Here is a 46,807-nt window from a genome sequence, read left to right as displayed (position 1 = left end):
GGGGGACTCCCCCGGCCTGACACAGCTGGCCAGGACGTGCGGGTGGAAACCAACTGGCCCCCCCCCCCCCCCCACCGGCATGTGCGTGTGAGAGGGGGCTTCCGGGCCTCCGGGGACGCCCGGGGGCCCGGAGGGGCCGTGGCGGGCGCCCTGGGGCTCCCTGGGGTGCCCTGGGGTGCCCTGGATGCTCAGGGGGCCGCTAGGGGCAGCGGACGACCTGGCCGGCGTACGCCAGGCCGCCGCCGAAGCCGAACAGCAGGACCGGGTCGCCGGGCGACAGCTCGCCGCGTTCGACCATCTTGGAGAAGGCCAGCGGAATGGACGCGGCCGAGGTGTTGCCGGACACCACGACGTCCCGGGCGACCACCGCGTCGGGCGCGCCCAGCTTGGCGGCGATCGCGTCGATGATCCGCAGGTTCGCCTGGTGCGGCACGAAGCCCTTGAGCTCGGACGGGTCGATGCCGGCCTTCTCGCAGGTCTTCCGGGCCAGCGGGGCGATCTGGGTGGTGGCCCAGCGGAACACCGACTGGCCCTGCTGGCTGATCACCGGATCCCAGCCGGTGATCACCACGGCGTCGCTCTTCTCCGGCTCCGAGCCCCAGACCACCGGGCCGATGCCCGGCTCGGCGCCCTCCTCCTGGGCCTCCACCACCGCCGCGCCGGCACCGTCCCCGAAGATCACGCAGGTGGTCCGGTCGGTCCAGTCGAGGGTGTCCGACATCCGCTCGGCGCCGATCACCAGCGCGCGGGTGGCCGCACCGGCCCGGATCGCGTGGTCGGCCGTGGCCAGCGCGTAGGAGAAGCCCGAGCAGACCGTGTTGATGTCGTAGGCGGCGGGCGCGCGCACGCCGAGGCGGGCGGCGACGGCGGCGGCCGTGTTGGGGCTGCGCTCGACCGCGGTACAGGTGGCGACCACGACCAGGTCGATCTCGGCGGCCGAGCGGCCGCTGTTGGCCAGCGCCTTCTGGGCCGCCTCGGTGGCCAGGTCGACCAGGGTCTCACCCTCGGCGATGTGGCGGGTCCGGATCCCCACCCGGCTGCGGATCCACTCGTCGTCGGTGTCGACCAGCACCGCCAGGTCGTCGTTGGTGAGGACCTTGGGGGGCTGGTAGTGGCCGAGTGCCACAATGCGCGAACCGCTCATACAGCCACTCAACCGGGTTACCCGCTGGTCAGCGGGGCGCGACCGGCTACAGGATCCGCCCCCGGAAGCTGTAGGAGGCCGACAAGGGCCGTTGCGGCGCCTGGGGAGTGGCGGCGGTCCGGACGGCCGGTTCAGGCGGCCAGTGAGGCCGAGTCACCCATCACGATCACCGGATGGGCCGCCGGATCGAGGGTGCGGATCAGCTGGGCCATCTTGTCCTCGGGCACCGAGACGCAGCCGTGCGTCGGGCCGCCGTGGTCGACGTGGATCCAGATGCCGCCGCCCTTGGAGGAGCCGCTGGGGCGTCGCGGGTCGAGCGGCGAGTTGCCGGGCACCCGGTTGTAGTTGATCGCGATCACGTAGTCGAAGGAGCCGGCCAGCGACTCGCCCGCGAAGCCCTTCCCGGAGACCACGAAGTTGGCGTCCTTGTCGTACGGGAGGCGGCTGCCGGGGTCGGCGTTGCGGCCGCCCGCGTCGGTGAGCGAGAAGACCCCGATCGGGCTGCGCAGGTCGCCCTCGTTGTGGTCGGTGGTCCAGCCCTTGTTGGCGTTGTGCCCCTGCCAGGTCTCGCCGGCCAGCCAGCGGCCCTCGGCGGTGCGGGTCCAGAGCGTGACGGCGGTCCGGTTGGCGTCCTTGTCCTGACCGGAGGCGAGCACGACCTGGGTGGTCTCGGCGGGTATCCGCGCGGTGAAGGCGGCCCCCAGACCGGGTATCGCGGCCACCGAGCCGTCCGGGCGGGACTCGCTGCGGTCGGCGGCGGGGGCCCCGGTGTGCCGGTCGCTCGCGGCCTGGGCGGCCGGCGCGGCGGCGGCCGGGGAGGGCTGGTCCGGGGCGGAGACGCCCTCCGGACCGGGGCCGTCGGCGGCGGTCACGCCCGGGTGGCCGGAGTCCTGGCCGACGGTGTACCAGCCCGCGGCGGCCGCGAGCAGCAGCGCGGTGCCGGCGGTCACGGCCTTGCCCCCGCGCTTCTTCTTGGGCTTGCGGCGGTGGCCGCGGGCGGCCGCCCGGGGACCGGCCGCGGCGGCGGCCGGTTCGGCCGCGGGTGCCTGGCCCCGGGGCCGGACCGGTGCGGCGGCGAGCGGCGCCGCCGGCTCGACGGGCTGGGGCTGGAACGGCCGGTCGTAGGCGTCGTAGCCCTCGGCGGCAGTGACCTGCGGGACGTAGACCGCCTGGTGGTCCGGGTGGTTCTGGTGGGCCTGGTGGTTCCAGTGGTCCTGCTGCGGGTAGCCGTTCCAGCTGTCGTAGAACGGCTGGTTCGGGTCGGCCACGGCCTGCGCGGGAGCGTCCCAGCCCTGGTGGGACTGCTGCTCGTAGACCCCGTAGGACTGCTGCGGCACCTCGTACACCGGCTCGTGCATCGGCTCGTACGACGGGTACGCGGTGGCGCGATGGGAACCGGACATGGCGCTGATCCTGCCAAACCCGGACCCGGTTGGGAAACCCGGGGGCCTGTGCGGACCCGGTGAAGAACACCGCCTCCCGGGCCGACGGGCGGCCCGGGAGGCGGTGGAAGCCGGTCGGGGACCGGTCAGAGGCGCATCGCCTGCGGGGTCTCCCGGCGCGTCAGGTCCGGGCCGTCGTACTCCCGGATGATCTCGTAGCGGGTGTTGCGCTCCACCGGGCGGAACCCGGCGTCCCGGATCAGCCCGAGCAGGTCGTCGCGGCCGAGCTTGTTCGGCGTGCCGAAGTTGTCCGCGTCGTGGGTGATCTTGTACTCGACGACCGAGCCGTCCATGTCGTCCGCGCCGTGGCTGAGCGCCAGCTGCGCGGTGGTGACGCCGTGCATCACCCAGAAGACCTTGACGTGCGGCACGTTGTCGAACAGCAGCCGGGAGACGGCGAAGGTCTTCAGCGCCTCGGCGCCGGTGGCCATCTCGGTGCGCGCCATCAGCTTGTTGCGCACGACGCCGTCCTTGGAGTCGTGGAAGTCGTGCTGGTAGCGCAGCGGGATGAAGACCTGGAAACCGCCGGTCTCGTCCTGCAGCTCACGCAGCCGCAGCACGTGGTCGACTCGGTGGCGGGGCTCCTCGATGTGGCCGTACAGCATGGTGGAGGGCGTCTTCAGGCCCTTGCTGTGCGCGAGGCGGTGGATCCGCGACCAGTCCTCCCAGTGGGTGTCGTGGTCGACGATGTGCTGGCGGACCTCCCAGTCGAAGATCTCCGCGCCGCCGCCGGTCAGCGACTCCAGGCCGGCGTCGATCAGCTCGTCCAGGATCTCGTCGGCCGGCAGGCCGCTGATCTTCTCGAACCAGTGGATCTCGGTGGCGGTGAAGGCCTTCAGCGAGACGTTCGGCAGGGCCGCCTTCAGCTCCCGCAGCGAGCGCGGGTAGTAGCGCCACGGCAGGGTCGGGTGCAGCCCGTTGACGATGTGCAGCTCGGTGAGGGAGTCGACCTCCATCGCCTTGGCGAGGCGGACGGCCTCCTCGATGCGCATCGTGTACGCGTCCTTCTCGCCCGGCTTGCGCTGGAACGAGCAGTACGCGCAGGACGCGTTGCACACATTGGTCATGTTGAGGTGGCGGTTGACGTTGAAGTGGACGACATCGCCGTTCTTCCGCGTCCGCACGTGGTGGGCCAGACCGCCCAGCCAGGCCAGGTCGTCGCTCTCGTAGAGCGCGATCCCGTCCTCGCGGGTCAGCCGCTCACCCGCGTAGACCTTCGCCTCCAGCTCGCGCTTGAGCCCTGCGTCCATGCGGTGCCCCGCCTCCTCCGACTTCGAATCGTTGCCGGACCGAGCGTACGCCTATGCCGGCGTCACGCCGCGAGCAGCTCCGCGAGCAGCGCCGGATCGATGTTCCCACCGCTGACCACGGCGGCCACCGCGCGGCCACCGATCTCGCCCGCGCGGTGGAAGTACGCCGCTGGGGCGACCGCGCCGGAGGGCTCCGCGACCAGCCGGCCGCGCCGGGCCAGCACGGCCACCGTGGCGCGGATCTCGTCCTCGGTGACGGTGACGATGTCGTCCACGTACGCGGTGAGGTGCTGGAACGGCAGCTCGCCGACGGAGGGGGTGCGCAACCCGTCCGCGATGGTCCGGTAGGTGTCGGCGACCGGCCAGGCCAGCCGCTCGCCGGCCCGCAGGCTGGCCTGGGCGTCGGCGGCCAGCTCCGGCTCGACGCCGACCACCCGGATACCCGGGCGGGTGAGCTTGAGGGCGGCCGCGACGCCGGAGATCAGGCCGCCGCCGCTGACCGGCACCAGCACGGTGTCCAGCTCGGCCGGGGCGTCCTCGGCGATCTCCAGGCCGACCGTGCCCTGGCCCGCGATGATGTACGGGTCGTCGTAGGGCGGCACCCAGACGTAGCCGTGCCGCTCGGCCAGCTCGCCGGGCACGGTGTCCCGCTCCTCCGGCGAGACCAGCAGCACCTCGGCGCCGAACGAGCGGGTGCCCTCGACCTTGACCGCCGGCGAGGTGTCCGGCATCACGATCACGGCCTTGATGCCGAGCAGCCCGGCCGCGTACGCCACCGCCTGGGCGTGGTTGCCGCTGGACTGGGCGACCACACCGCGGGCCCGCTCCTCGTCGTCGAGCGCGGCGAGGCGGTTGTAGGCACCGCGGGTCTTGAAGGCGCCGGTCGGCTGGAGGTTCTCCGGCTTGAGCCAGAGCCGGCGCTCGCCGTCGCCCGCCCAGGGGGCGGGGACCAGCGGAGTGCGGACCGCCACCCCGGCGATCCGCTGCCGAGCCGCGCGCAGCTCCTCCAGACCGACCAGTGCCATCGTGTTACTCGCCTTCGACCATCGGGAGTTCGCTCACCCGGTTCTCCCACTTCGTGGAGAGTACGACGGTCGTACGGGTCCGGGCCACGCCTTTCGTGCCGGAGATCCGCTTGACCACCGATTCCAGGCCCTCCACGTCGGAGACCCGGACCTTGAGCATGTACGAGTCGTCACCGGCGATGAACCAGCAGTCCTCGACCTCGCCGAGGTCCTTCAGCCGGAACGCGACGTCCTCGTGGTCGGCCGCGTCGGTGAGCTGAAGGCCGATCAGGGCCGTGACGCCGAAGCCGAGCGACGCCGGATTGACCGTCGCGCGGTAGCCGGTGATGACCCCGGCCTGCTCCAGACGGTTGATCCGGTCCGTGACGCTCGGGCCGGAGAGGCCCACCAGTCGGCCCAGCTCGGCGTAGGACGCGCGGCCGTTCTCCCGGAGCGCCTGGATGAGCTGTCTGTCCACCGTGTCCATATACCGTCCGCGTCCTTCCGAACCTCACCAGACCCACAGATCATTATCCGGATTCAAAGGCGCCGTGCGCGGAACAACCCGGATATCGCAGAGAACATACTCTCCTGCCCCGGGGCCGCCCACTCCCCCCGGGACCGGCCTTCACCCGCCCTGGCCTGCCGGGCGGGCGGCCGCGCCCAACTCGCCCTCCCAGCGCCGGTACAGCGTGTGCGGGACGCCGACGGCGTCCAGGATCCGGCCGGCCACGAAATCGACCAGTTCGCGGACGGTGGAGCCGCCGGCGTAGAAACCGGGCGAGGCGGGGAGCACGACGGCGCCCTGCGCGTCCAGCTCGACCAGGTGCTTCAGGGTCACCCCGTTGAGCGGCGCCTCCCGGACGCAGACCACCAGCGGCCGGCGCTCCTTGAGGGTGACGCTGGCGGCCCGCTGGAGCAGGTCCTTGCTCAGGCCGAGCGCGATCCCGGCCACGGCGCCGGTGGTCGCGGGGACGACCAGCATGCCCTTGGCCGGGTAGGAGCCGCTGGACGGCCCGGCCGCGAAGTCCCCGGACGACCAGTACCGGACGTCGTCGAGGCCCTCGTCGCCGCCCAGCCAGGCCGCGAGGTCGGCGCGCCAGTGCGCGTCCCGGAAGGAGATGCCGGTCTCGTCCAGGATGGTCAGCCGGGCGGCCCGGCTGACCACGAGGTCCACCGGCTCCCCGGCGGCGAGCAGCGCCCGGATCACCGAGGCGGCGTACGGCGTACCGGAGGCGCCCGAGACCCCGACCACCCATGGCTGACGCGTTTCTGTTCCCATGGCCCCTTTCTATACGGCGGCCCCCGGGGCGGGCCCATCCGCGTTCACCCCTGCGAGGATGGGCGCCATGGCAGCGACCCTCGTCGACCTCACCCATCAGGTGACCACCGCGATGCCGGTCTACCCCGGCGATCCGGCCGTCGTCCTGACGCCCGTGCTCACCACCGCCACCGCCGGGGTGAACGTGCTGGCCGTGCACCTCGGCTCGCAGTCCGGCACCCATGTGGACGCGCCGTACCACGTGGACGTCACCTGGCCCACCCTGGACGGGCTCCCGCTGGAGCGGTTCACCGGGCCGGCCGTCGTCGCCGACCTGCGGGGGCTGGAGCCGCGGGCCGAGGTGACCCCGGAGCAGCTCGCCCCGGCGCTGGAGCGGGCGGGCGAGGGCACCGTGCTGCTGCTGGCCACCGGCTGGGCCCGGCACTGGGGCACCGACGTCTACCTGGCCCATCCCAGCCTGAGCGCGGCGGCGGCCGAGGCGATCGTCGCCGCCGGGGTGCGGACGGTGGGGGTGGACGCGCTCAGCGTCGACCCCACCCCCGACCCGGGCCCGGGCGACCCGGCGGTCGCCGCGCTGCTGGCCGACCTGACCGACGAGCACGACCAACCCGCCGCCCCGGAGCCCACGCTGGCCGCGCACCGGGTGCTGCTCGGGGCCTCCGGCGGGGGCGTGATCGCCGAGAACCTGACCGATCTGCGGGCGCTGCTGGACGCCCAGCAGGCCGGCCGGCCGGTGGAGGTGTCGCTGTTCCCGCTGCGTCTGGTGGCCGCCGACGGGGCGCCCGTCCGGGCGGTGGCGCGACTGGGCTGACGCTCGTCGGCACTTGGTCTAGACCATCCCCGCCGGGCGCCGCTACGCTTGCGCGCCATGGCAGAGATCATCGGAGTGATCGAGCAGCTCTGGCGCTACCCCGTGAAGTCCACCGGCGGCGAGCGGCTCGACTCCGTCGAGCTGGACGAGCGCGGCCTGGCCGGCGACCGCCTCTACGCGGTGCGCGACGGCGCCGGGAAGCTGGGCTCCGGCAAGAACACCCGGCGCTTCCGCCGGATGGACGGCCTGCTGCGGCTCTCCTCCCGGCTCGGCCGCCGGCTCGACGGCCCCGAGCTGTTCGACCCGTTGGGCCGGCCGGTCGCCGATCCCACCGCCTTCCTGCGCGCCTACCTCCAGCGCCCGGACGTCGCGCTCGCCCGCGAGGACGCCGTCTCGCACTTCGACCAGCTGCCGGTCAGCGTGCTCACCACCGCGACCCTGGACTGGGTCTGCGGGGCCGCGCCCTCCGTCGTCGTGGACGTGCGGCGGTTCCGGCCCAACATCCTGCTGCGGACACCGCCCGGCACCCCGCCGTTCGTCGAGGACGGCTGGTTCGGCCGCGAGGGCGGCGCCGGCACCGGTGCCCGGCTCTCCTTCGTCCGGGCCAGCGAGCGCTGCGCCATGACCACCGTCGCCCAGCCCGGCCTGCCGCACGCCCCGGAGATCCTCAAGGCCATCGTCCAGGCCCACGACGGCCGGCTGGACGCCCTCGCCGAGGTGGTGGCTCCCGGGCGCCTGAGCGTCGGTGACGAACTGTCACTCGGCTGAGTCCGGCCGCTCCCGTCAGGCCCGCGGGCCACTCCCGGAGGCGGCCGGGAGCAGGCAGAACGGGTGGCCGGCGGGATCGGCGTAGATCCTCCAACCGCCGGCGTCGCCCAGCCGGGTGGCGCCGAGGGCGAGAACCTCCCGCTCGGCCCGGTCGAGGTCCGGCACGTCGATGTCCAGGTGCGCCTGCTGCGGGTGGGCCGGGTCGGGCCAGCGCGGCGGCCGGTGGTCGGCCACGCCCTGGAAGCAGAGCACCGGGCCGCCCCCGACGTGCAGGGTCGACCACGCGCCGTCCAGCGACCACCGGGGGTCCGGCCGGTCCACCTCGCCGCCGAGCAGGGCCGCGTAGAACCGGGCCAGCACGGCCGGCTCCGGGCAGTCGAGGACGATGCACTGCAGTGTGCCGATCACGGCGCTCCCTGGTGGCGGACGGGCGGTTCGCCGCCATTGTCCTCCGCGGGCCGGAGGGTGGGACTCACTCCTACGAGTGAACGTCCCGGCCGGGCCCCGGGATCTGTAGCAGGCTCGTCCGCGCGGCTGGCGCACCGTCAGCCACGCGGCGACGAACCCCCGGAGAGCCCCATGGCGAACATCCCGAACGACCGGAAGTACTCCAAGGACCACGAGTGGGTGCGGTCCCTGGACAACGGCCGGCTGCGGATCGGCATCACGGACCATGCCCAGAGGCAGCTCGGCGACATCGTCTTCGTCGAACTGCCCAAGCAGGGGGACGTGTTCGAGACCGGCGAGCCGTTCGGCAGCGTGGAGTCCGTGAAGTCGGTGAGCGAGCTCTACATGGCGCTGGGCGGCACGGTGAGCGTCGTGAACGAGGAGCTGAACGACTCCCCCGAGCTGCTCAACGACGACCCGTACGACGACGGCTGGATCATCGAGGTCACCCCGGCGGCGGGCAGCGGCCTGGAGGACCTGCTGACGGCGGCCGAGTACCAGGACTACATCACGTCCGAGACGGCCGAGTAGCCGCCGTCCGGCCCCGGGGCACGGCGGCGGGCTACCCGGCCGGCCGCCGGCTCTCGGCGGCCACCGCGTCGACCAGGCGTGCCAGCCCCTGCGGGGCGCTCCGCAGGAACAGGTTCGGCTCGATCAGCTCCAGTTCCATCACCACCGGCTCGCGGGCGTCGTTCAGCGCCAGGTCCACCCGCGCGAACAGCAGGGCGTCCGGTGCCGGGACGGCCGCCAACGCCGCTCGGGCGGTGCGCAGTTCCGCCTCGGTCGGCAGATACGGGGTGACGCCGGGGTGGGGCATCCGGTCGTTGTCGATCACCCCGGGCTCGGTCAGCACGGGCCCCTTGCGGATCGCGTGGCTGAAGGCTCCCGCGATGAAGACCAGCGCGCGCTCCCCCTCCTCCACCAGCGGCAGGTACGGCTGCACCATCACCGTCCGCCCCCGCTCCAGCAGCATCCGGGCGTGGCGGAGCGCGTCGGCGGCCCGGCCGGGCTCGTAGCGGGCGGTGTCCTGCGCCCCGGCCGAGACGGCGGGCTTGACCACCACCCCTGGGGCCAGGTCGAAGTCCGCCTCGTCGCAGCGGTCGCCGGGGGCGACGAACCGCGTCGGCACGGCCGGCACGCCGCGCTCGGCGAGCACCGACAGATAGCGCTTGTCGCTGTTCCAGCGCACCACCGGGGCCGGGTTGCGCAGCCGGGTGGCGCGGGCCGTCGTGTCGACCCAGGCCAGGAACTCGTCGAGGCGTTCCGCGTAGTCCCAGGTCGACCGGACGACCGCCAGGTCGAATTCCTCCCACCCCGGGGCGGCCGCGTCCCAGGGCACCGCCTCGGCCGCCAGGCCGCCCGCCCTCAGCGCTTCCAGGATCAGCGGCAGGTCGGCGTCGTACTCCGCGGCGGCGGTGGCGGTGACGACCGCGATCCTGGCAGTACCCATGCGTGCTCTCCCGTCCGGCCGGTCGACGATCTTCCGAGTCTAGGGAGCGGCGAGCAGGCGGGCCGAACCGGTGGCCCCGGGCGGACGCCCGGTCCACGCCGCTCCTAGCCTCGGGGCATGACGATGAGACTGGAGCGGTTGCGGGCCGACCACGCGCCGGCCCTGCTGGCCTTCGAACGGGAGAACCGGGAGTACTTCGCCCGGTCCGTCCCCGACCGCGGGGACGACTACTTCGCGGCGTTCGCCGACCGGCACCGCGCGCTGCTCGCCGAACAGGACGCCGGGGCCTGCCACTTCCACCTCCTGGTCGACGAGCGCGGCGAGCTGCTCGGCCGGGTCAACCTGGTGGACGTGGCGGCCGGGAGCGCCGAACTCGGCTACCGGATCGGCGAGCGGGCCGTCGGCCGGGGCGCGGCGACGGCGGGCGTCGAGGAGGTGTGCCGCCTGGCCGCCGCGGAGTACGGCCTGACCGGACTCACCGCCGTCACCACGCTCGACAACCCGGCGTCGCGGGCGGTGCTGCGGCGGACCGGGTTCACCGTGACCGGGGAGACCGTCGTCGACAGCCGCCCCGGTCTGCGGTACCGGCGCGGCCTCGACGCCCCGCGGTAGCGGCGGCTCCTCAGCCGAGGGTGCGGGTGCGCTCCAGGACGGCGGCCGGGGCCTTGGCCACCGAGCCGGTGTCGAACGGGGGTTGCGGGTCGTACTCGGTGCAGAGCTGGATGGCCTGGGCGGTGAGGTCGTCGGTGAGCAGGGCGGCGAGCCGCAGGGCCATGTCGATGCCGGCGGAGACCCCGGCCGAGGTGATGATCCGGTCGTGGCGGACGACCCGCTCGGCGGTGTAGGTGGCGCCATGGGCCTCCAGCTCGGCGACCGCCGCCCAGTGGGTGGTGGCGGTGAGGCCCTTGAGCAGCCCGGCCGCGCCGAGCACCAGCGCGCCGGTGCAGACCGAGGTGGTGAACCCGCTCTCCCCGTGCACCGCCCGGACCCAGTCCAGGAACTCCTCGTCGGCGACCAGCGCCCGGGCCCCGGCGCCGCCGGGGACGAGCAACACGTCGCAGGACCCGATCTCCGAGTACCGGGTGGGGACGTCGACCGTCAGCGCCCCCAGCGCATCGGTGACCCGCCCCGGCTCGGGCGCGACGAAGCGCACCTCGGCGCCCGGGACATGGCCGAGGATCTCGTACGGCCCGATCGCGTCGAGCGGCTCGAAACGGTCGAAGAGCGGGATCACGATGTCCATGGGCGCAGCGTAGCGGCGGCCCCGCCCGGGCCGGTCGGCCGCGCGGCCGGGTTCACGGGATGGAGTGATCGCGCGGCCGCGGGGGAATACCGGGGGCCGTCGGCGCAGCGCGTCGAACCCGGCCCCGATGGCGGCCCGGCGGCCGTCCTGCGCCGGGCCGAGCGCGTACCGGGCACCCCTGTGACGCGGATCACTCCGGCGGACCGATGAGTTCGGCGGTCCGCTCCGGTCCAACTCTCGTAAGCACCGCGCGAAGGCGACCGAACACCCCGACAGGAGACTCCCGTGACCGCATCCGTGAAGGGCCCCGCCAGCTACTTCCCGTCGATCGAGAAGACGTACGGCCGGCCGGTCGCGCACTGGAAGGAGCTGATCCGCTCCTCGCCGCTGACCAGGCACGGCGAACTGGTCGGCTGGCTCAAGTCCGAGCACGGACTGGGCCACGGCCACGCCAACGCCCTGGTGAAGCACACCCTCGACGAGGACGCCGGCCGGTAGGACGGGCCGGGCCCGGCCGGGGCGTCCGGGCCCCGGCCGGGTACGAGCGGATCCGGGTCAGGTCCCCAGACCGCGCAGGAGCAGGTCCACCAGGGCGAAGAAGAACAGCGAGATGCCGACGAAGCCGTTGGTCTGGAAGAACGCCCGGTTCAGCTTCGACAGGTCGTGGGGCTTCACGATGGTGTGCTCGTAGACGAACGCCCCGGCCACCACGAGCAGGCCGACCCAGAACGCCGGACCGGCGTCGGTCAGCACGGCGTACCAGCCGAGCAGCAGCGTGGTCAGCACGTGGCAGGCGCGGGCGCCGCGGATCGCCGCCGGGACGCCGAAGCGCGCCGGTACCGAACGCACGCCCCCCGACCGGTCGGAGGCGACGTCCTGGCAGGCGTAGATCAGGTCGAAGCCGCCGATCCAGATGCCCACCGCCACGCCGAGCACGACCGCGTCCCAGGACCAGGAGCCGGTGACGGCGAGCCAGGCGCCGACCGGGCCCATCGCCTGGGCCAGGCCGAGGATCGCCTGCGGGAAGTCGGTGAACCGCTTGCCGTACGGGTAGACCACCATCGGCACGACGGCGACCGGCGCCAGCGCCAGGCAGAGCGGGTTGAGCAGCGCGGCGGCGCCGAGGAAGACCACCAGCGCGACCGCCGAGCCGGTGTACGCCGTCTTCACCGACACCGCGCCGGTGACCAGTTCGCGCCCGGCGGTGCGCGGGTTGCGGGCGTCGATCTCGCGGTCGATGATCCGGTTGGCGGCCATCGCGAAGGTCCGCAGACCGACCATGCAGACCGTGACGATGAACAGTTCGGCCCAGTGCACCCGCTCGTCGGCGAGGAACATGGCCGTCAGCGCGGCGATGTAGGCGAAGGGCAGGGCGAAGACCGAGTGCTCGATCATCACCAGCCGCAGGAACGCCTTGACCTTGCCGGGCGGGACGTCGGGGAGGGCGGCGGCGGTACTCATCAGAGCCCGTACTCCTTCCAGCGGCGGTCCACCAGGGCGGCGGCGGCAGGGTCGGAGGACACCATCTCCGGCCAGCCGCCGTCGCGCGTGTAGCCCTCCTCGGGCAGCTTCCGGGTCGCGTCGATACCGGCCTTGCCGCCCCAGAACTGCTGGTAGGAGGCGTGGTCGAGGTGGTCGACCGGGCCCTCCACGACGGTGAGGTCCCGGCTGTAGTCGACGTTGCCGAAGGCCCGCCAGGCGACTTCCTGGTAGTCGTGCACGTCGCAGTCGGAGTCCACCACGATGATCAGCTTGGTCAGCGACATCATGTGGGCGCCCCAGATGGCGTGCATCGTCTTCTGGGCGTGCTTGGGGTACTTCTTGTCGATCGAGACGATCACGCAGTTGTGGAAGCCGCCGGCCTCGGGCAGGTCGTAGTCGACGATGTCCGGGATGATGATCTTCAGCAGCGGCAGGAAGAACCGCTCGGTGAACTTGCCCAGCGGGCCGTCCTCGGTCGGCGGCCGGCCGACCACGATGGACTGCAGGATCGGCCGGCGGCGCATCGTCACGCAGTCGATCGTCAGCGCCGGGAAGGGCTCCTGCGGCGTGTAGAAGCCGGTGTGGTCGCCGAACGGACCCTCGGGCAGCATCTCGCCGGGCTCCAGCCAGCCCTCCAGCACCACCTCGGCGTCGGCCGGGACCTGCAGCGGGACGGTCTTGCAGTCGACCATCCGCACCCGCTCCCCCGCCACGAAGCCGGCGAACAGGTACTCGTCGATGTCACCGGGCAGCGGCGCGGTGGCGGCGTAGGTGACGGCCGGGGGGCAGCCGAAGGCGATCGCGACCGGCAGCCGCTCGCCGCGCTTCGCGGCCACCGCGTAGTGGTTGCGGCTGTCCTTGTGGATCTGCCAGTGCATGCCGATGGTCCGCCGGTCGTGCCGCTGGAGCCGGTAGAGGCCCAGGTTGCGCACGCCGCTGTCCGGGTCCTTGGTGTGGGTCAGGCCCAGGTTGAAGAAGGAGCCGCCGTCCAGCGGCCAGGTGAACAGGGCCGGCAGGGCGTCCAGGTCGACGTCGTCGCCGGTGAGCACGACCTCCTGGACCGGGGCGTCCTTGACGTTCTTCGGCGGCACGTGGGCCATCGAGGCGAGCTTGCCGAAGGCGTCCCGGAAGCCGGTGAAGCCCTGCGGCAGCTCCGGCTTGAGCAGCCCCGCGATCTTCTCGGCGATGTCCTCGGGCCCCTTGAGGCCGAGCGACTTGGCGAGCCGGGCCTCGGTGCCGAAGACGTTCATCGCCAGTGGCATCGACGAGCCCTTGACGTTCTCGAACAGCAGGGCCGGGCCCTTGGCCTTCTGGACCCGGTCGACGATCTCGCCGATCTCCAGATGGGGGTCCACCTCGGCCTTGATGCGCTTGAGATCGCCCTCGCGGTCGAGGGCCCGCAGAAACGAGCGGAGATCGTCGTATGCCATGCCAGCCAGTATCCGCCACCCGATAGCCTGGCTCGGTCAAGGGCCCCCGTGAAGCCGTCCACCGCTTCCGGGCCGCCCGCCGCAAACCGCCGTCGCCGGGGGAGATCGCCGCCGTGCTGAGGATCCTGACCTTCGTACTCCCGCTCGCCCTCTGGGTGTGGGCGTTCATCGACTGCCTGACCACGCCCGAGGACGAGGTGAAGCACCTGCCCAAGGTGGTCTGGGTGATCATCGTGCTGCTCTTCCCGCTGGTCGGCTCGATCGCCTGGCTGGTGGCCGGCAAGCGGCGTGGCGCGGCGGTGGCCGGCGGCCCCGGCGGCTCCCCGGAGTACGAGCGCCCGCGCGGCGGCCGGCCGCTCGCGCCGGACGACGACCCCGAGTTCCTCGCCTCGTTGAAGAAGGACGACAAGAAGCACGAGGACATGCTCAAGCAGTGGGAGGCCGATCTGCGCCGCCGCGAGGAGGAGCTGCGCGGCAAGGACGAGCCGGAGGACGGCCGGAAGAGCTGACCCGGCTACCCCGGACAGCCCAGCCGGACCGGTTCCGGGTGGGCTGCGGTGTTTTTGGCGCATCCCTACGAGTGGCGGACGCCCCGACCCGCTGCGCCGCGCCGGCCGCGACCGCCCGGCGGCCGTCGGCGGCCCTCTGCGGAGCGCCCCGCCCGGCCCCTCGGCGCACTCCCCTGACCTGCACGTTCCCTCATGTTCAGATCATCTTCCGGAAGCCGTGACGACAGCTTCGGGTAATCGAACGGACACCTACCGTACGCAGTCCCACCGACCGGTTTCTGTGCAGCCCTGACATCTAAACGGACCCGACCTTGTACGGAATCGACGCCGAAACCAGCGTGCGGCCCCTCGTACAGTCATAAGTGAAGAAAGTGATTCGCAGCCGGGGGCACAGCAGACGTTGGCTGTCGGACAGTTCCCTCACCCTTGGAGTGGTTCGAGATGACGGTTGTGCATGAGGCGCCGGTCGGCGACGAGATCCCCGAGATCGCGGCCGACGCCCACGGGCGGGTCGCCGAGCTGCACGAACTGCGCGACCAGGTCCGCCGCGGCCCGAGCGAGAAGGCCACCGAGGCCCAGCACGCCAAGGGCAAGCTGACCGCACGCGAGCGCATCGAGCTGCTGCTCGACGAGGGCTCGTTCCGCGAGGTGGAGCCGCTGCGCCGGCACCGCGCCCAGGGCTTCGGCCTGGAGGCCAAGAAGCCGCACACCGACGGCGTGGTCGTCGGCTGGGGCACCGTGCACGGGCGGACCGTCTTCACCTACGCCCACGACTTCCGGATCTTCGGCGGCGCCTTGGGCGAGGCCCACGCGCAGAAGATCCACAAGATCATGGACATGGCCATCGCGGCCGGTGCCCCGCTGGTCTCGCTGAACGACGGCGCCGGCGCCCGCATCCAGGAGGGCGTCACCGCCCTGGCCGGCTACGGCGGCATCTTCCAGCGCAACACCCGGGCCTCCGGGGTCATCCCGCAGATCTCGGTGATGCTCGGCCCGTGCGCCGGCGGCGCCGCGTACTCCCCGGCCCTGACCGACTTCATCTTCATGGTCCGCGAGACCTCGCAGATGTTCATCACCGGCCCGGACGTGGTCCAGGCGGTGACCGGCGAGAAGATCACCCAGAACGGCCTCGGCGGCGCCGACGTCCACTCCGCGGTCTCCGGCGTCTCGCACTTCGCGTACGACGACGAGCAGTCCTGCATCGAGGAGGTCCGCTACCTCCTCTCGCTGCTGCCGCAGAACAACCGCGAGATGCCGCCGACGGTCGTCAGCGACGACCCGGTGGACCGCCGCAACGACGTGCTGCTCGACCTGGTGCCGGCCGACGGCAACCGCCCGTACGACATGCGCAAGGTGATCGAGGAGATCGTCGACCACGGCGAGTACCTGGAGGTCCACGAGCGCTGGGCCACCAACGTGCTCTGCGTGCTCGCCCGGATCGACGGCCACGTCACCGGCATCATCGCCAACCAGCCCCAGTCGCTGGCCGGCGTGCTGGACATCAACGCGAGCGAGAAGGCCGCGCGCTTCGTCCAGATGTGCGACGCCTTCAACATCCCGCTGGTCACCATGCTCGACGTGCCCGGCTTCCTGCCCGGCGTCGACCAGGAGCACGACGGCATCATCCGGCACGGCGCCAAGCTGCTCTACGCCTACTGCAACGCCACCGTGCCGCGCATCCAGCTCATCCTGCGCAAGGCCTACGGCGGCGCGTACATCGTGATGGACTCCCGCTCGATCGGCGCGGACCTCTCGTTCGCCTGGCCGACCAACGAGATCGCCGTCATGGGCGCCGAGGGCGCCGCCAACGTGATCTTCCGCCGGGACATCAACGGCGCCGAGGACCCCGAGGCGATGCGGGCGCAGAAGATCAAGGAATACAAGAACGAACTGATGCACCCGTACTACGCGGCCGAGCGCGGCCTCGTGGACGACGTCATCGACCCGGCCGAGACCCGCCAGGTCCTGGCCTCCTCGCTGGCCATGCTGCGGACGAAGCACGCGGACCTGCCGTCCCGCAAGCACGGCAACCCGCCGATGTAGCACCGCGGTTACCACGCCACCGACCACACACCACACTTGCGCCGGGGGAGAAACCGAATCATGACCGCTTCCGCCGAACCTCTCGTCCGTATCGTCCGCGGCTCCCTCGACGACGAGGAACTCGCCGCCCTGACCGCCGTCCTGCTGGCCCGCGCCGCGGCCGCCCAGCAGGCCGCGGCCGCCGCCGCCCCGATCGAGCCGATCGCCAGCTGGCAGCGCCTGGAGCGCCGCCCGGCGTACTACTCGCCGGTCAGCTGGCAGCAGGCCGCCTGACGGCCCGACACGCCCGCCCGATGGCCGGCCACCCTCCCCGGGTGGCCGGCCATCGGCGTACCGGAGCCCCGCTCACCGGGCGTCCCGGCCCGGACGGACCCGCCCCGGCCCCGGACGGTCCCGGTCGGGCCCGGGGCGGCTCGGTAGAATACCTACTGGACGGTATGTGATCTCCGCGCCGTCGCGGCCCTAGGATCAGCCGCTGCCGGAGCGTGCGAACTACCCAGGGAGGCTGCGATGGCCAGGCAGGCCCGGGCACTGGCGACCCGCCAGGCGGTGCTCCTCGCCGCGGCCGAAGTCTTCGACGAACGCGGCTACGCCGCGGCCACCATGGCGGACATCCTGGAGCGGGCCGGCGTCACCAAGGGGGCGCTGTACTTCCACTTCCACTCCAAGGAGGAGCTGGCGCTGGCCGTGATCGAGGGCCAGGCCGACTGGCTCGCCACCTGGCGGCCGACCTCCGACAGCCCGGTGCAGACCCTGATCGACCTGGGGTACGCCTTCGCCCACGCCCTGCTGGACGATCCGCTGGTGCGCGGCAGCATCCGGCTGACGATCGAGCACGGCAGCTTCACCCAGCCGCAGATCGAGGCCTACCAGGGCTGGTCGGACGCGGCACGCGCGCTGCTGGAGCAGGCCCGGGAGGCCGGCGACCTGCACCCGGGCCTGGACGTCGCGGCGGCGGCCGGGGTGATCACCGGGGCGGTGACCGGGATCCAGCTGAGCTCCCAGGTGCTGGCTGGCCGCCGGGACCTCCTCCAGCGGATGACCGACCTCTGGACGCTGCTGCTGCCGGGACTGGTCCAGCCGCACGCGCTCGCCCGGCTCAGCGTGGCCGAGCGGGGCGCGGGCGGCGGGTGATCCGGCGGGGGCCGGTCCGGCGGCGGCCGCCGATCGCGGCATGCGGCGCTACGGCGCGCAGGTCCGGTAGGCGGCGCAGCGGTCCCCCGGGACCAGCGCGGGCAGCGCCGCTCCCCACAGGCTCCGCACCGCCTCCGGGCGGAGCCGCTCGGCGTCCTCGGGGGCGAGCAGCACCAGCCCCGCCGCCAGGGTGGTGAGCAGTTCGGCGGCCGGGCGCGGGTCCAGCCCCGGGCGCAGCTCGCCGGCCGCCGCCGCGCGCTCCAGCAGCCGCCGGACCACGGCGGTCAGGCTGTGCCAGGCGTCCGAGCCGCCCCGGGCGCCCTGGCCGAGCTGGACTCCGGCCCGGACCACGACGTCCTCGCGGAGCAGCCGGGCCAGTTCGTGCGAGAAGTCGATCAGGCCCTGGAGGGCCGGTCCGCCACCGCGCAGGGCGCGGAGCGCGGCCGAGCCGATCTCGCGCCCGGCCGCGGCCCGGACGCCGTCGGCGAGTGCCTGCTTGGAGACGAAGTGGAAGTAGAGCGCGCCCTTGCTGACGCCCGCCCGGCGGCTGATGTCGATCAGGCTGGCGGACTCGAACCCCGCGTCGGCGAAGGTGACCGCCGCGGCGAGCAGGACGGCCTGCCTGGTCCGACCCGCGCGTTCCTGCTTGACCACTCGGCCCCTCCGGCCTCGGCGCCGGCGAGATCGCGGCTCGCCCGGCTGCTCTCAGGGCGTCGTCGTCGATGGTGCGACGCCTCGCATGCGGACGGGCCATCCCAAACCGCATGGTTGGTATCTAATCTAGCCCCTCGCTCGACGCCGCCGTCCAGGGGGATCGGCGCCCGTCCGGGGCGCGGACTTCTCCCCTCGGGCCGTTCCCGCAGTCCAGGCCCGCGGGTACCGTGATCACGCGGAGTGCTCGGCAGCGACGACCCCGCCAGTAGTGCGCAAACCGGGTGGTCTGTATGTTTTACCGAGGCCGTCTGCGCGGCCGGTCGGCCGAGACCCGGGAGTGGGGCCAGTCATGCCATTGATCGTAGATCCGGACGCCGGCATCCCCTATGCCCACCCCGGTCCCGGCTACGACTTCCACGAGCGGACCGTCTCCCGGCACCTGGTCCACCGCTCCTGCGTCTCCGACGTCCTCATCACGGGCTGGCAGTCGACCGGCCCCTACGACTTCCTGCTGGGCGCCCAATGGCCGCGGCTGCACGGGTTCTACCGGCTGCCGGACGACCGGCACCACGACCCGCTGCTGATGGCCGAGACCGTCCGGCAGGCCGGTCTGCTGATCGGCCACGTCGGCTTCGGCGTGCCGCGCGGCCACCACTTCACGCTGGACGAACTCTGCTTCACGCTCGGCCCGGCCGGGCTGGACGGGCTCGCCGTGGGCGCCGGACCGGCCTCGCTGATGCTCAAGGTCGGCTGCCTGGACGTCCGGATGCGGCACGGCCGACCGGCCTCGCTGCGGGTGCACGTCGAGGTCGAGCGGGACGGCCGTCCGGTCGGCCACGGCTCCGGAGAGCTACGAGTGCACTCCCCCGTCGCCTACGCCCGGCTGCGCGGTCCGGGGCCCCGGCCGGTGCCTCCCCGGCTGTCCGGCGCGCCCTCGATGCGGGCCGCGGCGCTGTCCGCGCCGACCGCGCCCGAACTCGTCGGCCGCGAGCGGTCCGCCGACGTGGTGCTCGGCGCGTCCCCCGCGCCGGACAGCTGGCTGCTGCGGGTGGACCCCGGCCACCCGGTGCTGTTCGACCCGGCGGCCGACCACGTCCCCGGGATGCTGGTGCTGGAGGCCGCCCGGCAGGCCGCCCAGCGGCTGCGGCACCCCGAGCCGGTGGTGCCGGTCGAGCTGCTGTCCTCGTTCGACCGCTTCATCGAGCTGGACCGGCCCTGCCTGGTGCGGGCCGTCCGGGAGAGCGGCGCGGACGGCCGGCGGGTACCGGTCCGGGTCCAGCTGGTCCAGGACGGCCGGACGGCGGCCGAGTGCCGGCTGCTGACCGAGCCGGCCCGGCAGGAGGCCCGGGACACCCGCCCGGCCGGCTCCGGACGCGCGAGGGGCCTGCCGCTCGCCAGCTGACCCCGGACCGGTGTCCGGGGCCGGGGGGCGGCCGGCAGGCCCCTCGTCCGCACCCTCAGGCGGCCACCAGCGCCGCGGGGCGGCCGGCGTGCATCACGCTGAGGTTGGCGGCCAGCCTGGTCGGGTCCTGGGCCAGCCAGAGCCGCAGCGCGGCGCCCAGCATGGCGCTGGCCGAGCCGATCCGCACCTGCGTCACCTGGGCGATCCGGGCCGCCCCCGGCACCAGCAGATCGGCCAGCGGCGTCGGCAGCCAGACGGTCAGCGCGCACGGCGCGGGGGCCGTCAGGGCGCCCAGCAGCCGGTAGGCGTCCGCCTGCGAGCTGAGCGTCGGAATGATGTCCAGCAAGCCGTCGGCCACGACCTCGGACACGTCGCTGCGGTGCCCCTGGGCGAGTCTGCGGAGCAGCGTGCGCTCGGCGGCGGTGATTCGGACGGTCAGCATGACCTCGTCGCACTCCATTGCGCGATTTCCTCCTCGGTTCCTCCCCGTGCCGGACCGGGTGGCCGGCACGAACTACCCCTGTCGCACCACGGCCCGGCTTCCTTGGTCGGAGCGCCGGGCCGGTGGGTGGTGCAGCCCCGGTCAGAGCCCCGCGTACGAGTGCTTGCCGGTGACGAAGATGTTCACGCCGTAGTAGTTGAACAGGTAGCAGGCGAAGGCCAGCACCGCGAGGTACGCGGCCTTGCGGCCCCGCCAGCCCGCCGTGGCGCGGGCGTGCAGGTAGCAGGCGTAGGCGACCCAGGTGATGAACGACCAGGTCTCCTTCGGGTCCCACTCCCAGTACTTGCCCCAGGCGGCCTCGGCCCAGATCGCGCCCGCGATGATGGTGAAGGTCCAGAGCGGGAAGACCAGGGCGTTGATCCGGTAGGACAGCTTGTCGAGCGTGGAGGCGGCGGGCAGCCGGCGCCAGATCGACGGCGAGGTGCCGAGCGGGCCCTTGGCCAGGCCGGCCGCCATCCGCTTGTCGAAGGAGTCCTTGCCGAGGTACAGCAGGGTCGCGATGAACGCCGCGTACAGGGCGCCGCCGCAGATGATCGCGGTGGAGACGTGGATCGCCAGCCAGTACGAGTGGAGCGCCGGGACGAGCTGCTCGGACTCGGTGTACAGCACCGAGACGGCGATGCCGAGGGTCAGCAGCACCGCCAGGGTGACCGGCAGGCCGAGCCAGCGGACCGGCTTCTTCGTGAGCAGCAGGCCGAGGAAGGCCACCGTCATGGCGAGCGCGAAGGCGCAGGAGAACTCGTACATGTTGCCCCACGGCCAGCGTGAGACCGAGAGGCCGCGGGTGACCACGCCGCCCGCGTGCAGCATGGCGCCGAGCACCGTGAGCGAGATCGCGATCCGGCCCGACAGGTCGGCCTTCTCGCTGGTGCCGGCCGCGCCCGGGCCGTCCACCTCGCCGTCGCCGCGCCCGCTGGTGACCACCGTCGCGCCCTCGCCCGCCAGCGCGGTGCGGGTGAGCGTGGTGGTGCCGCCGCCGGCCGAGGCGACCGTGACGGTCACCTTCTTGCCGCCCCCGGCCGCGGGCGCGGCCTCGGCGACGGTCTCGGCCAGGCCCGCCTGCGCGGACGAACGGACGGCGACGGCTCCCTTGGAACCGAACGTCCACTCGAACATGTAGGCGAACATGGCGATCAGGTAGACGGCCATGGCCGAGTAGATCAGCTTGTTGGACAGGTCGGCCAGCTGTGGGTCGACCGCCGAGGCGAGATGCACCGTCTACTCCTTGGAGTTCTGGTCGGCAGGGACTGCGGGGTCTGCGGGTGCCGAGGGCTCGGGGGGCGCTGCGGCCCCGTCGGGCCCGGCGGGCTCGGCGGGTTGATCGGGCTCGGCGGCCTCGGCGGCCCCGGCGGGTTCATCCGGCCGGTGGGGACCGGTCGCGCCGGAGTCCGGCTCGTCGGCCGCCGGAGCGTCGTCCTGGAGGTCGACCGCCAGCTCGGCCAGCTCCTCGGCGGTCTTCGCCGACTCGCTGCGGCCCAGCCCGGCCAGCTCGACCAGGGTGCCGCCGCCGGGCAGCGCCACCGCGCGCACCCAGATCCGCCGGCGCTGCACGAAGAGCGAGCCGATCAGGCCGAGGATCGCCAGCACGCCGCCGGTCAGGGCGATCGCGTTGCCCGGGCGGTGCGAGACGTTGAAGCTGGCCCACTGCTTGTAGCCCTCGAAGGTGACGCTGCCGTAGCCGTCCGGCAGGTCCCACGCCTGGCCCGGCTTCAGCCGGACCTTGGCGATCTTGCCGTCCTGCTGCAGCTGCGTCAGGTTCTTGGTGTTGAGCTGGTAGACGTTCTGCGGCAGGCCGGAGTCGGTGCCGAGGTCGCCCGCGAAGGCGTTCAGCACCAGCGCCGGGTCGGCGTCGCCAGGAAAGAGCGAGCGCGGACCGGTGTTGGCGTCGAAGGCCACCGGGGCGGTCGGCAGGAAGAAGCCGGAGAAGCCCATCTGGGTCCGCTTGCCGTCCTTCTCGCCGTAGTCGGAGACCTTGATGACGCCGGTGGAGGTCAGGTTGGGGTCCTGCGGCAGGAACGGCGTCGCACCGGTGTAGACCACCGTTCCGGCGGCGTTGCGCACGGTGACCACCGGGGCGTAGCCGTGGCCGATCAGGTAGACCTTGCTGCCGCCGATCTCCAGCGGGTGGTTGACCTCGATCGAGCCCTGCTTCAGCTTCGACGCGTCGCTGCCGGAGTAGTACTCGACGTTCGCGGTGAACTCCCGGGCGGCGCCGATCTGGTCGCCCTTGGTCTGGAAGCGCGAGGTGAAGTCGTTGAGCTTCAGGTAGAACGGGTCGAGGTCCTGGGAGCTGTAGAACCGCGAGCCGGTGAAGTCGTCGAGCTGGGTGATCGTGTTGGAGTAGCCCTCGCCGGCGACCATCAGCTTGCCGCCGGTGCCGCTGGCCAGGCTCGCCCAGGCGAAGCCGCCGAGCAGCGCGAACAGCGACAGGTGGAAGACCAGGTTGCCGACCTCGCGCAGGTAGCCCTTCTCGGCGGCCACCGCGCCGCCGGCCAGGTTCGCCCGGAATCGGCGGCGCCGCAGCAGCCGGTGCGCGGCGGCGTTCACCTCCCGGGCGTCCGCCTCGGTGCGCCAGGCCGCGTAGACCGGCATCCGGGTCAGGTTGCGCGGCGCGGCCGGCGGCTGGGCGCGCAGCACGCCGACGAACTGCCAGGTGCGCGGGACGATGCAGCCGGCCAGCGAGACGAACAGCAGGATGTAGATCGCCGAGAACCAGACCGAGCTGTAGACGTCGAACAGCTGGAGCTTCTGGTAGATCGGCGCGACCGTGGTGTGCCGGGCCTTCCAGGTCTCGACCTTGAACTCGTTCTGGCCGCTCTGCGGGATCAGCGAGCCCGGGATGGCGGCCAGCGAGAGCAGGAAGAGCAGGATCAGCGCGACCCGCATCGAGGTCAGCTGGCGCCACATCCAGCGCAGCCAGCCGAACGCCCCTATCCCACCGGGGCCGTCCGACTCGACCGGGGCGCTGGTCAGCCGCTCGGCCGCGTCCTCGACCGCCTGGGGGGGCAGCTCGGTATCGGTCGTGGTCTTGCTCACGGTCAGATTCCGATCTGGAAGTCGGCGGTCCAGGACTGCAGTTCGTTCACCATCGAGTCCCAGACCCCGGTGACGAGCAGCAGACCGACCGCGACGAGCATGCCGCCGCCGATCCGCATGACGAGCGGGTAGTGCCGCTTGACCCAGCCGAAGGCGCCCAGGGCCCGGCGGAAGGCCACCGCGGCCACGACGAACGGTACGCCCAGGCCCAGGCAGTAGGCCGTCATCAGCAGCGCGGCGCGGCCGGCGTCGGCCTCGTTGAGCGCCAGGTTCTGGACGGCGGCCAGGGTCGGGCCGAGGCAGGGCGTCCAGCCGACGCCGAAGACCACGCCCAGCATCGGCGCGCCGAGCAGGCCGACCGCCGGGCGGCGGTGCGAGCGCACCTCGCGCATGCTCAGCCCGGGCACCAGGCCCATGAAGGCGAGGCCCATCACGATGGTCAGCGCGCCGAACACGATCGAGATGACCCGCCGGTGCTCCTGGAGGGTCGAGCCGAAGAAGCCGAACAGCGCGCCGGTGGAGACGAAGACGGCGGTGAAGCCGAGGATGAACAGCAGCACCCCGAGCAGCATCCGGCCGCGCCGGGCCCCGCGCGCGTCGGCGAGGTCGGCGGCCGAGAAGCCGGTGACGTAGGAGAGGTAGCCGGGCACCAGCGGCAGCACGCACGGCGAGAAGAACGACGCCAGACCGGCCACCAGCGCGATCGGCGCGGCCACCAGCAGCGCCCCGCTCTGGATGGTCCCGGTGGTGTCGGCGAGTTGGGCCGCGGCACTCACTGCTGCTGCTCCGCGAGGACCGGCTGGAGCATCGACTCCAGGCCGTCGTCCAGCTGGCCGCCGACGGCCCGCACGGCGAGCCTGCCCTCCCGGTCGACCACGATGGTGGTCGGCACGGACTGCGGGTTGAGGCTGCCCTTGGGGAACTTCAGCAGCTGCGTCCCGGCCGGGTCGTAGAGGCTCGGGTAGGTGACCCCCCGCTCCTGCTCGAAGCGGACGGCGTTGGTGATCTCCGGGTCCCGGGTGTTGATGCCGAGGAACTGGACGCCCTGGTCCTTGTACTTGTCCCAGATCCGCTGGAGGTCGTCCGCCTCGGCCCGGCAGGGCCCGCACCAGGAGCCCCAGACGTTGAGGACGACGACCTTGCCCCGGTAGTCCGAGAGCTTGACCGGGGTGCCCTCCAGGGTGGTGCCGGAGAGGTCCGGCGCGTCCTGGCGGTGCCCCACCGCGGCCTTGGAGATGTTGCTGCCCTTGGCCGAGACGAAGCCGATCTGGCCGTCACCGCTGGCCGACGAACCTGAGGAGCTGCAGCCGCTGAGGGCGAGCGCGGCAGCGGCGGCGGTGGCGGCGGCCGCTGCGGCGACACGGGGACGGGGGCGCGTCATGCCAGACATGTGAAAAGTTTCGCATGGAGTTCCGGGCAGGTTCGGGGGGGTCCGACATTCCGTGTCGAACCCCCTCTGACCTGCGGCTGGATCCAGACCACCCGACGGCGGTCAGGCGCCGAAGCTCTTACCCACCGGCTTGCTCTTCCCGCCCTTGCCCACCAGGTGCGCGGGCAGCAGGTCGCGGGCCGGCTCGCGGTAGCCGACCGACACGATCCGGTCGCCCTCGTAGGTGAAGCTGGTCAGCGAGGCCAGCGAGCACTGGCGGTTGCGCGGGTCGTGCCAGAGCCGGCGGCGCTCCACGAAGGAACGCACGATCCAGATCGGCAACTGGTGGCTGACGCAGACCGCCTCGTGGCCGCGCGCGGCGTCCCGGGCGGCGGCCAGCGCGCCCATCATCCGCACCGCCTGCTCCAGGTACGGCTCGCCCCAGGACGGCTTGAACGGGTTGGTCAGGTACTTCCAGTAGCCCGGGTTCCTCAGCGAACCGTCGCCGACCCCGAAGGTCTTGCCCTGGAAGATGTTGTCGGCCTCGATCAGCCGCTCGTCGACCGCGAGGTCCAGGCCGTGCGACTTGGCAATCGGCTCGGCGGTCTCCTGCGCCCGCTCCAGCGGGGACGCCACCACGTGGGTGATGTCCCGGCTGGCCAGGTCCTCGGCGACCCGGTCGGCCATCTGCCGGCCCAGCTCGGACAGCCGGTAGCCGGGCAGGCGGCCGTACAGGACGCCCTCCGGGTTGTGCACCTCGCCGTGTCGCATCAGGTGGACGACGGTGGTGTCGTTGGTGCTCACTTCTCAGTACTCCTGGTGGTCGGCCGCGGCTACGCGGGCTGGGCCTCGGCGGCCGCGCGGGCGGCGGCCGGCAGTGCGGCGGCGATCCGCTCGATCGCCCGCTCGTCGTGGGACGCCGAGACGAACCAGGACTCGAAGGCGGACGGCGGCAGGTAGACGCCCTCGGCGAGCATCGCGTGGAAGAAGGCGTTGAAGCGGAACGCCTCCTGGGTCCTCGCCTCGTCGTAGTTGGTCACCGCGGCCACGGTGAAGAACACCGAGAACATGTTCCCGGCGGTCTGCAGCCGGTGCGCCACGCCCTCCTTGGCCAGCGCGCCGGAGACCATCGCCGACAGCTCGGCGGCCACCCGGTCCACCGTGGCGTACACCTCGTCGGTGCAGCCGCGCAGCTGGGCCAGGCCCGCCGCGGTGGCGATCGGGTTCCCGGAGAGGGTACCGGCCTGGTAGACCGGGCCGGCGGGGGCCAGGTGGCCCATGACGTCCGCGCGGCCGCCGAAGGCCGCCGCCGGGAAGCCGCCGCCCATCACCTTGCCGAAGGTGAGGAGGTCCGGCGCCCAGCCCTCGTGCGCCGCCTCCAGGCCGTACCAGCCCGCCTTGGAGACGCGGAAGCCCGTCATCACCTCGTCCGAGATGAACAGCGCGCCGTTCTCCCGGCAGAGCCGGGCCAGGCCGCCGTTGAAGCCGGGCAGCGGCGGGACGACGCCCATGTTGCCGGGCGAGGCCTCGGTGATCACGCAGGCGATCTCGCCCGGGTGCGCCCGGAAGGCCTGCTCGACCGCGGCCAGGTCGTTGTACGGCAGCACGATGGTGTCGCCGGCCTGGGCGCCGGTGACGCCCGGGGTGTCCGGCAGGCCGAAGGTCGCGACGCCGGACCCGGCGGCGGCCAGCAGCGCGTCCACGTGACCGTGGTAGCAGCCGGCGAACTTCACGATCTTGGCCCGGCCGGTGAAGCCGCGGGCCAGCCGGATCGCGGACATGGTCGCCTCGGTGCCCGAGGAGACCAGCCGGACCTGCTCGACCGGGGCGATCCGGGCGACGATCTCCTCCGCCAGCTCGACCTCGCCCTGGCCGGGCGTGCCGAAGGAGGTGCCGTGCGCGACGGCCCGCTGCACGGCGTCGATCACCGCGGGGTGCGCGTGGCCGAGGATCATCGGGCCCCACGAGCACACCAGGTCGACGTACTCGCGGCCGTCCGCGTCGGTGAGGTAGGGGCCGCTGCCGGACACCATGAAGCGCGGCGTACCGCCGACCGCGCGGAAGGCGCGCACCGGGGAGTTCACGCCGCCGGGCGTGACGACCGAGGCGCGGTCGAAGAGCGACTGGGACTGGGGGGCTTCGTAGGGGTAGCTCACGGGAGACATGGTCTCAAATCGTGTCCTTCACCTCTGCATGTCGGACCTCATCATCTGGAACGATGATCCGGGTGACGAAGTCTGTACGGTTATCCGTACAACGGGGGTCCTGGCGACCCCGGCTGCACGGACCAGTCAGACTGTGTACTCCGGGTGTGCGCAAGCTCCGGTGTTTCAGGGGTGTGAAGAGGACTGCCGCGTGCCATGACTGGGTACGGCGGCGCATGACGGGTAAGGAGCACGACCGGTGGGACGCCGGACGTGCGGGGGTCTGTCGATTCCGGCGAATTCCGGTGAGGATGGTCCGAGTGTCCGAGGCGCAGGACGGCTACGACGAGGCCGCGGGTGGCCCCCGCCGCCCCGCCGAGGCCGCACGCGGGGGTACGGGAGCGGGTACGGGGCGTGGCGGTCGCGGTGGCGAGAGGCGGGGTGAGGGACGCGTGGGGGTGACGTACAAGTACTTCGGCGCACCCGACCGCGCCACCGCCGCCAGAGTCCCCACCGCGCTCGGCCCCGGAGGGCTCGGCCTGGACGCGGGCGAACTCGGCTCGCTGGGGCGGCTCGGCGACCTGATGGAGACCAGCGGCTCGCCCAACGGGCACCTCTCCACCAAGATCAAGCCGGAGACCATGAGCGCCATGGTCCTCACCGGCATCCAGGGCGTGCCGCTGCACCAGGTGCCGCCGCTGGAGCTGGTCGTGCTGCACCCCGACTACGCGGTGGTGCAGCTCCCGCAGAACGTCGTCGAACCGCTGCGCAAGGCCGACGAGACCGAACTCGGCGCCGCCGCGTTCATCTGGTCCACCGTGCCCGACCGCCGCGGCCCCCGGGACGCCTTCGTGATCTACAGCATGCTGCACGAGTGGCAGGACTTCGCGAACCGGCTGCACGACGCCGGGCACCAGCTGTACTGCCTGGTCTGGCCGTAACCTCCCGCCGCCCGCACGCGCGTCCGCCCCGGGGCGGGTGCTCCGGGGCGGACGCGCGTGCGGGCGGCGGGTTACCGGCCGGTCAGCCGGTGGCGGCCTTCTCCGGCGCGGGGACGGCCGCGTCGGATCCGGGGCCGGCGGGCGCCTCCGGGGTGCGCTCGCCGCGGCGCACGGCGCCGAGGCTGGCCGCGACCACGCAGACGACGCCGGCGAGCTGGAGCAGGCTCATGGTCTGGTGCAGCAGCACGAAGCCGATCAGCGTGGCGAAGCCCGGCTCGAAGCTCAGCAGCGTCCCGAACGCGGCCGTGGTGAGCTTGCGCAGCGCCAGCATCTCCAGGACGTACGGCAGGACCGGCAGCAGCACCGCGGCCCCGGCCGCCCCGGCCACGATGCCGGGGGTGAGCACCGGCACGGCCTGCACCAGCCCGAAGGGCGCGGCGCACAGGGCCGCCACCGACAGCGAGATGGCCACCCCGTCGACGCCGGAGAACCGGTCGCCGACGCGCTGGGTGAAGATCACGTAGCCGCCGAGCGCCGCCCCGGACAGGGCCCCGAAGGCGAGCCCCACGAGGTCGACCGAGCCGTTCCACGGCTGGGTCAGCGCCAGCACGCCGCAGACCGCCAGCAGCGGCCAGATCACGTCGACCCGCCGGCGCAGGCCGGCCACGGCGACGGCGAGCGGCCCGAGGAACTCCAGCGCGCTGGAGACCCCGAGCGGGATCCGGGAGATGGCCACGAAGTAGGAGATCGTCATCAGCGCGCTGACCGCGCCGAGCGCGGCGGCGAGCAGGAGGTCCTGCCGGCTGCGCCCGCGCAGCCGGGGCCTGGCCCAGATCAGCATGATCGCGGCCGCGAAGGCGAGCCGCAGCGAGGCGGTGCCGAGCGGTCCCGCCGTCGGGAACATCCAGGTCGACACTGCGGCACCGGACTGGACGCAGATCATCGCGCCGACGGCGAGGGCGGCGGCGCCGTAGGTGCCCGGAAGTGCCTTCCGAGCACGGCCCGTCGTGGTGGTCGCTGGGGGCATGAGGTGGTGGTCCTTCCGCGGGTACTCGGCGCAGGTCTCGGGTCTCGGATCCGGCCGTGGGGGGTGGCCCACGGCCGTCCGCCACGGTCACCGTACGCACGTCGCGGGCCTCCTGACAGGCCGTCGCGAGATGTACGGGCCGCGGCGGCCGGAGATCCGGGACACCGGGCTCCCGAGCCGGCGTCACACCGCGGCGGCTTCCACGGTCTCCGCCGAGACGGTGTAGCCCTTGAAGGTCTCGGTGATCGACTCCAGGACGTCCTCGGCGGTGGCGCCGCGGAACCGGAAGCGGCCGCCGACGTGCTCGTAGCCGTGCGCGACCGGCAGGACGTCGCCCACCTTGGCCAGCGACTCGGCGTACGGACCCGGCGTCCGCCCGACCATCGAGGTGATGTGGGTGAAGCGGCACGGCCGGGGCGCGGGCGCCGGCACCACCAGGAAGCCGGCGACGTCCTGGGTGTCCCAGTCGGGGCCCTCCTCCAGCGGCACTCCGAGCTGGAGGTGGAACGCCGCCTTCATCAGGTCGTACCCGTGCACCTCGCGCCAGAGGAACGGCGTCTCCGCGCCGCCGACCCGGGCACCGGTCTCCAGGAAGGAGCAGGTGGCCCCGGTCGCGGTCTCCTCCAGGAACAGTTCCAGGTGGAACGGGGTGGCCCGGTCGGTGAGGGCGCGCATGTACCGCTCGGTGGCCTCGCCGATGATCCGGTGCAGCTCCGGATCGGCCTCCTCGATCGAGCCGTAGAAGGTGCCCTGGGCGAAGTCCAGGCAGGTGTTGACGTAGCGGGAGCCGCGCCAGACCAGCAGCCGCTCGCCGTCGAACACGCCGTCGACGTGGCAGATCGGGTGCGGGTTGCGCACCTGCGCCATGAGCTTCCAGCGGCCGAACTCGATCCGGTCGAGGTCCTCCGGGCCGGAGACCACCACGACGCCGGCGCTGCCGCTGCCGTCGCGCGGCTTCACCACGAGGTCCCAGCCGTGCTCGGCGGCGAAGGCGGTGATGTCCTCGGCCGCGGAGACCGCGGCGAAGGCCGGGATCGGCAGGCCGGCGGCGGCGATCCGCTCGCCCATGATCACCTTGTCGCGGAACGCGAGGACCTCGTCGAGCCGCATCCCCGGGAGCCCGAGCTCGGCCCGGACGACCGAGGCGTTCTCCAGGTCCTCCTCCTTCAGCGTGATGAGGCGGTCCGGCGTGCCGTGGCGCTCGGCGAGGCCGAGGACGGCGGCCCGCAGCTGCGCGAGGTCCTGGATGTCGTCCAGGGTCACGACCTCGGCCGCGCCCTCGGGGACGGCCCCGCGCCCGAGCGGGCTGGTGATGTACGTGACGGCACACCGCGTGTGGTCGAGGTAGGCCGCGTAGTCGGCGTAGGTGTCCTTCCAACGGTTCATCACGATGACGTGTGACATTCCGTGGTCTTCCGACGTTCTCACTTCACCCATCCTGATTCTGTACGGCGGTTCGGCGCGGACGGCTCAGTACGTCAGCACCGAGCCGGTGTGGACCTGGTCGATGGAGCGGTGCCCGATGACCTCGGTGGAACCGGCCGGGACGACCCGGGCCTGGGCACCGGCGTAGCCGTCCGGCTGGTAGAAGACGCCCCAGAGGGTCTGCCAGGGCCGCTCCTCGCCGGTGGCCGGGTCGACCATGGACTCGGTGCGCGGGACGACCCGCTCCTGCACCACGCAGCCCGCGGCCGCGCCCTCGGTGAGGGCCGTGCGCCAGGCGTCCTCGGCCGTCTCCCAGCCGGCGACGACGCCGTGCCCGCCGAAGAGGTTGTTGGGCTTGAGGATCAGGGAGTCGCGGCGGGCCATCAGGTCGTCCAGCCGGCCGGGGACCAGCAGGTCCTCGGCGCGCTGGAGGGACCTCGTCCAGGGCAGCGCACGGTCGATGACCTGCCGCTCGGCGGCCGTGAAGCCGCTCGCGTAGTGCGGGTCGGAGAGCAGCGCCATGCAGCCCTTCTCGCCGAAGAGGTTGCTCTGCAGGGTGTGCCAGAGCAGCACCGTGCCCGCCTCGTGGGCCCGGAAGACCGGCTCCGCCAGCTCGACGAACGCCGGGTCCTCCAGCAGCTGGTCGGTGTCGAAGGCGCGCCACACCACGTCGATGACGTGGCCGTCCAGCACCAGCCGGCCGTCCTTCACCTGGAGGTCGTCGAGCTCGCCGAGGTGGAGGTCCAGGCCGAGGCCGCGCATCACGCGGTGCACGTTGTACCAGGTGGCCGCGCCGAAGGTGTCCAGGCCGCCCGGGCCCTCGATGATCGCGACGACCGGCTCGCGGTCGCCCGCGACGGCCTTGGCGGCCTCCTTGATGGTGCGCACCGTCTCGCGGCCGGTGTGCACGTAACCGAGGCCGTGCTCCTTCGCGAAGGCCGCGAAGGCGTCGATCTCCAGCAGGCCGCGCGGCACCTCGCCGGCCCAGTCCCAGCCGCCGAGGTCGCTGCCGATGCCGAACTCCAGCAGCTTGAACGCGTCGCCGTCGTGGTAGACGTCGGCGCGGCCGAAGACCACCGGGGTCTGGTGCGCGTGGCGGCGCATCAGCTCGGCGCGGGCGCCGTGCACGCCGACGGCGTCGAGGAAGCGGTCCAGGTCGCCGTCGAAGAGCCGGTCGGGCAGCGTGGTGAGCATGCCCAGCAGGGCCATCAGGTCGTCGGCGAACGCGCGGATCTCGCGCTCCTCGACGAAGTTGGGCCGCGGCGGGTAGGGGCGCTTCCAGGTCGGGATCGCCGGGTTCGCCGCCAGCGTCCGCATGACGTCGACCAGGCCGTTGCCCGGGATCTTGCAGGCGGCGTTGTACGCCTCGGTCACGCGGTTGGTCATCGTCTGTTCTCCGTCATCACGTTCTCCGTACTCGCTTCCGTACTCGCGTCCCGCACGGCCGCCCACGGGCGCCGGCACCCCCGGTGCCGGCGCCCCTGTCGGCGGCCACCCCCGTACCGGCCCCCGTGCCGGTCACGGTCCGCTCAGAGGTCGAGCACCAGGTCGGTGACCGGCCGGGTGATGCAGAGCAGCACCTCGTCGTCCTCGGGGTCGACGCCCGGGTCGGTGTTGTAGCTGACGGTGCCGCGCTTGATCCGGACGGCGCACGTCCCGCAGACCCCGGCCCAGCAGAGCGACTCGGGCTTCAGCCCGCCGCGCTGCGCGAACATCAGCAGCGCGGTGGAGGACGGCTCCCAGCGCAGCGTCCGGCCCGAGCGCTGGAACTCGATCTGGAGGTCGGCGATCCGGCCCAGGGTCTCCAGCGCGTCGTAGCCGCCGGCGGTGTCCCGGCGCAGCACGGTCGGCGACAGCTCGGTGAAGCCGAGCCCGGTGAACCACTCCCGGGCCTCCCCCGGCTCCACCCGGACCTCCGCCACCGGCTCGCCGCTGAGCATCAGCAGCACGGCGGCGACCAGGAGCCGGCCGAGGCCGATGCCCCGCCGGTCCGGCGCCACCGCCAGGTCGTACAGCTCGGCGCCCTCGTCGGTGCGGTGGACGCCGACGCAGGCGATCACCGTGCCGAGCTGTTCGATCAGGCAGAACTCCTCGATCCGCTCGGCGTGGAACGCCTCCGGCCGGACCGGCAGGGCGGCGCCCGCCGCCCCGGTCAGCTCGCGGACCGCCGCCAGGTGCGCGGGGCCGGCCCGGCGGATCTTCACCTCGTCGATGTCCGGCCCGCCCCGGGCGATCAGGATCCCGACCGGACTGGTGAGAGCAGAGGTCATCGGGCGTCCGGCCCCTCGTGCTCGACCACCAGCCGGTAGCGGTCCATCACGGCGAGCGCCGCGCGCCGCACGGCGGCGTGGTCGGTGCCGCGCAGCCGGAACCGGCCGCCGATGTGCTCGTACCCGCCGCTGCCGTCGAAGACGGTGCCGACGTCGGGGACGACCTCCGCGTACACCTCGTCGACGGTGCCCAGCAGCGAGCTGCGGGACACCACCGTGCTGGGGTACGGCCGCGGTTCGGGGATGCTGACCCAGCCGCCGGCCACCCCGTCGGGCAGCGCCTCGGCCGGCACCGCGGGCGGCAGGCCGATGGTGGCCCGGAACGCCTCGGCGAACAGGTCGATGCCGAACAGGTCGCGGTGCACGAAGGGCACCTCCGCGCCGCCCGGGCGCAGACCGACCTCCAGGAAGACCAGCTCCCCCCCGGCCGTGTCGAAGAGCTCCAGGTGGAAGGGGCCGTCGACGAGGTCCAACGCGTCCAGGCAGCCGCCGGTGAACTCGGTGACCCGGTCCAGCCGGGCGCCGGGGTCGAGCAGGACCGACCCGAGCGGCGTGCCGGTCAGGAAGTCCAGGCAGGTGTTGATGTACTCCGACGCGCTGACGAAGTGGAACTTGCCGTCCCGGCGGATCCCGTCCACGTGCAGGATCGCGCCCTCGACGTACTCCTCGCACTCGAAGCCTTCGAGCTCCGCGCCCTGCTCGACCAGCAGCGCGGCCAGCTCGGCCTCGTCGCGGACCAGCACCACACCGCGCGCCGACCAGCCGGCCCGGGGCTTGAGGATCAGCGGCAGCCCGACCTCGGCGGCGATCCCGGCGGCGGTGCTGCCCGCGTCCAGCCGGCAGAACCGCGGCACCCGCAGGCCCGCGCCGCCGACGAGGTCCTTCATCCGGGCCTTGTCGCGGAAGGCCGTCACGAACTCCGGCCGCCAGCCCGGGACTCCGAGCTCCTCCCGCAGCTGCGCGGTGGAGAGCACGTCGTACTCCGAGGGGCCCACGATCGCGTCGAAGCCGCCGTGCAGCTCGGCGAGGCGGCGGGCGATCGGCAGCAGCGTCCCGATCTCCAGGTCGTCGACCACGACGAGGTCGAGGGCGCTCTCCTCGTCCAGGATCGGCAGGCCGCACGGCAGCGTGATGTACGCCAGCCGGCAGCTGCCCGGCTCGACGAACCGGTGGTACTCGCCGAACTCGTCGTCGAACCGGTTGACGACCAGGTACTGGGGGATCTCTCGACTAGACAAAGCGCACCTCGTCCCGGACGGCGTGCCAGCGCGTCGCGGCGTCCTCGTACGACTCGGCCTTGTAGACCACATGGCCGAGGAAGCAGCGGAAGTCCTCGGCCGGCGGGATCGGCTCCCCCGGCCGGACGTAGAGCTTCACCTCCAGGGTGTCCGGGTGGTCGCGCAACTCGTCCAGCCCCTCGATGTGCTGGTACCGCGTCAGCCCGTGGGCGGTGAAGCAGGCGATGCCCACGTACTTGGCGGTCGGCGCCGACTCGGCGCCCACCTCCTCGGCGGTCAGACCGGTGTAGCCGGCGAGCATGATCCGCACCTGGGAGATCCCGGTGACGGCCTCCACCAGGTTCGGGATGCGGTGGCCGGCCAGCCGAGCGCCGAGCTCGATCAGGACCGGCTCCCCCGCCGGCAGCCGCAGCTCGCAGTGGAACGGTCCCCGGGTGACGCCGAGCGCCTCGCAGACGCCGGCGACGTACGCGTCGATGGCCGCCCGGGCCTCCGGGGCCGCCGGGTGCGGCATGATCTGGCCGAGCTCCACGAAGTAGGGCTCCGGGCCGAGCATCTTGGTGGTGACCGCCAGGACGACGGCGCGGCCGTTCTCGACGTACCCCTCGACGCTGACCTCGGGTCCGTCCAGGTACTCCTCCAGCAGCACCGGGCCGTCCAGCACCCGGCCGAGGTCGGTGCGGTGGTCGGCGCGCAGGCTGCGGAAGGCGGCGAGGAGCTGCTCGGGCGAGTCGACGCGGCTGACGTGGATGCTGCCTGCGGACTCGGTGGGCTTGAGGACCGCCGGGTAGCCGACGTGGGCCGCGGCGGCGAGGAGCTCCCGCTCGTCGGTGGCCTCGGCGTGCCGGGGCACCCGCAGCCCGGCCGCCTCGACCAGGCGGCGCATGGTGGCCTTGTTGCGCAGCCCGCGCGCGGTGTCGGCCCGCAGACCGGGCAGGCCCAGGGCCGGCGCCAGCCGCGCCACGGTGTCCACGTAGAACTCGAAGCCCGGCACGATGCCCGCCAGCGGGCGCTCGGCGTGGAGCCCGGCGGCGACCTCGGCCAGCGCCTGCTCGTCGTTGGTGTCCACCACGACCAGGCGGTCGACGTGGGTGCGGGCCGCGTCCGGGAGGCGCCGGTCGTCGACGTCCGCCGACGCCACGACGGTCTCGAAACCGAGCGCGTGCGCCTCCGCGAGCAGGGCGACCCCTGACGAACTCGGCTCGACGATCAGGACGCGCCCGCGCGAGGCGGGCAGTTGTTCAGACATCAGTGTTCAACCCTCACGGACGGGTGCGCGACATGATCAGGGGCGGCCGGCACGGGCGCGGCGGGAGGCCGCGCCCGTGCCGTTCTCACTCAGACCCCGGCGGGCTGCTTGCTGCCCACGGTCAGCTCGTAGAGCTCGGCGAAGTAGTCGCCGATGAGCTCCACGAAGGTCGTGAGGTCCTGGTACGCCTGCTTCGGGGTGCCGAACACCTCGACCGCGCGGGCGACCGTGCGGAACATCAGCTCGTCGTGGTCGTGCGACTCGTCGAACTCGATGTGGGTCGCGGTGCCCGCGACGAACTCGCGGCCGAAGTCCTCGGCGGCCTTGTTCGTGATGATCGGGTTGTAGCGGTCGGAGTACCACTCGACCAGCCAGTCCCAGACCGTCGTGGGCGCCGGGCCGCGCGAGTCGGCCTCAAGACGCAGGTAGCCCATCAGCTTCTTGGTCGACGGGAAGACATCGGTGGCGTCGATGTCCTCCTGGGTGAGGCCGAACTTGAAGAGGTCACGGGTGAACATGCTCTCGTGGCCGAACTCCTCCGCCAGGTACTTGGCGAGGTGGGCGGCGAGGGTGTCGTCCTTCGAACCGACCTTGAAGAGGGCGTAGGTGTCGACCTCGTTGTTCAGCCGGATGCGAAGCACGGTCTCGGTGATGTGACGGATGTAGAAGTCCCGGTCCGTCCACTCGCCGGCGTGCAGCTCGCGCATCTTGGGGACGCGCTGGAACTGCTTCTCGATCAGCTCGGCCGCGAGGTTTTCGAGCTTCTCGCGGTCCAGGGTTTCCGCTGCCACTTGTTTTCCTCCTAGTACCAATGCGCTGCCATGCCAGGGAGACGCCACATACTGCTCCGAATGTGCGGCTCAATGGCGCATTCCCCGTCGATAAGGACGCTAGCAACCGGCGCGGTGGTCGGACAGTGCCAATTCACCATGCTTGGCACCATGGCCCCGTCGGGTGCCAGGACGCGAAAAGGCCGGTGGCCGGCTCGACGGATCGAGCCGGCCACCGGCCGGGAAATTACTGGGGGTCCGGAGAAACCACCCGCGGGAGAAATCGGGCGGCGTCCGGAGAAACCGTGCGCGAATGGCGCGGGGCCGCCGCGGCCCGGCCGGAGATCATCCGGTCGGGGAATGCGGGGAAAGCGGAGGTCAGACGGTGGCGGGGGCCGCCGCGGGCTCGTCCTCCGGCGCCGTCGGGAGCTCCCGCATCGAGCGCAGCGGCGAGACCACCACCGGCAGGACGGCGAAGAGCTCGCCGACCACGCCCACCCACATCGCCGCCCGGACTCCGTACTTCTCGGCCAGCACACCGGCCAGCAGGGCGCCGATCGGCACCACGCCCCAGACCATGAAGCGGATCGTGGCGTTCATCCGGGCCATCAGGTGCTTGGGCGTCACCCGCTGCCGGAAGCTGACCTGGGTGACGTTGTAGATGATGAACGGGATCCAGCCCAGGCCGTGCAGCACGATGCCGAGGGCGAGCCGCCAGTCGTCCTGGTACAGCGGGAGGGCGAGGAACCAGCAGACCGTGCTGGCCACCATGCAGATCCAGATGGCCGGCCCCTGGCCCAGCCGGGCGACCACCCGCTCCGCCAGGACCGCGCCGGCGATGCCGCCCGCCGCCGCGGCGCTGAACACCAGGCCGACCAGCAGCGCCGACAGGTGCAGGGTGTCCGCCAGCAGGACGACCAGCAGCGAGATGCCGATGGTGCCCCACAGGTTGGAGATCGTCGCGGTGGCGGCGATCGGCCGCAGGATCGGGTGGCCGAGCACGAAGCGCAGGCCCTCGCCCATCTCCTTGCGCAGGTTGCTGTCCGGGCGGGGCTCGGCGCGCCGCTCGGGCCGGCGGATCCTGGTCAGGAAGAACGCGGAGCCCAGGAAGCTGACCGAGTTGATCGCGATCGCCAGCGGCGCGCTGAGCACGTTGATGACCGCGCCGGCCAGCCCGGGCCCGCCGACCTCGGCCACCTTGCGGGTCGCTTCGAGCTTGGCGTTCCCCTCGACCAGCTGCTCGTCGGCCACCAGCGACGGCAGCACGCTCTGGTAGGCCACGTCGAAGAAGAGGGTGAGCACCGAGGTGCCGAACGTGACGGCGTAGAGCTGCGTCAGCGTGAGCGCGTCGAAGGCGTGGGCGACCGGAATGGAGCCGAGCAGAATCGCGCGGCCCACATCGCCCACGATCATCACCCGGCGGTGCCGCATTCGGTCGACCCAGGCGCCGGCCGGAAGGCCGAGCAGCAGGAATGCGAGGTACTGGAACATCGTGAGCAGTGTCACCTGGAAAGGCGTGGCGTCCAGCTCTTTGATCGCCAGGTACGGCAGGGCCAGCAGCGTGACCGCCGAGCCGATCTGGCTGATGGACTGGCCGGCCCAGAGTTGCCGGAAATCGTGGTGGGAAATCAGGCTCTTTTTGGGCGCCGGGCTCGATTGGGACACCAGAGGAGCATGCTGCGCGGCCGGTCGGTCTGTCAACGCGATACCGCCCGGAACTACGCCTGCTGCAAGAGGGCCGTCCCCAGGTCACTGACCGTGTAATTCACCTCGCGCCGGTACCGGTGGCTGGTGACCAGTCCGGCGTCGCGCAGCACCGCGAGGTGCTGGGAGACCGCGCCCAGGCTGAGCCCGGTACGGGCGGCCAGCTGGGTGGTGGTGGCCGGCGAGGCGGTGCAGGCCAGCAGCTGGGCCCGGCTGCGGCCGAGCAGCCGGGCCAGACCGTCGCCGGCGCTCTCCCGGCGCTCCCAGAGCACCCCGAGCGCCCGGGAGGGGTAGACCGCGCCGGGCGGGGTGGCCCGACGGGCGGTCAGCAGGTGGCAGCGGCCCGCGAAGGCGCTGGGGGTGAGGGTGATGCCCGCGCCGCCGAGGTCGAGCCCGGCGGCCGGGAGGTCCGGCGAGACCAGGCGGTCGCCGACCCAGTGCAGGCTCGGGTGGAGGCCGCCCAGCACCTGCTGGATGCCGTCCTCGGCGAGCTGGCGGGTGCGGTGGGCGATGTCCGCCTCCAGGACGGCGCGGATCCGCGGCCAGTGCGGCTTCACCGCCGCCAGCCACCAGGCGTGCACGGCCTCGGCCAGCTCGGGCAGGGCCCGCTCCGGGTCCTCGGCCAGCAGCCGCTCGAACGGCGGGGTGGGCCGGCCCGGGCAGGCCGGGTCAAGGCCGGCCCGGACCTCCTCCGCGGGGGTGGCCAGCATGATCGCCAGCTCCTCCTCGATCTCGGCCAGCGGGCAGCGCGGCGACGGGGTCAGGAAGGCCGGCCCGTGGTCGCGCCTCGGCAGCAGGGCGGAGAGCGCCGCCGTGCGGACGACCAGCGAGCGGTCCTGCCGCAGCGCCAGCGCCCTTCTGATCCACGGCAGATGGACCACGTGCCGGCCCGGGTCGGCGACCGCCCGGAGGCTGGCGACCGTCTCCCAGAGCGGCGAGATCGCGAACCTGATGTTGACGATGTCGTGCACGCCGAACCGCAGTTCACCCATGGCCTCGTCCTCCGCCCGCCCCTGCGAGGTTTTCGCCCAGACTAAAACAATGGCCGTTCCGGCTCCAGGGTGGTGGTGTTGGCCGCCATGACGCCGCCTCGCACCAGTCTCCTCCGCCATACCGACTTCCGTCGGTTCTGGGCGGCCGACTCGGTGAGCCAGGCGGGCACCGCCGTCACGCTCATCGCCCTGCCACTCGTCGCGATCGGCACGCTGAAGGCCACGCCCTTCCAGGCGGGCCTGCTGGTGACCTTCGAGTACCTGGCCTTCCTGCTCATCGGCCTGCCGGCCGGCGCCTGGGTGGACCGGGTGCGCCGGCGCCGGGTGATGGTCGTCGGCGACCTCGGCCGGGCCGCCCTGCTCGCCTCCGTCCCGATCGCCTCCTGGCTGGACTGCCTGACGCTCCTCCAGCTGTACGGGGTGGCCTTCGGGATGTCGGTCTGCACCGCGTTCTTCGACGCGGCGCACGGCAGCTACCTGCCGCACCTGGTGGAGGACGACCAGTTGGTGGAGGCCAACGTCAAGATCGAGGCCAGCCGCAGCACCATCCAGGTCGGCGGCCCGGGCGCGGGCGGGGTGCTGGTCGGCGCGCTGACCGCACCGGTCGCGATCGTGGTCGACGCGGTGAGCTTCGTCCTCTCGGCGCTCTTCGTGGGCCGGATCAAGCGGCCCGAGGAGCGGCCCGAGATCCACCCGGACGCCAGTCTGCGGGCCGAGATCGGCGAGGGGCTGCGGTTCGTCTTCGGCGACCGGCTGCTGCGCTCGATCACGCTGACCGCGGCGATCTCCAACATGTGCGGCACCATCGGCGCCTCGATGCTGCTGGTGCTGCTGGCCGGCGAGCTCCACCTGTCGCCGTTCCTGTGCGGCCTGGTGTTCACCGCGGAGGCCGTCGGCGGCCTGATCGGGAGCCTGGTCACGGTGCGGATCGTGACCAGGTTCGGCCAGGGGCCGGCGATGTGCGCGGCGATGATCACCAGCGCCGTGCTCTGGCTGCTGGCGCTGCCGATGTACCAGGCCGACTGGCGGTTCGCGGTCGCCCTGGCGCTCCAGGCGCTGGGCTGGGTGGTCTTCATGACCTTCAAGATCACCGGGGTGGCGTTCCGCCAGCAGCTCTGCCCGAAGCCGCTGCTGGGCCGGATGACCGCGACGGTGCGCTTCCTGGTCTGGGGGGCGATGCCGCTGGGCGCGCTGATCGGCGGGGTGCTGGGCCAGAGCATCGGCGTCCGCCAGGCGATGTGGGTCGGCGTGATCGGCGAGCTCTTCGCCGTCCTGCCGGTCCTCCTCTCGCCGCTGCGGCGGATGCGCGAACTGCCGGTCGCACCCGCGCCGGCGGGCGGGGCGCCGCTGGCGCTGGCCCCGTGACGCCGGCCCGCCGGCATCAGGCCGCCGCCTGCGTCCGCCGGCTCCCCCGGCCGGTCAGCTGGACCTCCCGCCAGGCCTCCGCGAGGCGCTCGCAGCCCGCGACCAGCGTCCGCTCGTCGGCGACGAAGGGGATCCGGATGTGGCTCTCCAGCGTGCCGTCCACGCCGAACCGGCCGCCGGAGAGGATCTCCAGCCCGCGCCGGCCCGCCGCCTGCGCCAGCGGCGAGCCCAGCCTGGCGCCGAGGTCCACCCAGAGCGAGAGCCCGCCGTGCGGCAGCGTGAACCGCCAGTCGGGGAAGTCCCGCGCCAGCAGGTCGACCAGCACCCGGCGGCGCTCCAGCAGCAGCTCCCGCCGCTCCCGCAGCAGGCCGGCGCCGGCCTCCAGCACCCGCAGCGCGATGAGCTGGGTGAGCAGCGAGTTGCCGGTGTCGACGAGGTTGCGCAGCCCGATCAGCCGGGCGATCACCGACTTGGAGGCGCGGATCCAGCCGACCCGCAGGCCGGCCCAGCAGGTCTTGCTCATGGTGCCGATGGTGATGACGTGATCGGGCGTCGACCAGGCGGCCATCGGCGGCGGAAGCTCGCCGCCGTCGAGCGCGAGTTCGCGCAGCGCCTCGTCCACCACCAGGTACGTCCCGGAGCGGCGCGAGGCGTCGACGATCGCGGACCGCGCGGAGTCCGGCATCACCAGGCCGGTCGGGTTGTGGAAGTCCGGCATCAGGTAGGCCAGCCGCGGCGCCTCCTGGCGCAGCGCGGACTTCCAGACGTCGGTGTTCCAGCCGTCGGCGCCGAGGCCCACGGTCAGCAGCCGGCGGCCCAGCGCCCTGGTCAGGTCGAGCACGTTGGGGTACGTCGGGCTGTCGGTCATCACCGCCTCGCCCGGGCGCGACAGCAGGCGGATGAGCAGGCCGAGCGCGTGGTCGGCGCCGGCCGTCACCAGGATCTGGCCGGGGTCGGTGGGCGCACCCCGGCGGGTGAAGTCCTCGGCGATCGTCCGGCGCAGGTCGGCCACCCCCGCCACGTCGTAGCCGAGCAGGTGGGAGTAGCGGCCGAGGTCACCGGCGGCCAGCCGGGTCGCGGTGCCGAGGACGGCCTCCGGCGCGGGCAGCGAGGCCACCGCCAGGTCGATCGACCCGGCGCTGCGGGCCGCCAGCGAGTACGGGGCCCGCGTCCGCCGGCCGGGCTCCGGCAGCCGGACGAACGAGCCCGCCCCGCGGTCGCTCGCCAGGAAGCCCCGCTCACGCAGGATCCGGTACGCGGCGGTGACGGTGTTGCGGCTGAGCCCGCACTGGACGGCGAAGGTCCGCTCGGCCGGGAGCCGGGCGCCGGCCGGCAGCCGGCCGTCGGAGATCAGCACCTGGAAGGCCTCCGCGAGGTCCGCGTAGGCCGGACCGGCCGCTCTCCACTCGCCGAGCATCCGCACGACCTGGGAGGCCGTCAGCGCGTAGCTCAACGCGCCGACGGACCGGCGGAGGCGAGGTCCGCTTCGGTCCCGCTGAAGGGGGAGTTCAGCCGGACGCCCACCGAGCAGGGCACCGGACCGGTCCGGGCGGCGGTGGCGTTGGTCAGCATCTCGCCCAGCTGCCGGGCGTTCTCCTCGGTGAGGATGAACTCGATGCGGTCGCACCGCTCGGAGTTCCGGCCGTGCCGGCCGACCAGGACGTGGAGGGAGACGTTGCCCTCCGCGTCGAGCGTGGCCGTGACCGTCCCGTCGACCACTCCGGGGATCACGTCGCTGAACTGGCCCGAATCAATCTGAGGTGTCGTCATCATTGGCTTCCTCTCATCGGTGTGGCGGCACGCGCCGGGGCGCGTCGGGGCGGTCGTCGGCTCAGGCCGGACCGGACTGCGGGAAGTCGGAGGAGTGCTCCGGGGCCAGCTGGGCGCCGGGGCGCAGCGCCACGGCCGCGTGGTTCACGGCGGTGGCGGCCTCGCCGAACCCGACCGAGATCAGCGGGACCCGGCCCTCGTAGGTGCAGCCGTCACCGACCGCGTAGACCTGCGGCAGGCTGGTCCGCATCGCCGGGTCGACCAGGATCTGGCGGTTCTCCAGCTTCAGGCCCCAGTCGGCGATCGGGCCCAGCTGGGAGGAGAAGCCGAGCGCGGCGACCAGCGCCTGGGCGGGCAGCTCCAGTTCGCCCTCGGCCCCCCGGACGGTGACGCCCTCCAGCCGGTCCGCGCCGTGGCAGGCGGTGACCTGGGCGTCGGTGACGACCCGGACCGGGGCGGCGTACAGCTGCTTCACGCTGTGCTCGTGGGCCCGGAAGCTGCCGCGCCGGTGGACGACGGTGACCGACCGGGCGATCGGGGCCAGTGCCAGCGCCCAGTCCACCGCGCTGTCGCCGCCGCCGACGATCACCACGTCACGGTCGCGGTGCTCCTCCAGCCGGGGCACGTGGTAGGCGACGCCCCGGCCCTCGAAGGGCAGCGAGCACGGCAGGGTGCGGGGCACCACGCGGCCGATGCCGGCCGAGATCACCACCGCCCCGGCGAGGACCCGGCTGCCCGCGTCGGTGGTGATCTCCCACCCGGTGCCGTTCGGCGTGAGGGTGGTGGCGGTCTGCCCGAGCAGGTAGCGGGGGTCGAAGGTCGCCGCCTGCTCCAGCAGGTTGTCGACCAGCTCCCGCCCCTTGACCGCGACATGGCCGGCCACGTCGTACAGCCGCTTCTCGGGGTACAGCGCGGCGACCTGGCCGCCCGGCTGCTCCAGCGCGTCGATGACCGCGCTGCTCAGGCCGCGGAAGCCGGCGTAGTAGGCGCCGTACAGGCCCGCGGGGCCGGCTCCGACGATGGCGATGTCGACAGTGGACTCGGTGGCTGGCGCCACGGCCGTCTCCTTTGGTGTTCGGAAGCAGGGATGGTCGCGGTCCGGCCGGCCAGGGCGCCGGCCCGGGATCCGGGGCCGGCGGCGCCGACGCGCTGCGGGCGCCGGGCACGGGAGAAGGCGGGACGGACGCGCGGAGAGCCACCACGCCGGTGGCTCTCGTCGCACTCACGGCAGCAGCGCGTCGATCCTCGCAACGCCCCTGATTGAGCGTCAAGAAGCCTTGGGTCGGCCATCGTCCGGGACGTCGGCGCGCTGGGCGAGCTCCTCGGCGAAGCGGCTCCACTCGCGCGCGAAGCTGCTCGCCAGGTCGGCCACGGCGGCGGCGCAGTGCGGCGGCACGGCGGCGATCAGCTCCTGACCGGTCCGCGCGTCGAAGTCGTGGGTGCCCAGCCAGCGCAGCAGCAGCCGGCCGGATTCGGTGAACCGCAGCGACGGGTCCTTGGCGAGCCGCTCCAGGATGCCCGACCGGTCGGCCGGCTCCGGGGTCCGGGACCGCTGGGCGGTCCGGGCCGGGAGGGCGCGGCGGTCCTGCCGCGGGACCCGGCCGGCCAGCCGGAGCGGGTCCTCGCCCTGCCGCAGCAGCCGGCGCACCTCGTGCGCGGTGCTGGACGAGATGCCGACGGCCTGCGAGATCTCCCGCAGGGTCGCCTCGGGCCGCTCGGTCAGCAGCGCGACCGCGGCCCGGCGCCCCTCGACCGGATCCACCGGACGGATCCGCCCGTCCTGGCCGACCCGGGCGCTCGACTGAGGATTTTCCTCGCTCGACCGGCGCCGGATCGCCCCCACGGTCTTCGGCGACAGCCCGGTGGTGCGGGCGATCGCCCGGTCCGACCAGCCCGGGTGGGAGGCGAGGATCCGGGTGGCCGCCGCCCGGCGGTCCCCCAGGGTCAGCGGGAGGCCGTGCGCCACATTGGCCTCCACCGAGCGGATGAAGATCTCCTCCTCCGGCCCGTCCAGGTACCGCACCCTGATCTGGCGCTCGCCGCGCATGGCGGCGGCGCGCAACCGGTGCATGCCGTCGACCACCCGCCGGGTGGCCCGGTGCACCAGGATCGGGTCGAAGGCCGTCCCGCTCTGGGCAAGCGTCTCGACATGTCCGCTGTCCTCGCCCGCGAGCCGCGGCGAGTCGGCCGGCCTCAACTCCGCGATCGGCACGCTGTTGACCTCGGACGTGACAGCCCCCGTCACTGCCACCACCCCCTTCTCCGCTACAGCCTCATAAGACAGCACCCTTCGATCGCTTGCCAAGTTTGTCAATCTCTTTGGCAGATGCTTGTCAAATAACCCCAGGTGGGCTACGTTGCCGCTGCGGAGTGATCGGGGGGAAGCCGGCCCGTACCGCCGCCAGGATTCACTGCTGAACAACCCTAGGGAAAGCACGATGAACACACTCCGCCGCACGCTCGCGCTCACCGGACTGGCGGTGGTCCTCGCATTCGGCGCCGCCCAGAGCATCCATGCCCTGACGGCCCACTCGGGCTCCGCCACCACGGCCGGAAAGGACATCACGATCGTCGTACCGGACGGCAAGGAGGGCGACATCGAGTGGCCGTGAGCCGCTCCGACCAGCCCTGATTCCACTGCGCGCGGGCCCCGGTTGACAGAATTGCCGGGGCCCCGGTGCGGGCTTGACAAATGACGGTGGCGCTGTGGCAGTGTCGTCGCCATGCTCCAGACGTCCCTCCAAACCCTGCCACAGCCCTACTTCGGCATCCGGCTACGGACGATCCGGCAGAACCGAGGCATCTCGCAGGCCCAGCTGACAGGGCCCGGCATGTCCGCCGCCTACCTCTCCCGTCTGGAGTCGGGCAGCCGCCCGCCGACCGACCGCGCGGTGGCCTACCTCTGCGACAAGCTGGACCTGCCGCTCTCGTCGTTCCAGGCCGAACCGACCGACCGCACCGCCGAGACGCTCGCCATGGTGGTCTCCGGGAGCGACGCCGAGGACGCCACCCGGATGCTGCTGGACACCGTGCAGCAGGGCGTCCCGACCCACCCCGCGCTGCGCTGGCAGTCCCTCTGGATGCTGGCCGAGAACCAGCGCAAGAGCGGCGCCCGCCAGGACCAGCAGCGCACCCTGCAGTCGCTCACCGAGCTGAGCGACCAGATCGAACACCCGCACCTACAGGTCAGAGCCAGGGTCCAGCTCGCCCGATGTCAGAGGACCACCGGCGACGTCCCCGCCGCCCACCGGATGGCCACCGAGGCCTACGCGCTCGCCACCGAGCACCAGCTCTCCCGCAGCGACCTGACCCGCACCCTGCTCGTCCTGATCTCCGTCGAGGCCGAGACCGGCCGGCTGGTCGAGGCCCTGGACCACACCGACCAGGTGCTCCGGCTCGTCGACGAACTCCCGGTCACCCTGCGCGCCGAGACGTTCTGGACGGCCGGCAGCATCCGGATCCGCCAGGGCCGGCACGCCGAGGCCGCCGCCCTGCTGGAGCAGGCCATGGACCTGCTGGGCGCCGGCAACGAGGAGCTCGTGCTCTGGATGCGGCTGAGACTCGCCGCCGCCTCGCTCTACCTGCGGATGGACCCGCGCCGCACCGACCAGGCCGAACGCCGGCTCCGCGAGGCCGCCCCGGCCGTCGAGCTGCTGAACCTGCCGGTCCACCAGCAGGAGTTCCTCACCCTCCGGGCCCACCTGGCCTTCCACCAGGACGACCACCCGGCCGCCCGGGAGCTCTGCGAACGGCTCGGCGACCACCCCGAGCACCTGTCCTTTCGGGACCGCGTCCGGCACCTCATGCTGCGCAACCAGCTGCGCATCCTGAACGGTGAGCGCGACGCCGCCATCCGGGAACTCGAACAACTCGCCCAACAGGCCCAGGAAGCGGCCAACATCGACCTCGCCTCCGAGGTCTGGCGCTCCCTCGCCGTCACGTTGGCCCAGGCCGAACGCCCCGCCTGAGCCGACCGGTCCGCCTTCCGGTCACCGTCGGTCACGATCCGACCCACCGGTGGAGTACGGACCCCGCTCGAACGTCGCGACGCGATGTGCCGGCGGCCGGAGAACCCGGCTCAGCACTCGCGCACCGCGCCCCCTCGGTGGCCCCCGTGCCGACCCCGCCGGCCGCCACCCGCGCAGCACCCCCGCCTCCTCCGCCGTCGCCGTTCCTCGCCGCCGGTCGTCTCGTGCTGCCCCCGTTGTACCGCCCTCACACTGCCCTCGCGTACTGCCCCGTCGCACGGCTTCGCGGTGCCCTTTCGTGCGCTCCCGCGCTCCCCGTGACTCCCCCGCAGCGGCGTCGCGCTCCGGCGCACGCCGGGACGGGAGGGCCGCCGGGTGCCTTTCCCCATCGCCACGGATTCCGTCCTGAATTTGGCGATGATCACACCTAATGCCCATATCCGGAAGATCTCCGGCCACTTAGCACCGTTCCGCGAACCCACGAAGACCGGCATAGCCGACATGTCCCGACGGGGAACATGAGAATTGCCCCGGAATCCCTTCCGAATCCTTGACAGCCGGCCCCGTCCACGCCGCGACAGCCCTGCGGGCCACCGGGGCGGATGCCCCGGTGGCCCGCAGGGTTCGGCGGGTCAGAGCACCGCCACCGCGGGCCGTTCGGCGGAGCTCGCGGCCCCGGCGGGCTTCAGGACGACGGCCGTGACCAGCAGGGCCAGCGCCAGCAGCCCGGCCGCGACCGCGAAGGCCAGGCGGAACCCGCCGGTCAGCGCCTCGGCCGCGGGGTGTCCGGCACCGCTCAGGGTTCCGGTCCGGGCGGCGGCGAGGGTGGTGAGGACGGCCACGCCGAGGGCCGCGCCGACCTGCTGGGTGGTGTTGAAGAGGCCGGAGGCGGTGCCGGCGTCCGCCGCGCCGGCGCCCGACATGCCCAGCGCGGTCAGGCCGGAGAGCACCAGCCCGCCACCGCCGATCAGCAGCATGGTCGGCAGCAGGTGGACGGCGTAGTCGGCGTCCGCCGGCAGCCGGACGAGCAGCCCGAGCGCGGCGACCAGCAGGGCCAGTCCGGCCATCAGGACGTTGCGCTCGCCGAAGCGGGCGTTCAGCCGGGCGGAGAGGAAGAGCGACACGGCTCCGATGGACACCGCCGCCGGGAGCATGGCCAGACCGGTCGCGGCCGCGCCGTAGCCGAGCACGTTCTGCAGGTAGAGCGCGAGCAGGATCTGGAAGCCGAACATCCCGGAGATCGCGAGGACCTGCACCACGTTCGCCCCGGCGACGGTCCGGGAGCGGAGCATCCGCAGCGGCAGCAACGGCTGGGCGGCGCGGGCCTGGCGCAGCAGGAAGCCGGCCAGCAGCAGGGCGGCGAGCGCGCCCAGGCCGAGGGTGCGGGCGGAGGCCCAACCGTGCTCGCCGGTACCGACGATGGTGTAGATGCCGAGCATCAGGGCGGCGGTGATCAGCACGGCGCCGAGGGTGTCGGCGCCGGCCCGCAGGCCTGGGCCGCGGTCGGTGTCGAGCACCCGCAACGCGAGCAGCACGGCGGCG

At 72.9% G+C, this 46,807-nt stretch carries 47 protein-coding genes (1 of these 47 running past the window's edge); 14 read left to right on the top strand and 33 right to left on the bottom strand.

Annotation, left to right across the window (positions count from 1 at the left end):
* Positions 1 to 199: 199 nt before the first annotated feature.
* From ACZ4UX_RS03155 to ACZ4UX_RS03130, 6 genes are all read right to left on the bottom strand, one after another.
* Positions 200 to 1,144, bottom strand: a complete 945-nt coding sequence (locus ACZ4UX_RS03155; protein WP_329488228.1) for a beta-ketoacyl-ACP synthase III — start codon at positions 1,142 to 1,144, stop codon at positions 200 to 202.
* Between the two features lie 131 nt (positions 1,145 to 1,275).
* Positions 1,276 to 2,547: a L,D-transpeptidase family protein gene (locus ACZ4UX_RS03150; RefSeq protein WP_465705211.1), complete on the bottom strand. Its 1,272-nt coding sequence runs from the start codon at positions 2,545 to 2,547 to the stop codon at positions 1,276 to 1,278.
* Positions 2,548 to 2,672: 125 nt separating this feature from the next.
* Positions 2,673 to 3,836, bottom strand: a complete 1,164-nt coding sequence (gene mqnE, locus ACZ4UX_RS03145; RefSeq protein ID WP_360630456.1) for an aminofutalosine synthase MqnE — start codon at positions 3,834 to 3,836, stop codon at positions 2,673 to 2,675.
* A 62-nt stretch (positions 3,837 to 3,898) separates the two neighbouring features.
* Complete coding sequence (locus ACZ4UX_RS03140) at positions 3,899 to 4,861, bottom strand: threonine ammonia-lyase (RefSeq protein ID WP_329488231.1); 963 nt, start codon at positions 4,859 to 4,861, stop codon at positions 3,899 to 3,901.
* Between the two features lie 4 nt (positions 4,862 to 4,865).
* Complete coding sequence (locus ACZ4UX_RS03135) at positions 4,866 to 5,327, bottom strand: Lrp/AsnC family transcriptional regulator (protein ID WP_329488232.1); 462 nt, start codon at positions 5,325 to 5,327, stop codon at positions 4,866 to 4,868.
* 141 nt (positions 5,328 to 5,468) lie between these two features.
* Positions 5,469 to 6,122 (bottom strand): UbiX family flavin prenyltransferase, encoded by a 654-nt coding sequence (locus tag ACZ4UX_RS03130; RefSeq protein ID WP_465705208.1) that lies wholly within the window; start codon positions 6,120 to 6,122, stop codon positions 5,469 to 5,471.
* A 67-nt stretch (positions 6,123 to 6,189) separates the two neighbouring features.
* Here ACZ4UX_RS03130 and ACZ4UX_RS03125 point away from each other — a divergent pair, with 67 nt between their 5' ends.
* On the top strand, positions 6,190 to 6,933 hold the full coding sequence (locus ACZ4UX_RS03125) for a cyclase family protein (protein ID WP_352286262.1): 744 nt from the start codon (positions 6,190 to 6,192) through the stop codon (positions 6,931 to 6,933).
* Positions 6,934 to 6,990: 57 nt separating this feature from the next.
* Positions 6,991 to 7,701, top strand: coding sequence for an MOSC domain-containing protein (locus tag ACZ4UX_RS03120; RefSeq protein ID WP_352286260.1), 711 nt, complete (start codon positions 6,991 to 6,993; stop codon positions 7,699 to 7,701).
* 15 nt (positions 7,702 to 7,716) lie between these two features.
* On the opposite strand, the gene ACZ4UX_RS03115 is transcribed toward ACZ4UX_RS03120, so the two are convergent.
* Positions 7,717 to 8,109, bottom strand: coding sequence for a VOC family protein (locus tag ACZ4UX_RS03115; protein ID WP_352286258.1), 393 nt, complete (start codon positions 8,107 to 8,109; stop codon positions 7,717 to 7,719).
* 171 nt (positions 8,110 to 8,280) lie between these two features.
* On the opposite strand from ACZ4UX_RS03115, the gene gcvH reads away from it, so the two are divergent.
* Positions 8,281 to 8,679, top strand: a complete 399-nt coding sequence (gene gcvH, locus ACZ4UX_RS03110) for a glycine cleavage system protein GcvH (RefSeq protein ID WP_465705206.1) — start codon at positions 8,281 to 8,283, stop codon at positions 8,677 to 8,679.
* Positions 8,680 to 8,710: 31 nt separating this feature from the next.
* Here gcvH and ACZ4UX_RS03105 read toward each other — a convergent pair whose 3' ends face one another.
* Entirely contained in the window at positions 8,711 to 9,598 is an 888-nt protein-coding gene (locus tag ACZ4UX_RS03105) for an ATP-grasp domain-containing protein (RefSeq protein ID WP_465705204.1), read from the bottom strand.
* 117 nt (positions 9,599 to 9,715) lie between these two features.
* Between ACZ4UX_RS03105 and ACZ4UX_RS03100 the strand changes: the two genes are divergently transcribed.
* Positions 9,716 to 10,210 carry a GNAT family N-acetyltransferase gene (locus ACZ4UX_RS03100; protein ID WP_465705202.1) on the top strand — a complete coding sequence of 165 codons (495 nt, stop codon included), beginning with the start codon at positions 9,716 to 9,718 and terminating at the stop codon, positions 10,208 to 10,210.
* Between the two features lie 10 nt (positions 10,211 to 10,220).
* On the opposite strand, the gene ACZ4UX_RS03095 is transcribed toward ACZ4UX_RS03100, so the two are convergent.
* Complete coding sequence (locus ACZ4UX_RS03095; protein WP_465705200.1) at positions 10,221 to 10,841, bottom strand: DJ-1/PfpI family protein; 621 nt, start codon at positions 10,839 to 10,841, stop codon at positions 10,221 to 10,223.
* A 285-nt stretch (positions 10,842 to 11,126) separates the two neighbouring features.
* On the opposite strand from ACZ4UX_RS03095, the gene ACZ4UX_RS03090 reads away from it, so the two are divergent.
* Positions 11,127 to 11,339: a DUF4287 domain-containing protein gene (locus ACZ4UX_RS03090; protein ID WP_329488242.1), complete on the top strand. Its 213-nt coding sequence runs from the start codon at positions 11,127 to 11,129 to the stop codon at positions 11,337 to 11,339.
* A 57-nt stretch (positions 11,340 to 11,396) separates the two neighbouring features.
* Here the strand turns inward: ACZ4UX_RS03090 and mqnP are convergent, their stop codons facing one another.
* Both mqnP and ACZ4UX_RS03080 read right to left on the bottom strand, forming a co-directional pair.
* Positions 11,397 to 12,305, bottom strand: a complete 909-nt coding sequence (gene mqnP, locus ACZ4UX_RS03085; RefSeq protein ID WP_465705413.1) for a menaquinone biosynthesis prenyltransferase MqnP — start codon at positions 12,303 to 12,305, stop codon at positions 11,397 to 11,399.
* On the bottom strand, positions 12,302 to 13,753 hold the full coding sequence (locus ACZ4UX_RS03080; protein WP_465705198.1) for a menaquinone biosynthesis decarboxylase: 1,452 nt from the start codon (positions 13,751 to 13,753) through the stop codon (positions 12,302 to 12,304). The genes mqnP and ACZ4UX_RS03080 overlap by 4 nt, the downstream gene beginning before the upstream one ends.
* A gap of 113 nt (positions 13,754 to 13,866) precedes the next feature.
* Here ACZ4UX_RS03080 and ACZ4UX_RS03075 point away from each other — a divergent pair, with 113 nt between their 5' ends.
* The 4 genes from ACZ4UX_RS03075 to ACZ4UX_RS03060 all read left to right on the top strand — a co-directional run bounded on the left by ACZ4UX_RS03075 (position 13,867) and on the right by ACZ4UX_RS03060 (position 17,439).
* Positions 13,867 to 14,262 carry a PLD nuclease N-terminal domain-containing protein gene (locus ACZ4UX_RS03075; RefSeq protein WP_359803335.1) on the top strand — a complete coding sequence of 132 codons (396 nt, stop codon included), beginning with the start codon at positions 13,867 to 13,869 and terminating at the stop codon, positions 14,260 to 14,262.
* A gap of 441 nt (positions 14,263 to 14,703) precedes the next feature.
* Positions 14,704 to 16,305, top strand: a complete 1,602-nt coding sequence (locus ACZ4UX_RS03070) for an acyl-CoA carboxylase subunit beta (RefSeq protein WP_329488246.1) — start codon at positions 14,704 to 14,706, stop codon at positions 16,303 to 16,305.
* Between the two features lie 60 nt (positions 16,306 to 16,365).
* Positions 16,366 to 16,578 (top strand): acyl-CoA carboxylase epsilon subunit, encoded by a 213-nt coding sequence (locus tag ACZ4UX_RS03065; RefSeq protein WP_329488248.1) that lies wholly within the window; start codon positions 16,366 to 16,368, stop codon positions 16,576 to 16,578.
* A 237-nt stretch (positions 16,579 to 16,815) separates the two neighbouring features.
* The gene (locus ACZ4UX_RS03060) at positions 16,816 to 17,439 is read left to right on the top strand and encodes a ScbR family autoregulator-binding transcription factor (protein WP_329488249.1); all 624 of its coding nucleotides are present in this window, start codon (positions 16,816 to 16,818) and stop codon (positions 17,437 to 17,439) included.
* Positions 17,440 to 17,487: 48 nt separating this feature from the next.
* Here ACZ4UX_RS03060 and ACZ4UX_RS03055 read toward each other — a convergent pair whose 3' ends face one another.
* Positions 17,488 to 18,093 (bottom strand): ScbR family autoregulator-binding transcription factor, encoded by a 606-nt coding sequence (locus ACZ4UX_RS03055; protein WP_465705196.1) that lies wholly within the window; start codon positions 18,091 to 18,093, stop codon positions 17,488 to 17,490.
* Positions 18,094 to 18,442: 349 nt separating this feature from the next.
* On the opposite strand from ACZ4UX_RS03055, the gene ACZ4UX_RS03050 reads away from it, so the two are divergent.
* Complete coding sequence (locus ACZ4UX_RS03050) at positions 18,443 to 19,495, top strand: ScbA/BarX family gamma-butyrolactone biosynthesis protein (RefSeq protein ID WP_465705194.1); 1,053 nt, start codon at positions 18,443 to 18,445, stop codon at positions 19,493 to 19,495.
* Positions 19,496 to 19,550: 55 nt separating this feature from the next.
* Here the strand turns inward: ACZ4UX_RS03050 and ACZ4UX_RS03045 are convergent, their stop codons facing one another.
* The 7 genes from ACZ4UX_RS03045 to hemL all read right to left on the bottom strand — a co-directional run bounded on the left by ACZ4UX_RS03045 (position 19,551) and on the right by hemL (position 26,567).
* On the bottom strand, positions 19,551 to 19,955 hold the full coding sequence (locus ACZ4UX_RS03045) for a hypothetical protein (protein ID WP_329488253.1): 405 nt from the start codon (positions 19,953 to 19,955) through the stop codon (positions 19,551 to 19,553).
* Positions 19,956 to 20,078: 123 nt separating this feature from the next.
* A complete protein-coding gene (gene ccsB / locus ACZ4UX_RS03040; RefSeq protein ID WP_465705192.1) occupies positions 20,079 to 21,212 on the bottom strand; it encodes a c-type cytochrome biogenesis protein CcsB in 1,134 nt (377 codons plus the stop codon).
* A gap of 3 nt (positions 21,213 to 21,215) precedes the next feature.
* On the bottom strand, positions 21,216 to 23,033 hold the full coding sequence (resB, locus tag ACZ4UX_RS03035) for a cytochrome c biogenesis protein ResB (RefSeq protein WP_465705190.1): 1,818 nt from the start codon (positions 23,031 to 23,033) through the stop codon (positions 21,216 to 21,218).
* Between the two features lie 2 nt (positions 23,034 to 23,035).
* On the bottom strand, positions 23,036 to 23,809 hold the full coding sequence (locus ACZ4UX_RS03030) for a cytochrome c biogenesis CcdA family protein (protein ID WP_329488256.1): 774 nt from the start codon (positions 23,807 to 23,809) through the stop codon (positions 23,036 to 23,038).
* Positions 23,806 to 24,414: a TlpA disulfide reductase family protein gene (locus tag ACZ4UX_RS03025; protein WP_329488257.1), complete on the bottom strand. Its 609-nt coding sequence runs from the start codon at positions 24,412 to 24,414 to the stop codon at positions 23,806 to 23,808. The genes ACZ4UX_RS03030 and ACZ4UX_RS03025 overlap by 4 nt, the downstream gene beginning before the upstream one ends.
* A gap of 111 nt (positions 24,415 to 24,525) precedes the next feature.
* Positions 24,526 to 25,173 carry a histidine phosphatase family protein gene (locus ACZ4UX_RS03020; RefSeq protein WP_465705411.1) on the bottom strand — a complete coding sequence of 216 codons (648 nt, stop codon included), beginning with the start codon at positions 25,171 to 25,173 and terminating at the stop codon, positions 24,526 to 24,528.
* 62 nt (positions 25,174 to 25,235) lie between these two features.
* A complete protein-coding gene (gene hemL / locus ACZ4UX_RS03015; RefSeq protein WP_465705188.1) occupies positions 25,236 to 26,567 on the bottom strand; it encodes a glutamate-1-semialdehyde 2,1-aminomutase in 1,332 nt (443 codons plus the stop codon).
* 290 nt (positions 26,568 to 26,857) lie between these two features.
* Here hemL and ACZ4UX_RS03010 point away from each other — a divergent pair, with 290 nt between their 5' ends.
* A complete protein-coding gene (locus ACZ4UX_RS03010) occupies positions 26,858 to 27,487 on the top strand; it encodes a hypothetical protein (protein WP_380383597.1) in 630 nt (209 codons plus the stop codon).
* A gap of 82 nt (positions 27,488 to 27,569) precedes the next feature.
* Here the strand turns inward: ACZ4UX_RS03010 and ACZ4UX_RS03005 are convergent, their stop codons facing one another.
* The 9 genes from ACZ4UX_RS03005 to ACZ4UX_RS02965 form a co-directional block, all read right to left on the bottom strand.
* Positions 27,570 to 28,514: an EamA family transporter gene (locus ACZ4UX_RS03005; protein ID WP_465705186.1), complete on the bottom strand. Its 945-nt coding sequence runs from the start codon at positions 28,512 to 28,514 to the stop codon at positions 27,570 to 27,572.
* A gap of 183 nt (positions 28,515 to 28,697) precedes the next feature.
* Complete coding sequence (locus ACZ4UX_RS03000; RefSeq protein ID WP_465705184.1) at positions 28,698 to 29,918, bottom strand: ATP-grasp domain-containing protein; 1,221 nt, start codon at positions 29,916 to 29,918, stop codon at positions 28,698 to 28,700.
* 66 nt (positions 29,919 to 29,984) lie between these two features.
* Positions 29,985 to 31,325: a hypothetical protein gene (locus ACZ4UX_RS02995; protein WP_465705182.1), complete on the bottom strand. Its 1,341-nt coding sequence runs from the start codon at positions 31,323 to 31,325 to the stop codon at positions 29,985 to 29,987.
* 143 nt (positions 31,326 to 31,468) lie between these two features.
* A complete protein-coding gene (locus tag ACZ4UX_RS02990) occupies positions 31,469 to 32,209 on the bottom strand; it encodes a GNAT family N-acetyltransferase (protein ID WP_359805098.1) in 741 nt (246 codons plus the stop codon).
* Positions 32,206 to 33,447 carry an ATP-grasp domain-containing protein gene (locus ACZ4UX_RS02985; RefSeq protein ID WP_465705180.1) on the bottom strand — a complete coding sequence of 414 codons (1,242 nt, stop codon included), beginning with the start codon at positions 33,445 to 33,447 and terminating at the stop codon, positions 32,206 to 32,208. Before ACZ4UX_RS02985 ends, ACZ4UX_RS02990 begins: the two co-directional genes overlap by 4 nt.
* Positions 33,440 to 34,696 carry an ATP-grasp domain-containing protein gene (locus ACZ4UX_RS02980; protein WP_465705178.1) on the bottom strand — a complete coding sequence of 419 codons (1,257 nt, stop codon included), beginning with the start codon at positions 34,694 to 34,696 and terminating at the stop codon, positions 33,440 to 33,442. The genes ACZ4UX_RS02985 and ACZ4UX_RS02980 overlap by 8 nt, the downstream gene beginning before the upstream one ends.
* 89 nt (positions 34,697 to 34,785) lie before the next feature.
* Entirely contained in the window at positions 34,786 to 35,487 is a 702-nt protein-coding gene (locus tag ACZ4UX_RS02975; protein WP_352286218.1) for a hypothetical protein, read from the bottom strand.
* A 357-nt stretch (positions 35,488 to 35,844) separates the two neighbouring features.
* Positions 35,845 to 37,131 (bottom strand): MFS transporter, encoded by a 1,287-nt coding sequence (locus ACZ4UX_RS02970; RefSeq protein WP_352286217.1) that lies wholly within the window; start codon positions 37,129 to 37,131, stop codon positions 35,845 to 35,847.
* A 53-nt stretch (positions 37,132 to 37,184) separates the two neighbouring features.
* On the bottom strand, positions 37,185 to 38,162 hold the full coding sequence (locus ACZ4UX_RS02965) for an ArsR/SmtB family transcription factor (RefSeq protein WP_352286215.1): 978 nt from the start codon (positions 38,160 to 38,162) through the stop codon (positions 37,185 to 37,187).
* 87 nt (positions 38,163 to 38,249) lie between these two features.
* Between ACZ4UX_RS02965 and ACZ4UX_RS02960 the strand changes: the two genes are divergently transcribed.
* Complete coding sequence (locus ACZ4UX_RS02960; RefSeq protein ID WP_359805103.1) at positions 38,250 to 39,527, top strand: MFS transporter; 1,278 nt, start codon at positions 38,250 to 38,252, stop codon at positions 39,525 to 39,527.
* Positions 39,528 to 39,543: 16 nt separating this feature from the next.
* Here the strand turns inward: ACZ4UX_RS02960 and yczR are convergent, their stop codons facing one another.
* The 4 genes from yczR to ACZ4UX_RS02940 form a co-directional block, all read right to left on the bottom strand.
* Positions 39,544 to 40,980, bottom strand: a complete 1,437-nt coding sequence (yczR, locus tag ACZ4UX_RS02955) for a MocR-like transcription factor YczR (RefSeq protein ID WP_352286211.1) — start codon at positions 40,978 to 40,980, stop codon at positions 39,544 to 39,546.
* On the bottom strand, positions 40,977 to 41,297 hold the full coding sequence (locus ACZ4UX_RS02950; RefSeq protein ID WP_329488280.1) for a hypothetical protein: 321 nt from the start codon (positions 41,295 to 41,297) through the stop codon (positions 40,977 to 40,979). The genes yczR and ACZ4UX_RS02950 overlap by 4 nt, the downstream gene beginning before the upstream one ends.
* A gap of 61 nt (positions 41,298 to 41,358) precedes the next feature.
* Complete coding sequence (locus ACZ4UX_RS02945) at positions 41,359 to 42,354, bottom strand: NAD(P)/FAD-dependent oxidoreductase (protein ID WP_465705174.1); 996 nt, start codon at positions 42,352 to 42,354, stop codon at positions 41,359 to 41,361.
* A gap of 210 nt (positions 42,355 to 42,564) precedes the next feature.
* Positions 42,565 to 43,542 (bottom strand): ParB/RepB/Spo0J family partition protein, encoded by a 978-nt coding sequence (locus ACZ4UX_RS02940; RefSeq protein ID WP_329488282.1) that lies wholly within the window; start codon positions 43,540 to 43,542, stop codon positions 42,565 to 42,567.
* 193 nt (positions 43,543 to 43,735) lie between these two features.
* On the opposite strand from ACZ4UX_RS02940, the gene ACZ4UX_RS02935 reads away from it, so the two are divergent.
* Positions 43,736 to 43,909, top strand: coding sequence for a hypothetical protein (locus tag ACZ4UX_RS02935; protein WP_329488283.1), 174 nt, complete (start codon positions 43,736 to 43,738; stop codon positions 43,907 to 43,909).
* 111 nt (positions 43,910 to 44,020) lie between these two features.
* A complete protein-coding gene (locus ACZ4UX_RS02930; protein ID WP_352286205.1) occupies positions 44,021 to 45,265 on the top strand; it encodes a helix-turn-helix domain-containing protein in 1,245 nt (414 codons plus the stop codon).
* Positions 45,266 to 45,897: 632 nt separating this feature from the next.
* Here ACZ4UX_RS02930 and ACZ4UX_RS02925 read toward each other — a convergent pair.
* A protein-coding gene (locus ACZ4UX_RS02925) for a DHA2 family efflux MFS transporter permease subunit (RefSeq protein WP_465705173.1) crosses the window boundary here: on the bottom strand, positions 45,898 to 46,807 show its 3' portion. Its footprint extends 608 nt past the window's final position; only the last 910 of its 1,518 coding nucleotides appear in the window; its start codon lies off the right edge, out of view; its stop codon occupies positions 45,898 to 45,900.

The organism is Kitasatospora sp. NPDC028961 (assembly GCF_055564815.1).
The sequence above is the reverse complement of the archived record's forward strand: the minus strand, read 5'-3'. Positions and strand labels throughout refer to the sequence as shown.

What these genes read in the sequence shown, in the direction of transcription:
- ACZ4UX_RS03125 (WP_352286262.1), top strand. Translation starts at nt 6,190, where the DNA reads ATGGCAGCGACCCTCGTCGACCTCACCCATCAGGTGACCACCGCGATG.
- ACZ4UX_RS03105 (WP_465705204.1), bottom strand. Translation starts at nt 9,598, where the DNA reads ATGGGTACTGCCAGGATCGCGGTCGTCACCGCCACCGCCGCCGCGGAG.
- ACZ4UX_RS03045 (WP_329488253.1), bottom strand. Translation starts at nt 19,955, where the DNA reads ATGGAGTGCGACGAGGTCATGCTGACCGTCCGAATCACCGCCGCCGAG.
- ACZ4UX_RS03130 (WP_465705208.1), bottom strand. Translation starts at nt 6,122, where the DNA reads ATGGGAACAGAAACGCGTCAGCCATGGGTGGTCGGGGTCTCGGGCGCC.
- ACZ4UX_RS03025 (WP_329488257.1), bottom strand. Translation starts at nt 24,414, where the DNA reads ATGACGCGCCCCCGTCCCCGTGTCGCCGCAGCGGCCGCCGCCACCGCC.
- ACZ4UX_RS03095 (WP_465705200.1), bottom strand. Translation starts at nt 10,841, where the DNA reads ATGGACATCGTGATCCCGCTCTTCGACCGTTTCGAGCCGCTCGACGCG.
- ACZ4UX_RS03050 (WP_465705194.1), top strand. Translation starts at nt 18,443, where the DNA reads ATGCCATTGATCGTAGATCCGGACGCCGGCATCCCCTATGCCCACCCC.
- ACZ4UX_RS02965 (WP_352286215.1), bottom strand. Translation starts at nt 38,162, where the DNA reads ATGGGTGAACTGCGGTTCGGCGTGCACGACATCGTCAACATCAGGTTC.
- ACZ4UX_RS02980 (WP_465705178.1), bottom strand. Translation starts at nt 34,696, where the DNA reads ATGTCTGAACAACTGCCCGCCTCGCGCGGGCGCGTCCTGATCGTCGAG.
- ACZ4UX_RS03060 (WP_329488249.1), top strand. Translation starts at nt 16,816, where the DNA reads ATGGCCAGGCAGGCCCGGGCACTGGCGACCCGCCAGGCGGTGCTCCTC.
- ACZ4UX_RS02960 (WP_359805103.1), top strand. Translation starts at nt 38,250, where the DNA reads ATGACGCCGCCTCGCACCAGTCTCCTCCGCCATACCGACTTCCGTCGG.
- ACZ4UX_RS03000 (WP_465705184.1), bottom strand. Translation starts at nt 29,918, where the DNA reads ATGTCACACGTCATCGTGATGAACCGTTGGAAGGACACCTACGCCGAC.
- ACZ4UX_RS03100 (WP_465705202.1), top strand. Translation starts at nt 9,716, where the DNA reads ATGACGATGAGACTGGAGCGGTTGCGGGCCGACCACGCGCCGGCCCTG.
- hemL (WP_465705188.1), bottom strand. Translation starts at nt 26,567, where the DNA reads ATGTCTCCCGTGAGCTACCCCTACGAAGCCCCCCAGTCCCAGTCGCTC.
- gcvH (WP_465705206.1), top strand. Translation starts at nt 8,281, where the DNA reads ATGGCGAACATCCCGAACGACCGGAAGTACTCCAAGGACCACGAGTGG.
- ACZ4UX_RS03020 (WP_465705411.1), bottom strand. Translation starts at nt 25,173, where the DNA reads ATGCGACACGGCGAGGTGCACAACCCGGAGGGCGTCCTGTACGGCCGC.
- ACZ4UX_RS03120 (WP_352286260.1), top strand. Translation starts at nt 6,991, where the DNA reads ATGGCAGAGATCATCGGAGTGATCGAGCAGCTCTGGCGCTACCCCGTG.
- ACZ4UX_RS02935 (WP_329488283.1), top strand. Translation starts at nt 43,736, where the DNA reads ATGAACACACTCCGCCGCACGCTCGCGCTCACCGGACTGGCGGTGGTC.
- ACZ4UX_RS03070 (WP_329488246.1), top strand. Translation starts at nt 14,704, where the DNA reads ATGACGGTTGTGCATGAGGCGCCGGTCGGCGACGAGATCCCCGAGATC.
- ACZ4UX_RS03080 (WP_465705198.1), bottom strand. Translation starts at nt 13,753, where the DNA reads ATGGCATACGACGATCTCCGCTCGTTTCTGCGGGCCCTCGACCGCGAG.
- ACZ4UX_RS03135 (WP_329488232.1), bottom strand. Translation starts at nt 5,327, where the DNA reads ATGGACACGGTGGACAGACAGCTCATCCAGGCGCTCCGGGAGAACGGC.
- ACZ4UX_RS02990 (WP_359805098.1), bottom strand. Translation starts at nt 32,209, where the DNA reads ATGACCTCTGCTCTCACCAGTCCGGTCGGGATCCTGATCGCCCGGGGC.
- ACZ4UX_RS03005 (WP_465705186.1), bottom strand. Translation starts at nt 28,514, where the DNA reads ATGCCCCCAGCGACCACCACGACGGGCCGTGCTCGGAAGGCACTTCCG.
- ACZ4UX_RS03155 (WP_329488228.1), bottom strand. Translation starts at nt 1,144, where the DNA reads ATGAGCGGTTCGCGCATTGTGGCACTCGGCCACTACCAGCCCCCCAAG.
- ACZ4UX_RS03140 (WP_329488231.1), bottom strand. Translation starts at nt 4,861, where the DNA reads ATGGCACTGGTCGGTCTGGAGGAGCTGCGCGCGGCTCGGCAGCGGATC.
- mqnE (WP_360630456.1), bottom strand. Translation starts at nt 3,836, where the DNA reads ATGGACGCAGGGCTCAAGCGCGAGCTGGAGGCGAAGGTCTACGCGGGT.
- ACZ4UX_RS03010 (WP_380383597.1), top strand. Translation starts at nt 26,858, where the DNA reads ATGGTCCGAGTGTCCGAGGCGCAGGACGGCTACGACGAGGCCGCGGGT.
- ACZ4UX_RS02950 (WP_329488280.1), bottom strand. Translation starts at nt 41,297, where the DNA reads ATGACGACACCTCAGATTGATTCGGGCCAGTTCAGCGACGTGATCCCC.
- ACZ4UX_RS03150 (WP_465705211.1), bottom strand. Translation starts at nt 2,547, where the DNA reads ATGTCCGGTTCCCATCGCGCCACCGCGTACCCGTCGTACGAGCCGATG.
- ACZ4UX_RS03065 (WP_329488248.1), top strand. Translation starts at nt 16,366, where the DNA reads ATGACCGCTTCCGCCGAACCTCTCGTCCGTATCGTCCGCGGCTCCCTC.
- ACZ4UX_RS02930 (WP_352286205.1), top strand. Translation starts at nt 44,021, where the DNA reads ATGCTCCAGACGTCCCTCCAAACCCTGCCACAGCCCTACTTCGGCATC.
- ACZ4UX_RS02995 (WP_465705182.1), bottom strand. Translation starts at nt 31,325, where the DNA reads ATGACCAACCGCGTGACCGAGGCGTACAACGCCGCCTGCAAGATCCCG.